The organism is Pseudomarimonas salicorniae (assembly GCF_023156535.1).
In the GTDB taxonomy this organism is placed as follows: domain Bacteria; phylum Pseudomonadota; class Gammaproteobacteria; order Xanthomonadales; family Xanthomonadaceae; genus Pseudomarimonas; species Pseudomarimonas salicorniae.
The window spans coordinates 1-57671 of the sequence record NZ_JALNMH010000010.1; the positions used below are offsets into that span (position 1 = coordinate 1).

Consider the following 57671-nt stretch of genomic DNA (forward strand, 5'->3'; position numbering starts at 1 on the left):
ATGAGAAAGCTGCTCACCGCTGCCTGGACCCTCGTCAAAAGCCCAGAAAAGTACGACGGGAGCAGGCTGTTCCCGAGCCAAGAAATCGCTTGACAGGGAACAGAGTGTCTACATTCGGGTTTTACGGAAGGACTGCTTCGCGCACTGCTGGCGCGTCTACATCCCGCCCCTTCGACCGCATTCTCGCCCCTCAACGAGCCCCGACTGTGGGAGCGCCCTTGGGCGCGACCGCAGCGCTTCGGATTCACCACAGACCCCGGCCAGAGCGGATCTCCACGCTCGCGCCCATGTGCGCTCCTACAATCGGACTTCGTTGGGCGTCAGCCAAGCCCCATAGGGTGTGCCTTGGCGCACCGATACGGGCGTTCGGACGGTATGCCCGGTGCGGCCAGCCGCACCCTATGAATGTCTTTTCTGTGCCCGAATCGGGCATCGCCATCGGCTTCGCAACGAAGCGCGATTGTAGGAGCGGGCTTGCCCGCGACCGCGGCGCCAAGGATCTTCCCGGTTCGCGGCCACAGCGGCCTCGCTGCGCTCGCGCCCATGTGCGCTCCTACAATCGGACTGCGTTGGGCGTCGGCGAAGCCCCATAGGGTGTGCCTTGGCGCACCGATACGGGCGTTCGGACGGTATGCCCGGTGCGGCCAGCCGCACCCTATGAATGTCTGCTTCGCGCCCACGGCGGCCGGATTCACCCCGGCCGTGCCCGCGCGCCGGGGGGGCGCTGGCTGTGCACCCCCGCGGCGCGCGGGTCTTGCCTACGGCTCAGGCGAATCCGCAGCGCAGTTCTGTCGTTCCGACCACTTTCTGACCGACCTCGGCGCCGCCAAGGAAGCGCATGCCAGCGTCGATGATGCGCGGCTCGCCGACGATCCTGTGATGGCCGAGGCCCTCGACGCTCAGCAGTCTCGCTCCCGGCCAGTTGCGCGCGTAGCGCTCGCCATCGGCCCAGGGCACCTCGCGGTCCTCGAGGTCATGGATGATCAGGGCCGGCACGCCCAGCGCCGGGGCCTGCGCCTCCACGGCCACCGCTTCCAGCGGCACGCCGGCCCGCTCCACCACCGCCCGGCGCATGCGCTGCAGGGCGCGACGGCCGAGCCCGATGTGCTCGGCGAAGCGGCGTACCGCCGCCGCCGCTTCGGCGGGCGGCGCGATCAGCACGACGCGTCCGGTGCGTGCGCCCTGCAGCAGGGCCATGCCCACCGCGGCCCCGCCCAGCGAATGGCCGATGATTGCCGCCGAGGGACCAAGGTGCCGGGCCACGGCGGCGAGCACATTGCCGAATCCCGGCAGGGTGGCGTGCCGGCCGCTGCTGCGGCCGTGGGCGATCTGGTCGAAGCTGGCCACCTGGTAGCCGGCGGCCAGCAGCGGCCCCACCCAGGGGCGGACGCGCAGTCCGAAGCTCGACCAGCCGTGGGAAAACAGCACCAGGGGACGATCCCGCGCCCCCCATCGGTAGAGGGTCACCGTTTCACCCAGCACCGGAATGGTCTCGATTGCGGCGCCATCCAGCGGCGCCTCCAGCGCGCGCCGGCGGCTGGCCCCGAGGGGCGAGGTGAACAGCGACTCGGCCCGTCGGCCGGTGGTCTCGGGGGCAAACAGATTGCCCAGCGCAACGCCGATACGTAGCGCCCAGGGCAGCCCGGCGGGCCTCTTGGAACGAACGGTCGTGCTATTAGTGGGGATGACGGCGGCCATGGCAGGACTCCTCTAGTGGCCTCAGGCGAGATGGCGCTTCAGCAGCGCCTCGAAAGCCCGCTCGGCGCGCGGCGCGGCCGCCTCGCTGCCGAACAGGCGAAGATCGTGATGGGTGCCCAGCACCAGGGCGTACAGTTCGAAGGCGATCTGCGCGGCATCGCTGTCCGGGCGCAGATCGCCCGCGTCGATGGCCATTTGCACGGCGCGCTCAAGCTCGCCGCGCAGCCTGCGCTGCATGGCCTGCACGCGGTCGCGTACCGGGCCCGGGCGGTCGTCGTACTCGCTGGCGGCCGCCATCAGGATGCAGCCGCCCTCATCGGCACCCATGCCGCGCAGGAAGTCCAGCCAGTGGCGGGCGATCGCGCGCAGACGTGGCAGCCCGCGGCGCTCGCGCAGGGCAGGGCGGAACACCCGGTCCGAGAAAGCCGCCGAGGCCGCATCGAGAATGCTGAGCTGCAGATCCTCGCGGGAGCCGAAGTGGGCGAAAACGCCGCTCTTCGACATGCTCGCCGCACCGGCGAGGTTGCCGATGGTCAGACCTTCCAGGCCCTCGATGCGGGCCAGGCCGGCACCGATCCGGATCAGCCGGTCGCGGGTCTGGTCGCCTTTGCTGGGAGCACTGTTCATGCCTCCATTACAAAATAGCACGCCCGTTCGTGTCAATGCCCCCCGGCTTGCCGGTATCGATCCGTTCAGCCAGACCGGCGCGCCCAGCGCCCCGATCTGAATGCGGCTTGCTCAGTCCGCCCTCCCTCCGGAAGCACCGCGGCCGTCTGTCCCCAGGGCGACCGTGAACAACGGGCGCAAACAAGACCTCCATAGGGTGCGGCTGGCCGCACCGGGCGTACCGTCCGAACGCCCGTATCGGTGCGTCCAAGACGCACCCTATGGGGCTCCGCCGACGCGCAGCGAAGCCCGACTGTAGGAGCGCACATGGGCGCGACCGCGGCCCGGCATATTCACCACCGACCGCGGCCAGAGCGAATCTCCGCGGTCGCGGCCATGTCCGCTCCTACGAAGAGCCCGCCCGATCGGGGGCGGTGGCGAATGTCCGCTGCGCGCCCTGAACCGCCCTCCGCGACGACCCGACGACGCCCGGGCTAAGCTTCGAGCATGCGCTGTTCTCGCCTGCTCCCCCTGCTGCTGGCGCTCTCCGCCTCCGTCGCGGCCGAGGTCCGACTCGCCACGCCGGCCACGTCGGATATGGCCGATCGCGAGCTGGCGGAGGCGCTGCAGGCCGCGGGCTCGCTCGAGCGTGCGGCGGGCGCGGTCAATGCCCGGGTCCAGCTCCCGCAGATCGTGACCCTGCGCTACGCCAGCTGTGCGGACGCCAATGCCTGGTACCAGCCGGAGCAGGGCGAGGTGCGGATCTGCCTGTCGCTGGCCCGCCATCTCGCAGCCCTGCTGGCCACCCAGGTCGACGACGAGGCGCAGATGCTCGAAGCGCTGGACGGCGCCCTGCGCTTCATCACCCTGCACGAGCTGGGTCACGCCCTGGTCGACGTGCTGCAGCTGCCGGTCACCGGCCGCGAAGAGGATGCCGTCGACCAGCTCGCCGCCTGGCTGCTGCTGGCCGAGGGCGAGGGCGCCGGCGTGCTCAGCGCGGCCAGCGTATTCGGCAGCGAACTGAGCGGCAGCGACGACCTCGCCGCCGTCCATTCGCTCGATCGTCAGCGCTTCTTCAGCCTGCTTTGCTGGGTCTACGGCAGCGATGCCAGCCGCCGCGACAGCCTGCTCGCCGACTGGTCCCTGCCGCCGGAGCGCGCCGCCGGGTGCGAAGAGGAATACGCCCAGCTCGGCCGCAGCTGGCAGCGGTTGCTGGCAGCGCATGCCCCGGCCGCGCCCGAGTCTGCGCCGCCGGCGCCGGGTGTGGGGCCCGATGCCGGGTCAGAATCACACGCGAGCGGGTCGAAAAGCCCCGATCAGAACGCCGGTCCAGCCGCGGACGGACCGGTGCCCTGATGCGGCTGCGCGTGGTGCTCGATACCCAGGTCTGGCTCGACTGGCTGCATTTCCGCGACCCCCGCTGCGAGGACCTCGCCCGCCGCTTCGACCGCGGCGAACTGGCCCTGCCCAGCAGCGCGCCCTGCAGGGATGAGTGGCAGAGGGTGCTGGGCTATCCCGCCCTGAACCTTGGCCCCGCGGAACGCGAGCGCTTGGCCTCCGCCTACGACCAGCGCTGCAGTCCATGCGCCGAGCCAGACACCGAGGCCCCGCTGCCCCGCCTGCCGCGCTGCCGCGACCCGGACGACCAGAAGTTCATCGAGCTGGCCGTGCGCGCCGGCGCCAAGCTCCTGCTCAGCCGCGACCGCGCCCTGCTCGACCTGCACCGCCGCCTGCATCGCGAATTCGGCATCGCCGTCGCCCCTCCGCAGCCACTCGAGCGCCTGCTGCACTCCGAAGCGCGCTGAACCTGCGCCACCGCCCCCGCCTCGGACCGAAGCCGAGCACGAGCCCTGCGCGCGAGAAAGACACTCATAGGGTGCGGCTGGCCGCACCGGGCGTACCGTCCGAACGCACGTATCGGTGCGTCCAAGACGCACCCTATGGGGCTTCGCTCACGCCCAAAGAAACCCGATTGTAGGAGCGCACATGGGCGCGACCGCGGCGTGACGTGATCTCCACAGGCCGCGGGCAGAGCGAACCTCCGCGGTCGCGGCCATGTCCGCTCCTACGAAAATCCCGCCCATCCGAAGCCGCGGCGAACGTCCGATCGGCCCCCCACATGGACCTCCAAACTCCCCGCCCACCGACGCCTGTCCCTGCCACTCCGGTAGGCTGGCCCAGCCCACGGTCGCCACCCATCCGCTGCGCCTGCCGCCGGGCCGCCCCAGAACGGACTCCCACGCCATGGACCTGACCCTTTCCACGCCCGCCCTGCTGTTTCCGGCCATCTCCCTGCTGCTGCTGGCCTACACCAACCGTTTCCTCGCCGTGGCGCAGGTGATCCGACAGCTGCATGCCCACCTGTCCGAGAGCAATGGCGAATACCTCGAGGAGATCCACAGCCTGCGCCGGCGGGTCTCGCTGATCCGGGCCATGCAGGGCATCGGGGTGCTCAGCCTGTTCTGCTGCGTGCTGTGCATGTTCCTGCTCTTCGCCGGCTGGGTGCTGGCCGGAAAGTACGTGTTCGGCGCCGCGCTGATCCTGCTGCTCTGGTCGCTGGCGCTCTCGGTGCGCGAGATCCAGCTCAGCGGCGAGGCGCTGAACCTGCATCTGCGGGATCTGGAAAAGCGCTAGTTCCGCCCGCTGCGTGACGCGGCCTGGGCGGCCCGGGTCAGGCTGGCGAACGGGGGGCAGGCTTGAGGATCCAGCGACGGCGCGACGCCACCCGGCGGGGCAGGGCGCGCCCTACGCTATCATTCACGCCCCCTTTGCACTCCGCGACCGGCCAAACCGGTGCGTGCCTGCCTGCCATGCCCATCCACGACAGCGTCCTTGAACTGATCGGCAACACCCCGGTGATCCGCGCCCAGCGTCTCGACACCGGTCCCTGCGAACTGTTCCTCAAGCTGGAATCACAGAATCCCGGCGGCTCGATCAAGGACCGCATCGGCCTGTCGATGATCGATGCCGCGGAGAAGGCCGGGAAGATCAAGCCAGGCGACACCCTGGTCGAGGGCACCGCCGGCAACACCGGCATCGGCCTTGCGCTGTCCGCGCAGCAGAAGGGCTACAAGCTGATCCTGGTCGTGCCGGACAAGATGAGCCGCGAGAAGATCTTCAACCTCAAGGCCATGGGCGCCGAGGTGGTACTGACCCGCAGCGATGTCGCCAAGGGCCATCCGCAGTACTACCAGGACATGGCCGAGCGCATCGCGAAAGAGACGCCGAACGCCTACTTCATCAACCAGTTCGGCAACCCCGACAACCCGCGCGCCCACGAGTTCGGCACCGGGCCGGAGATCCTGCGCCAGATGGACGGCGACCTCGACGCCATCGTCTTCGGCTGCGGCAGCTCGGGCACGATGACCGGCCTGTCGCGCTGCTTTGCCGAGCATTCGCCCAAGACCGAGCTGATCCTCGCCGACCCGGTGGGCTCGATCCTGACCCAGTACATCAACGAGGGCACGCTCAGCACCAAGTCCGGCAGCTGGATGGTCGAGGGCATCGGCGAGGACTTCCTGCCGCCGATCTCCGACTTCACCCGGGTCAAGAAGGCCTATGCGATCTCCGACAAGGAGAGCTTCCTCGCCGGCCGCGAGCTGCTGCTCAAGGAGGGCATCCTCGGTGGCTCCTCCAGCGGCACCCTGCTGGCCGCCGCGCTGAAGTACTGCCGCGAGCAGACCGAGAAGAAGCGGGTCATGGTCTTCGTCTGCGACACCGGCAACAAGTACCTGTCGAAGATGTACAACGACTACTGGATGCTCGACAACGGTTTCATCGAGCGCGAGACCCACGGCGACCTCCGCGACCTCATCCTGCGGCCGTACTCGCAGCGCGACACCATTGTCGTCTCGCCCACCGACACCCTGACCGTCGCCTACCAGCGGATGAAGCTGTACGACGTTTCCCAGCTGCCGGTGATGGAGGACGACCAGATCGTCGGCATCCTCGACGAATCCGACGTGCTGCTGCACGTCTACGGCAACGAGGCCCGCTTCCGCGACCCGGTCAGCACCGCCATGGTCAGCAAGCTCGACAAGATCGACGTGAAATCTCCGGTCGAGTCCCTGCTGCCGGTGTTCGACAAGGGCCACGTCGCCATCGTCACCCACGGCCCCCGCTTCCTCGGCCTGATCACCCGCATCGACCTGCTCAACTACCTGCGCCGACGGGTGCAGTAGCCCCCCGCCTGTAGGAGCCAGCTTGCTGGCGATAGGCGCCTCGGCTGGAACCATCGCCAGCAAGCTGGCTCCTACATGACGAAGGCCTCGCCCGCGCTGGTGTACAGCAGAGCTTGCCCGGCTGCCTCCCCTTCATCGAGCGACAACCCGCGCCGCCACAGCGCAGCAAGTTGCGCTGCACGGACAGTTCTTTGTTTGTCGGTACCTTCGCCGTCGTCTCGTTTGCCGCTGGGCTAGACTTCGCATGGGAACTACGAGAACGATCATGGGCCTCCCCAAGCGCGATCAGCAGTACCACACCTACGCCGACTATCTCGGGTGGCCGGAGAGCGTGCGCTACGAGCTCTTGGACGGCGTGGCCTTCATGATGGCGGGGTCTGACCTGGCCCACCAGGACATCGTTGGCGAGGTCTTCGCCCAGCTTCGCAACGCCCTCCAAGGCAAACCCTGCCGCCCCTTCGTCGCCCCCTTCGACGTCCGATTGCCCAAGCCCCGTCAATCCGACGAGCAGACCGACACCGTCGTCCAGCCCGACGTCATGGTCGTCTGCGACCCAGCCAAGATCGACCGCCGCGGTATCCGTGGCGCGCCCGACCTGATCGTCGAAGTCCTCTCACCCAGCACCGCCGGTCACGACCAGGTGCTCAAGCGGAGGGCTTACGAGCGCGCCGGCGTGCAGGAGTTCTGGCTGGTCCACCCCACCGACCGTGTGGTCACCATCTACACCCTGGGTCAGGACGGCTACGGCAAACCGGAGATCCAGGAGCTGGTTGGGACCACGCCGGTGGGCGTGCTGGAAAACGTCGAGATCACCTGGGACGAACTCGTCGCCCGCCTGCCGAAGATCGAATACTGATCCAACAGGCAGTTCCGCTTGGGGCGAGGCGATTCCGCTATCCGAGCTGCAGGAACCCCCTTCGGCCCAACTGCAAGGCTGCGGTTCCCGCCCGGATCGTGGCCAGTGCGAACCTCGGGCGCCAAGTTCGCATTGGCCAGGATCCCTCGAACCGGCCGCTTCTCTGTGGGAGTGCCCTTGGGCGCGACCGCGGAGCCCCGCTCTGGCCTCGGTCTGTGGTGAAACCAAAGCGCCGCGGTCGCGCCCAAAGGCGCTCCTGCAGTCGGGCTAAGTTTCCAGTCGGAAACGCGGTCGGCCGAGCTGGGGTGAGAACGCGAAAGCAGGGCGCGAACCGGACATTCATAGGGTGCGGCTGGCCGCACCGGGCGTACCGTCCGAACGCCCGTGTCGGTGCGTCCAAGACGCACCCTATGGGGCTTCGCCGACGCCCAACGAAGCCCGACTGTGGGAGCGTCCTTGGGCGCGACCGCGGAAATCCGCTCTGGCCGCGGTCTGTGGTGAATGCGTAGCGTCGCGGTCACGCCCAAGGGCACTCCCACAAATTGACTGCGGCAAGGCCTGCTTTGGTGCGCAAACCGGACCTGGCAGCACCGTTGCGTGTGTAGGAGCCAGCTTGCTGGCGATAGGCGCCCCGAGTGGGATGATCGCCAGCAAGCTGGCTCCTACAGGCGGGTCCTGCGGAAGGTCTGCTTCGCGCCCAAATCTACCGATCCACCTAAAGCCTGAACGGCGCCTTCGGCAACGGCGGCATGCTCTCGCTTCTCAGGTAAGCCGGTGATGTCCCCACCAAGCTCTCTGCTCGACACTGCACCGCCACCCACTCATCCAGCGAATGCGCCATGCGCTCGGAGGCCCCAAGGACCCGCCGAGGGGCCGGGGGCGGCAGCCTGCTCGAGGGGATTGTCGAGTTCATGGGCATAGCGATCTCCCAGGCCAACAACGGCTTGCTCGAGCCATTCCAGCCTCATCGGAGCGGGCATTCCCCGAAGCTGCGTAGGGATATCCACATGATCCTGAAGTCGTGCCGGCGCGTCGTTGCGGGCGATCAGCTTCATCAGGATCAGCCCCTCGACCAATACCACCGCGAGCAAGCTCTGCTGCCATGGAATCGGCTGTTTGGCTGCCTGCTGCAACAAGCGCCGGCCGGTCGGTTGGCTGGCGCAGAGCAGATCCACCCATTTAGTCAGTTCGGGGAGGTCGGGCAGGGGGCGAACAATTCACATGAATCCGGCGCGGGGCGTCTCGGAAAGGGCTGAAGAGCCAAGTTTTCGCAGGACGGAGGCGGCGACGTCGCATTCCCGCAAGTTGATTATGACATCCATAGCACTTGTTGACCTCGGGTTCCCGTGCGCCACAGCGCCCTGAAGCGCGCCTTGCTGGCTCGGCAGCACGACCTCCGGCGCGACGTGCTGCTCTTCCTCATGGTCTCCCTAAGGGAGGCGGACGGGTATGAAACTCGGCTTCCAATGGTCTCAGCTCGGGTAAGGTCTAGGCTTGGGAATCCAGTTCTGGCGTCAATCGGAGATCACGGATGCGACCGCCCCGTAGCTCCTGGAAGGATGCTGACTTGCGAGATCATCGAGTTCCTGATGCACAACCGAGATGCATATCCGCCGCCGGAGCCGTTCTACGGCGCCGGGCCGATTGCGGTCTCGAAGCCCGAGCCGAAAAAGAAGGCGGCAGACTTAACCAGAAAAGCGCCGGCACCGGGGTGTGAGTCGGAGTCGTTGCGAAACGTGGGCGACATGATGGACATGCCGATCACCACCAGAGTATGTGTCTCGCCCCCAAAGAAGTAGCTCGTGTGGTGCGCAGGGCCGGGTTCGTAAGGTAGAGCATATATCCCGGACGCACCATTGCCCGTGCTGCTGAGCGGATGGATCAGCGCGGTCAATTTGCGCGGGGCGTCACTAGGGGGCAGGTGTCCGTAGTATCCGTGGGGATATCCGAAGAACTGCGCCGGAATCAAAGCGGACTTGTACAGGGATCGCAACTCCTCGGCGCTGGCCAGCCGGAACTCCTCCAAGCTGCCGCCCGGGGCCAGCCGCGGCGCCAGCTCGACGAAGGTCAGCCCCAAGCTCGGAGTCAGATCCAGCCAATCAAGACCAGTGCGGGTATCACGCGTAATCAGCCCGTCGCCCACCTCAAGCCAGTCGACCGAGACCAATTCGGCGCAGGCCGAGGACGAAGTGGCCAGCAGGCCGGCCACCAGAACGGCCCTTGCGTTCATACGTTATTCTCCCCACGACCGGCGGCGAAAGTTATCGGCGTTGGATACTGTGGTCAAGCCGGAGCCCGAACGTTCCCCGGCAGGGGGAATCCCAACGGGCGGAGCGCTGACGAGGCGCTATGCATTGAGTTCGCGCTTCGGGTTGGCGGCCTCAGGGGACGGTGTCGCAGCGCGTCGGGGGAGAACCCTAAATCCTAAGCCGGGCAATTTGCCGGCGAGAAGGGCCCTCGAGCCGCGGCGCTCCGTCGTGGGCATCGCCAGCCGGCTGGCTCTCGACGTAGCTCGAAGCCGCAAGAGCCGCTTGGCCCCACTCCCCAGCCATGAAACAATCCCGCGCCTGATGCGCTGCAGCATCCAAAGCGCGCCCACCCGATCATCCCGGCAGCACCCATGACCCAAGACACCTCCCACGGCCTCGGCACCCGCGCCATCCATGCCGGCCAGTCTCCCGACCCCAGCACCGGGGCGGTGATGACCCCGATCTACGCCACCAGCACCTATGTGCAGCAGTCCCCCGGCGTCCATCAGGGCTTCGAGTACTCGCGCAGCCACAATCCGACCCGCTTCGCCTACGAGCGCTGCGTCGCCGCGCTGGAAGGCGGCAGGAACGGCTACGCCTTCGCCTCAGGCCTCGCCGCGACCTCCACCGTGCTGGAGACCCTCGACACCGGCAGCCATGTCATCTGCATGGACGATGTCTACGGCGGCACCTACCGCCTGTTCGAGCGCGTCCGCCGCCGCAGCGCCGGGCTCGACTTCAGCTTCGTCGACCTCGCCGACCTCAAGGCGGTCGAGGCCGCGATCAAGCCCAACACGAAGATGGTCTGGTGCGAGACCCCGACCAACCCCATGCTCAAGCTGGTCGACATTGCCGCCCTCGCCGAGCTCTGCCGCAAGCGCGGCATCAGGCTGGCGGTGGATAACACCTTCAGTTCCCCCATCCTGCAGCGCCCGCTGGAACTTGGTGCGCACCTGGTCATGCACTCCGCCACCAAGTACCTCAACGGCCACAGCGACATGGTCGGCGGCATGGTCGTGGTCGGCGATGACACCGAACTCGCCGAGCAGATGACCTTCCTGCAGAACTCGGTGGGCGGCGTCCAGGGCCCCTTCGACAGCTTCCTCGCCCTGCGCGGCCTCAAGACCCTGCACCTGCGCATGAAGGCCCACTGCGAGAACGCCCAGCAGCTCGCCGAATGGCTGGAGACCCATCCCGCCATCGACAAGGTCATCTACCCCGGCCTCAAGTCCCACCCCCAGCACGAACTCGCCAAGCGCCAGATGAGCGGCTTCGGCGGCATGATCAGCGTCTACCTGAAAGGCGGCTTCGACGCCGCCAAGCGCCTCATGGAACGCACCCAACTCTTCGCCTGCGCCGAATCCCTCGGCGGCGTTGAGAGCCTGGTGAATCATCCCGCGGTGATGACGCATGCTTCGGTGCCGAAGGAGCGCCGCGACGCGCTGGGGATCGCGGACAACCTGGTGCGGTTGAGCGTGGGGGTGGAGGACTTGGCCGATCTGAGAGACGAGATCCAGTCTGCTCTTGCTCGGTAAAGGGGCTCGTTGTCTGGATGATCGAGCTGCTGTATCTCGGCGCGCAGGGGCGGCATCGTCACCACAAGGCGCCCTTCTCGTCGATCCGACACCTGTCACGGCTCCATGGCCAGGCCTTCACATTCCTGCCCGCCCCCTGATCCACGCTGAGCGGGACAATACAGAGGCATTAGATCAGACGTGAGTTTCATCATGTTCCGAGCGCTCTGGGCATACCGGGGCTACGTGTTGGGTGCGGTGGTCCGCGAGTTCCAACTCAAGTATCGGGGGTCCGTGCTTGGTGTCCTGTGGCCCGTGTTGAACCCGCTCGCCATGATTCTGGTTTTCACCCTGGTCTTTGCAGCGGTCATGAAGCCGTCGTTGCCCGGGCAGGAGGCCAATCCGTTTGCCTACAGTGTGTATCTGTGCTCCGGAGTACTCACCTGGGGGCTGTTTGCGGAAATGCTGACTCGGCTGAACACCGTGTTCATCGAGAACGGCAACCTCCTCAAGAAGTCGAGCTTTCCACGCATCTGCCTGCCGGTCATCGTAACGCTTTCGGCCCTGCTGAACTTCTCGATCGTCCTTGGTCTGTTCGTCGCGTTCCTTTTCATTACGGACAACTTTCCGGGCGCAGTCGCCCTCGGGTTCTTTCCCGTTCTGGCCGTGCAGATCCTGTTCACGCTTGGATTGGGCCTGCTGACGGGAACGTTGAACGTTTTCTTCCGCGATGTCGGGCAGTTTGTCGGGATCTGCCTGCAGTTCTGGTTCTGGCTGACCCCGATCGTATACGTGGCAACTATTCTCCCCGCCCCGGTGGCCGGGCTTCTGGAGTGGAATCCCATGTGGCATGTCATCGACGCCTATCACCGGGTCTTCTCCGAGCAGGCCTGGCCCGACCTCACTGCGTTGATTCCCCTGGCAATCGGGTCGCTGATGCTGCTTGTGCTGGCAGGCATCACCTTCCTGAGGCTTGCACCCGAAATGGTGGACGAGCTATGAACCTGATAGGTGCTGACAGTCCAAGCGGACGCGTAATCGCCTCCGGTAATTCGGCCCCCCCGCATTGCTGGAATATCGACGGTCTTCGTTCGACGCGCCGTGCCGGACCGCCGTCGCGGCATCGCTTCGGACGGCTGCGCCCATGAGCCCCGAGGGTCCGCTGCAGCTGGACGCTCGGCAAATTGCGGAACGTATCCGAGCCGAGATCACCCGCAGGCGGTCGGCCGTGCCTGCGGATGAGCTGTTTCCAACCCCCGAGCCACTGCCTGCGTCAGACAGCTACCTGCTGGCTGACCTGCTGGCGATCCACGACGCCGATTTCGTAAGACAGGCGTACCTCGCAATCCTGCGACGCGAGCCCGACCCTTCGGGTCTGGCCCATTACACTCGCATGATCCGCGAAGCCAAATTGACCAAGGTGGAGACACTTGGTCGCCTCAGGTATTCGCCAGAGGGCCGGTCGCGCTCTGTTCGCATAAAGGGGCTTCTCCTGCCGCTGGCGGTTCAGCAGGTGATCAGGGTGCCGGTCATCGGATACTTGCTCGCTCTCGCGGTCGCCCTCCTCCGCCTGCCCCTGCTCGTACGCGGCTTCGCCAGGCTGGAGGCGCATACTCTTTGGCTGCAGCGACAGACGGGCGAGGCCTTCCGGGCGGCGGCGAGCGCGGGTGATGTCCACACGGAAAGAGCCACCAGGCTGGAGAGGGCTGCTCGGCAGGCGGCCGCGGAAGTTGCATCCCTCCAAGTCACTGCCAACACGCACGCGCAAAGACTTTCCGCTGTGGAATCTACCGCTGCGCAAGAGCAGGGCCGCACAAGCTCAGCGATCGCCGGATTGTCCCGATCGTTCGAGGAAATGAAGGGCGAGATCGAGGCGCGCGTTGCGGCGCTTCAGGCCTCACTGGCGACTGCAGACGAGGCAGCCGAGATTCGTTCCTGGATGGCTGATTTGAAGCCGCGTATCGAGCAGTCGCTGGAGGGGTCGGTCACGCTCTCAAGAAGAATGGCCGATCTGGAAGATTCGTCTTCGAAATGGGCGCTCGCCTTGGACGAGGCTCGGGGGCAGGTCCGAAGCATCGAGGCAAAAGCGAATGGCTTCGCAGAAGCGGCAACCGTACGGGTATCCGCCGCAGAGGCCAGGACACTGCGCGTGGCCGAGCGACTGGGGCGACTGGAAGAAGGGTTCAAGGCCAACGTCTCCCAACTCGAGGCTGACCGGGCTGGTGCGGCACGGCATCGGCGTGAGATCGCGACGGATCTATCCGACCTCGTCGATGCACTTCGCAAGGAGAGGAATGACCGCGAGCATCTTACTGAGGATCTAGCCTCCCGGTTGAGCGGCCTCGAGCTCGCCGCCACCAGTAGCGATGAGCGCGTCGAAGCCACGCTGCAGGCGATAGGGCGGGTCCGAGCCCGCCTTGAAGAGATGCAACGGCAATGGATTGAGCAGCGGGCGGCCACGCTTGAAGCTCAGAGGCAGATCAGTCGACTGATCGATAGCGGTCGACTGCAGGATGACGGGGAGTCCGGGACCGCTACCGCCGGCCCGGACAAAGGCAAGCCAGAAGCAGCGGGCAGTCTCGATGCCTTCTACGTGGATTTCGAGGACCGCTTTCGCGGAGGGCGGGAGGAGATCATGCGCCGGGCGGCGTATTACCTTCCCCTCCTTCGTAAGGCCAGTGCAGGGCTGGAAGAAGCCCCTGTTCTGGACATCGGTTGCGGGCGTGGGGAGTTGCTTGAGTTGTTGTCGAAGGAGGGCATGGAGGCACGGGGCATCGATTTGAACACCGAGATGGTGGCCTGTTGTGAAGACCGCGGTCTGTTTGTGGCCAGGGCAGAAGCATTGGCTTACCTCTCCCGGACGGAATCCGGCTCTTTAGGAGCCGTAACAGCGATGCATGTCGTGGAGCATCTTCCCTTCGAGCAGCTGGTGGCTCTGGTCGACGAGTGCCACCGGGTCCTTCGTCCCGGGGGGGTCATGATCCTGGAAACACCCAATCCGGAGAACATCCTTGTCGGCTCTTGCTACTTCTACATGGACCCCACGCACCGTAACCCAATTCCTCCGGCCTTGCTCCAGTTCATCGCAGAAGCCAGGGGTTTCGCCGCCGCCGAGATCCACAGACTGTCGGAGCACCGGGGCGAACCCATGGTCCGCGCGAGGATCGGGGAGGATCTCGAGGGGGCAGAGCAGGTGAATGCGGTGCTGGGGCAACTCCACCATATGCTTGCTTCCGCACCCGACTACGCGGTCGTAGCGCGGAAGGCGTGAGCAGACTGTGCGTCTGATCCTGAACGTTGATGCGATCTCGCCTCCCTTGACGGGAATCGGCAGATACGCTTTGGAGCTCGCCCGGGGAGTGCGGGGCAATCCTCGAGTCTCCGACGTGAAGTTCTTCTCCGCCTACCGCTGGGTTGACGACCCCGATCAGGCGCTTTCGGCAAACCGGCTTCTGGCCTCGATCAGGCGAAGCGTTCCGCTAAAGGGGCTCGCGTTGAAAGCGTATCTCGCGGGTCGTGATCTATGGTTTCGTCGGAGCATGAAGGGGCGATTCGGCGACTACCTGCTCCACTCTCCCAACTACCTGCTGATGCGACACGCGGGACCCAGCGTGGTGACCATCCACGACTTTTCCTGGCTGCACTTCCCTGAACACCATCCTCGGGAGCGCGTAGAACTGATGAACCGTGAAATGCCCAGGGTGTTCGCCGAGGCCACGTGCTTCATCACCGACTCCGAGTTTGTAAGAGGCGAGGTCATCAGCATCGGGGGCGTCCGGCCGGACAAGGTCTACACCGTTCCCCTCGGCGTCGACCGCGCCTTCCGCCCGCTTCCTGTGGAGGAGACAGCCCCGATTCTGCAAAGGTATGGTCTGTGCGGGCGGGCTTATCTGCTTGCCGTTGCGACGATCGAGCCCCGAAAGAATCTTGCGCGGCTCCTTCAGGCTTACTCGACTCTTCCGGTCTCGTTGCGCAGGAAACATCCGTTGGTGCTGGTCGGGGTAAGGGGTTGGCACACGGAGGCCATAGAACAGGTGATGGCGCCGTTGCTGGCCTCAGGTGAACTGGTGGTTCTCGGATACGTGACTGAAGGGGACCTGCCGGCGCTTTATTCCGGGGCGCATGCCTTCGCGTTCGTATCGTTGCATGAAGGGTTCGGGCTCCCGCTCCTGGAAGCAATGGCCGCTGGTGTCCCTTGCGTCACCTCCAATGTGTCGTCGCTGCCCGAAGTCGGGGGCGAAGCGGCATTGCTGGTTTCGCCCGAGCAGGTAGAGTCCATCCGAGAAGGGTTGATCGCTGTCCTCTCTGATGAGGGCTGGCGTGGAGAAGCCCGACTCGCCGGGTTGGCGCGGGCCGCGCAGCACTCATGGTCGGCGTGCGTGGAGAACACCATCGACGTATACGAAAGGGCGATCGCCGCATGAAGAGACTGCTGGTTACAGGCGCCACAGGATTCGTCGGGCAGTGGGTCACTCGCTGCCTATCAACAGATGCCAGGCATCAATTCGAGGTGGTTCCGATGCCTACACTGGACATTCGGAACCTGGAGGCCGTCGTCGACGCAGTCAGCGAAATTCGCCCGAATGCGGTACTGCATCTGGCCGCGCAGAGTTTCGTTCCCCGTTCGTTCGAGGCGCCTCGAGAAACACTCGAGATCAACCTGTTCGGAACACTCAATCTTCTCCAGGCCCTGCAGAGGGTGGCGTTCCCCGGACGAATGCTCTTTGTGAGTTCCGGCGACGTGTTCGGCCGGGTTCCGGATGCTGCGCTTCCCGTGAACGAGGCGTGGCAGGCTGAGCCAAGAAACCCCTACGCAGTGAGCAAGCTCGCGGCGGAGAAGCTCTGCCTCCAGTGGCATCACTCCGAAGGTATGGACGTCTGCATCGCGCGGCCCTTCAATCATGTGGGGCCAGGCCAGGACGACCGCTTCGTGCTTCCTTCCCTCGCCAGGCAGGTCGCCGAGATCTCATCCGGAGCCCGTGAGCCGATTGTCGAGGCGGGTGATATCGACGTTTCCAGAGACTTCACCGACGTGCGTGATGTCGTCGAGGCCTACGCTGCTATCCTCACCCTCGGCGTGTCGGGGCGCACCTATCTGATTGGTTCGGGGCGGGAAAGGAGCATTCGGGAGCTCCTGGTCAGGATGTGCGAGTTGGAAGGTGTCGAGGTCAAGATCCATCAGGATCCCCGCCGGATGCGCCCCTCGGAACAACGACGCATGGTCGCTGATCCTCGGCTTCTCTACGAGGATACGGGCTGGCGCCCGCAAACGCCGATGGATGTCACGCTCAGGGATATTTTGGACTACGCAAGGAAGGATTGAATCATGGCGGCACGAAACGCGCTCATTACTGGAATCACCGGCCAGGACGGCGCCTACCTTTCCCGCCTCCTCCTGGGAAAAGGCTACGAGGTTCACGGAATACTCGCTCGACGCAGCTCCGACACGCTATGGCGGCTCCGCGAGCTGGGAATCGAACAGGACGTTCGACTGCTGGATGGGGATCTCACCGACCTCTCATCGCTTCTTCGGGCGATGGAGGTGTCCAAGGCCGACGAGGTTTACAATCTCGGCGCCCAGAGTTTTGTGGGTTCGTCCTGGCAACAGCCCCTGCTGACGGCGCAGGTAGACGGAGTCGGGGCACTCAACGTGCTGGAGTCGGTTCGGATCGTCAACAAGGATTGTCGGTTCTACCAGGCCTCGACGAGCGAGATGTTCGGTCTGATCCAGGCCGACAAGCAGGATGAGAAGACGCCCTTCTATCCGCGCAGTCCGTACGGGGTGGCGAAGCTGATGGCGCACTGGGCCACGGTCAACTACAGGGAAAGCTTCGGCCTTCATGCGTCGAGCGGCATCCTCTTCAACCATGAGTCTCCGCTCCGGGGTATCGAGTTCGTGACGCGCAAGGTGACGCATGCGGTTGCCCGCATCAAGCTGGGCCTGCAGCAGGAGCTGCGTTTGGGGAACATCGATGCCAAACGCGACTGGGGGTTCGCAGGGGATTACGTCGAGGCAATGTGGCTGATGCTGCAGCAGGACGCAGCGGACGATTACGTCGTGGCGACGGGAGAGACCACTACGGTCCGTGACATGTGCAGGATCGCCTTCGAGCATGTCGGGCTGGATATGGAGAAACACCTCGTGATCGATCCAAACTTCTTCCGGCCCGCCGAAGTGGATGTGCTTCTGGGTAATCCTGCCAAGGCCATGAGCAAGCTCGGCTGGAGACCGAAAACGTCCCTGGTCGAGCTGATAACGATGATGGTCGACGCAGATCTGCGGCGACTGTCCCGCTAGTTCACGTCGCCTGTGACCTGCCCTAGTACAGGATCGCTGCTTCGACGCTTCGCGTCGCGCGCGGTTCGGCCGCGTTTGCCTCGGGCGGGAAGCCAGGCTGCGAAGGATGGAAGATCATGCACGTTCGCCTTGAGGCAGCGGGTGAGTCGGCGCCGGAGCCGTTCGTTCCGAACCCTTCTCTTCGGATCGGTCGGGCGGTCCGCGACGTCGCTTGACGTTGCCCCGGGAGCGGATGCAAGCGCCCTCAGGGAGCTTGCCAGCGGGATGCTCGTTGACCGGCAGCCTTGGGCACTGGTCCTGAGCATTGCTGAGCACCCTTTCAGGTTGGAAGGGCGTGGTCGAAAGCAACGGGAGCAGGACGTCGGACAGGGGCTGGATTGCCTCGCCACGGTGCCTGCGACGGAGTCTGCTCTTCGGCCGTTAGAGCCGACAGTCCGGCAGAAGGGCCGCGCCCCCCGTGGGTTCCCAGCTGATGCGGCCAGAATCGCCGCGTGGAGGGGCGTTGAATCTGTATGGGGCGAGGCTGACCTGTTTCGGGCGTTCTCCGGGCTTCCTCGTCCAGGTCACCGCAGGAGTATGTGATCAATGGCTGATGATCTGTCCGGTGAAGGAATCCGGATCGCCGCCGAGCTACCGAGCTTGCTCAGCCCGGAAGAGCGCGACTACCTTGATACCCTGGCCGACCGGACCTTCGTCGACTTCGCCTACCGCGCCCTGCTGGGCCGGACCCCCGATCTTCCCGGGCTCCTTCACCATCTGGAGGTTCTGGAGAGGGGAGGGAGCAGGTGGCGGCTTCTCGGAGATCTCTCGTGCTGCGAAGAAGGCCGCCGGTTCTTTCGGCAGGAGGCCAGCTCCGCTGCGCCGCCCCGCGTTCTGCTGGACGCTGATCGATACCGATCGATGACGCCTCGCGCCAGGCGAATACTGCGCGATCTTTCCAGCGCGATGGAATACCAACTGGAGGCCCAAGGTCGATGAGAATCGTGCTCGACATGCAGGGCGCTCAAACGGAGAGCCGCTACCGCGGTATCGGCCGCTACGTCATGTCATTCGCGAAGGCAGTGGTGCGCAATCGAGGCCGGAACGAGGTCGTCCTCGCGCTTTCCGGGCTCTTTCCCGAAACCATCCAGCCAATCCGCGACGCTTTCGGCGGTCTGCTGCCAAACGAGTGCATCCGAGTCTGGTACGGTCCGCAGCCGGTTTGCGAGACGCAGCCGGGGAACGAGTCCCGAAGGAAGACATCCGAACTTCTCCGCGAGGCTTTCATTGAGAGCCTCGAGCCTGACGTCGTGCACGTCACCAGTCTCTTCGAGGGCTATTGCGACGACGCTGTCACTAGTATCGGTCGAGTCGCTGGCAGGGCCAAGGTCAGCGTCACTCTTTACGATCTGATCCCCTTGCTCAATCCGGATCATTACCTCACTCCAAACCCTGCCTACAAGAAGTACTACGTGCGCAAGGTCGAGCACCTCCGCCGAGCCGACCTCTACCTTGCCATTTCCCGCTTCAGTCGGGATGAGGGCGTCCAAGCGCTTGGCGTCGCGGACAGCAAGGTCGTGAACGTGTCCACCGCAGTCGACGCCGATTTTACGCCTCGTTCCCTCCAGCCTGAGGAGCGCGCAGCACTGCTGAGCCGTTTCGGTGTCCGGGACCGGTTCGTGCTCTATTCAGGGGGGGCGGACGAGCGGAAGAATCTCCCCCGGCTAATCGAGGCGTATGGAGCGCTGCCGTCCTCATTGAGGCGGCGATGCCAGCTGCTGTTCGCGGGCCGGATGCCCGAAGGCAATGTCGCTCAACTCATTGACGTCGCCCGCGGAGCGGGGCTTTCGCCCGATGAACTGCTCTTCACCGGCTACGTGAGCAATGAGGAGCTCGCGCAGCTGTACTCATGCTCCGATCTGTATGCGTTCGCATCCTGGCACGAGGGATTCGGCCTGCCGGTCCTCGAAGCGATGGCATGCGGTGCCGCCGTGATCGGGTCGAACACTTCCAGTTTGCCCGAGGTCATTGGTCTGGAAGAGGCCCTGTTCGATCCCCACGATGTCTCCTCGATTGCGAACACACTTCGGAGGGGGCTGGAGGATGAGGCTTTCCGGACCCGACTGAGGTCCCACGGCGCAGTACAGGCCCGAAAATTTTCCTGGGATGAGACCGCCCGGCGCAGCATCGAAGCTTGGGAGGCCCTCCACCATGGCGCTCAGCTACCTGCAGGGAAGCCAATCTCCGGGTTCGATTTCGCCGAACTCCGGGAAGCCCTGGCCGCTACCCTGAGCACCACCGGACTCGCCGATGTCGGCGCACTCGCGGTGATGCTGGCCAGCAACGAGAGCGCGGGTCTTCGTCGACAGCTACTCGTGGACGTCTCAGAACTATGCCAACGCGATGCGGCCACGGGTGTGCAACGCGTCGTCCGAAGCTATCTCAAACATCTGCTCAGGTCTCCCCCAGCGGGGTTCTCTGTAGAACCCGTCTTCGCTACCAGGGAGGAGGGCTATCGCTACGCGCGCAGGTTCACGGCGCGATTCATGGGATTGGACGAGGTCGCCGGGGAAGACGAGCCCATCTTCTGGCGCAGGGGAGATGTATTCCTCGGTCTCGACATGCAGCACCACGTTCAACTGGCGCACCGGGACTTCATTCTAAAACTTGTCGAGCACGGCGTCTTGGTTCGATTCATCGTGCATGACCTGATTCCGGTCCGGTTCCCTGATCTGTTCAAGGATGGCGACGCCTCGGACTTGCATGCCAGCTGGCTTGAGATGATTGCCCGGACCGACGGTGCCATCTGCGTGTCCAGGGCCACGGCCGATGATTTTCAGGCTTGGATTGGCGAACGCTCCGGGGCAACCAGTCCGCGATTCAGGCTCGACTGGGTGCACAACGGGGCCGATTTCGATACCGCTGCGTGCCCGGTCGGCTTGCTCGACATGCATGGGGCGCTGCTGGAAGGCCTTCGTGCTCGTCCGACCTTCCTGTGCGTGTCGACGATTGAGCCCCGGAAAGGTCAGGAGCAGATCCTCGATGCAGTGGAGATGCTCTGGAGTGAAGGCCGGGACGTCAACCTGGTCCTGGTGGGCAAGGAAGGCTGGAAGGTGGAGCGCCTTGCCACCCGTCTGCGAAACCATGTCGAGCAGGGGCAGCGGTTGTTCTGGCTGGAGGGGATCGAAGATGCCCTGCTGGAGAAGGTCTACCTCGCCAGCTCCTGCCTCGTTGCGGCCAGCATAAGTGAGGGTTTCGGGCTTTCGCTTATCGAAGCCGCCCGCCACGGCATTCCGATACTGGCCAGGGATATTCCGGTCTTTCGTGAAGTGGCGGGAGACAACGCGGCCTACTTCCGGGGAACGGATGCCGGGACTCTCGCTGAAGCGATGCGCGGACGGCTGGAGTCGATGGAAAGGGGCGACATGGTCTCGTCGAAGGGCATCGCGTGGTCGACCTGGGCCCAAAGCACCGAGCGACTGAAGAAGATTCTCGTTGGCGAAGGGTATCGGCCGCGCCAGCTGCTGGTCGATGTATCGGAGCTGGTCCAGCGTGATGCCAGGACCGGAATCCAGCGCGTTGTACGCGCCGTCCTGAAGGAGTGGCTCCGGGCACCGCCGGAGGGCCATATCGTCGAACCCGTCTACGCAACCGCGGGATCGGGATACCGCTATGCCCGGACATTCACTCGACGCTTCCTTGAACTCGATCAGCCGATGGGGGACGACGATCCGATCGATCACGCCCCGGGGGACACTTTCGTTGCCCTGGACCTGCAGCCGATCGTGCAGGTGGCGCGGCGGGACTGCTTCCGCCAGATGCGCCGTGAGGGGGTATCCGTGCGGTTTGTTGTCTATGATCTGCTTTGTGTGCTGATGCCAAAGTTCTTCCCGGAGGGCGCGCAGGAGGGCTTCGAACGTTGGCTGGAGGTGGTGGCGGAGTCGGACGGTGCGGTATGCATCTCGGCAGCCGTTGCGCAGGAGCTTGAGCGCTGGATGGAGCAGCAGGCGGGCAGCCGCGCTTCTGCTTCCGCCTGCCGCGTCGACTGGTTCCATCTGGGGGCCGATGTCGACGCTTCGAATCCGTCCGTCGGCCTGCCTGCAGACGGAACCGAGGTGATCGAGCAGCTTGCCGCGCGCCCCACCTTTCTGATGGTCGGAACGCTGGAGCCGCGCAAGGGACACGCACAGGTCCTCGCTGCTTTCGAGCACCTCTGGCAGTCAGGCGTGGACGTCAATCTGGCGGTCGTCGGCAAGCCGGGCTGGATGACCGAGCGCTTGGCCGACCGACTGGTGCGGCATGTCGAGACCGGCTCCAGGCTGTTCTGGCTCCCCTCCGCGAGCGATGAGTATCTCCAACTGATCTATGGGGCCAGCAGCTGTCTGATCGCGGCCTCTTACGGTGAAGGCTTCGGGCTGCCGTTGATCGAGGCTGCGCAGAACGGACTTCCGATCATCGCGCGCGACCTTCCCGTGTTCCGGGAGGTTGCAGGGGAGGCGGCGTACTACTTTGCGTCGGATCATCCCAAGGGACTCAGTGATTCGATCGCCGACTGGCTCGGGCTCTACGCCCGAAACGCCCACCCCGTGTCGCAAGGCATGAGCTGGTTGACCTGGCGAGATGCGGCATCGCGACTGCGCGACCTTGTGATCCCTCTCGGTGGACGCGGGGATTCCCTGGCACTAGATCCCGGGATGGAGCCCGAGTCCCCATCGTCGCGCGTAGGGGGTAGAGTTCCGCGCGTCGGGGAACGAGTAGCGTGAGGGCTGGGTGGACCGAGACCCTCCGGGAGAGCGGAAGCTGGATGGGTGTCTAACCTGCGGTGCGAGCGCCGGGAATCGCAGCGGTTGGTAGCGAGTTTTCAATGGAAGGACTGGGTCCGGCGGATTCCAGAGATCCGCCGACTATTATTCTTGAGACCCGTGCGCGGGGATAGAAAGGGGGGAGGGATGATCAGGGAGATTCGAATCGCCGGACAGCCACGGTTGGTGGAGTCGGACGACAGATATCTTGAACAGGTAGGGGTGGAGTTCGAGCCCCACATGGTCCAGCTGTTTCGTGCGCTGCTCGGAAATGACGAAGTTGTTTGTGATATCGGCGCCAATCTTGGTCTCACGGCCCTGTTCTTCAGTTCGGTCGCGAAACAAACCTATGCGTTCGAGCCAAGCCCAACCACGTTCAAGTTCCTCTCGCAGAACCTGAGTCGAAACGGCATCGGCAACGTCGAGGCGCTAAACATTGGTCTCGGGGAGTGCGAGGCTGAAACGTCGATCACCTTCGCGACCAACAACAGGTCCGGGGCATACGTGAGCGAGAAGGTGCGGCCCAGTCAGGGGCATACCACCGAATGCATCAAGATACGAACCTTGGACTCCGTATGCGGAGAGCGGAATCTGCGTCCCACGTTTCTCAAGCTGGACGTTGAAGGCTTCGAGCAGAGCGTGCTGCGGGGTGCCCGGAGGGTGCTCTCTGACTGTCAGCCCACCGTCGTCCTCGAGATGAATCACTTCTGCCTGGACGTACTGCAGCGCATTACGATTCCCGACTTCCTCGACTTCCTCCGGTCAGTGTTTCCTGTCCTGCATGCGGTCGATGCCGACAACAGGACGATTGTCGATCTCCACGTGCCAGATGGCGCTTACATGGTCATGCACGAACACGTCGTCCGGAACAGGTTTCCGAACCTTGTAGGGGGGTTCGACAGTTCGATGCGCAATCGTTTGCAATCGCTCTCGGGTTGATCAAGTCGCCGGGCATGGGGCTCGATGTTGACGCGGTCACTCGAGTGTGTTGATGTCCAGCACCAACCCCACTTCCCCAAGATCATAGCGTCGGAGCTCTGACCAGCTGGCATCAAAGGCAACGATCTCCCCACGTGTCAGATCGCGCATTCCCCGCTCGGCGATCTCCGAGAGGCCTACGTAGGTCACTCCGTCCGAGCGGCAGACGCCCCGGGGAAATTTCCCGGTCCGCACCTCATGGCCCCGTGTGCTCCGAAGACTTCCCTCCGCGGAACTGCACAGGAAGAGGGCGTCTTCCTCCATCCAGAGGTCATGAGCCTGCTGCCCCAGAGGCAGCCGGTTCAGCAGGTTGAGGCTCGCCTCCTCGAAGAGCAGGATCTCGCTGGGGCCGAAGTTGTGGGCGACCACTCCGATAGTCTCCCCGATAGGGTGAATGGTATTGAAGTGATTCACATCGCCGGTTCGATCGAGGTTCCGACCCAGCGGATACCACCGAGTCCATTCCCCTGCCTGATGGACGGCCACGAAATTGTCGAATGAGCAGGTGACGTAGAGTCGTTCTCCGATCCTGCGAAGCTGATGCACGTCCCGCATCGGAAAGGGAGCAGTCATAGAGTCGGTCAGCGTCAGTTCCCGTGAGAAGACGAGGATCTCCGCTCTTTCATGCTCGCGGGGAACCTCCGAGGAGACCATGCGGTTTCTAGCCGCCACCAATACGTCGTGGGGGCCTACATCAATGCCGTAGTACAGCCCCTTCCCGGAGTGCACGGTGTCCTGCTCTCCCGAGTGAGGGTCCAACAGCAGAAGCGACCGACTGGTGGTGACAAGGAGCCTCTTGCGCCGCGAGGCCGCCCCACTGGTCATGCTCCAGCCTCTCGACGGTCATTCCAAGACACGGAGGGCGATAGATTCACCAATCCAGACCAGATCGGGTCCTCCAGATTCCGCGCAACCTTGAGTTTCGCGGCATTCTGCCGGCGGGACAGCATCGCCTCGAAACTGGCCTCGCCCAGCCCCCGGTTGGCCAAACCGACCGTGATCGAGTACTCGCCGGGCCCCAGCGGCAGGGCGAATCCGAACCTCGTCACCCTGCGGCTTCCGGCGGACGCCGCGGGCATGGTCCGTCGCATGCAGTGGGTGTTGGTCATGAACACCGGTGACCCGAATCGATCGCGTATCTGGAAGCCGACATGTGGCTCGTCCACCAGGCCGTGAAAGCTGGCCTCGATCTCGAGCTCAATGAACGCTCCGGAGGGTACAACTTCGGCCTCGACACCTTCCCACAGCAAACGGACCGACTCGATGGAAGCGAGATGGCTATGCACGTTGCCTCCGGAATCGTCGTCGGGGGCCTGCGGCCGCGGTTCTGGCGTGTTTACTTCTCCGGTGTCCGGGACAGTCTGCGTCACAGTTTCGGGAGCCTCGGCAACCATCGCCGAGGATGTCGGCTGGGGCGAGGTGGAACGGAGCGCGATGGCCTGGAACTCGTCGATCACTTCCTTCGGAGTTCCGTCCCTAATCAGTCGGCCCTGGCCCAGAAGAATGGCGCGTTCGCACAGCGCATACACGGAGCCGAAATCGTGCGTTACAAACAGGAGGGTAGTGCCTTCGGCACGAAAGCCACGAATCCTTTCAAAGCACTTCTGCTGGAAAAAGACATCACCCACCGAGAGTGCTTCGTCGATGATGAGAATATCCGGACGGACCTGCGTGGCGACGGCGAAAGCAAGGCGGACCTGCATTCCGCTGGAATAGGTTTTCAGTGGCTGCTCAAAATAGGTGCCAATCTGTGCAAACTCCTGAACGCCCTCCACGAGCGCAGGAGTGCCGGTGGGGTCGTGACCAAGCATTTGCAGCGCCATGATCGCGTTCTGCCGGCCTGTGAACTCAGGGTGGAATCCGATTCCGAGCTCCAGAAGTGCTGCGATCCGCCCGGCGACCTCAACGCGTCCCTCGCTGGGGTCGCAAGTACCGGCGATCATCTTGAGCAGCGTGCTTTTTCCCGCTCCGTTGACTCCGATGATGGCCATGGATTGACCCTTCGGAACAGCGATGCTCACTCCGCGAAGAACCCAGGTCTCCTCGACGCCCTTCGACTCACCGAAGCCCAGCCAGTAGAGCAACCTCACCCAGCGATTCTGGAAGCGCCGATACACCTTGCCCAGCCCGCTGCAACGTATCGCCAGGGGGAGCTGCGCGGATTCCGCGTCCTGAACGGCGTCCGCAGGAATCATGCCGCTCGGGTCGTTCGTGGATGTTTGTGGAGTCGAACTCATTGTTGTCCTACCACCCTCTCAGAACCAGTTCGCGGTTGAAACAGTAGGTGGGCGTGTTGGATGGGAAATCGGGTGTCTGGAAGCCCGTCAGCGGGCCCTCTGCGTGGAAGAAGTGCACGTAGGTAAGTGAGTCCGCCGCAAACATTCGGTAATCACCGAATGGCTTAAGTGGCTGACCGTTCAAGAGCAAGCTGGGCGGTGAGAAGAACTCACTGGACAGCTGCTGAGCTGAGGCTTGCCTGTCGAGAACCAATCCGGTGCTGCACCAGTCCGCTTCGCCCGGAGACGAGTTGCCGGCCACCGGCTGCACCCGAGCGAAGGCGGTAACAAGTGCGATGGAGACAGCGGCCAGCAGCACTCTGGGCGTGCCCGCGAGGAACAGGGCTGCGAGGCTGACTACGAACAGCGTCTTTATATAGTGGAACAGGCCGTACTGGATGAAATTGTGTGGCCCGAGATCCGAGAAGGAGAGGTAGATGATCATCCACCCGAGGAGAAACAGCACGCCGAAGAGACCGCCGGACAGGGCGCCGGCAACAAGCACGACAAGCGCCACACTGCCCAGGATCGGGAACTCGGTCAGCAGACCCTTGTTCGTCCACCCGTAGCTGGCATCACCTGTCATCAGGCCGACTGCCTTGAGCGGAACCAGACTGGGCACGAACGAATGCGACTGCCCGTAGCTGTTGCCTAGCGGAAAACCCCAAAACCCCAGGACGATCAGTGATTCCACCACCACAAACCCGATGACCAGGGGGAACAGCAGGGGGCGCAGCGCGGCGTGCCGATACGCTTGAAGGCAAACCAGGATCCCTGTGCATGCCCCAAGGAGCACGAAATCCTGCGGGCGGGTGTGAAGTAGCAGGGCGAACGCAGCGCCAAGAATCACGAGAACCGAACGCGGCGTCCGTCTGGACTCCTGATTGTCGGCCAGTAGCCAGAATGCCAACGCGCCTACGACCAGCGTCAACGAGCTGCTCCAAGGGGCGACGAAGGCGGCCGAGAAGTACTGGACCGGGGCGATGAACAGGCAGAATGCCGCCAGGAACAAAGGGCCGCGAACGCGGCCAAGGCGAATCGCGATCAAGGACAAGGCCAGTGCGACCAGGCCAAGGTTTCCCAGAATCAGGGCCGCTTCAGCGCCGCCCAAATCAACTGCCCGTAGCAGCAGCGCCAGCGGCAGCAGAACGAGCATGAAGCCAGGAGGATAGGTGCCGGTGAATCCTATGTCCCGCTCTCCCCGCATCAAGGCCTGGAGCTGCTTCAGGTACTCGCCCTGGTCATACCAGCCGAACCATCCAAGAGGTGTTGCGGCCTGGCTTCCGGGAAATGCCGAGTGGCTTCGCGCCAGGGCCGCCAGCAGCAGCGCAACAAGGACAATGGTGCAGGCCATCGGCACCCATCGGTAAAGAGTTCTATAGCTCATTCGCTGCCTCGAGCGCGGCGTGGGCCATGAAGGAAAGAGATGGATGAGCAACTGGCAGGTTTCGGACGCGAGACCCCCCCAGCACAACGAGGCCCGGGACCGGAGGCGCGCGCGATGCGACGGGATCGCCGTAATGAAAGCCCGCTCCCGCAGGCGTTTTCTTGCACGCAAGGGGCATCCTTCCCCGAGCAGTCAGCCTGACGACAGTTCTCATGAGGTCTGCGATTGACGTGAGCGCCGACCCCGACTTCCATTGCACTCCGGTTCGGCGGGCCTTCGTGCGCCCGGTCCAACTCTGGGTCAACACGAGCGGAAGCCGCTTGGCCATCCAGGCCAGCAGGGGCGCAGGCGCACCGGCCATCTTCCGAAGGAAGTCCCCGGAAAGGTGGCGTACCCAGTAGTCCACGTCTATGGCGCCGCGTTGCCTGCTTATTTCGCCTACCAACTGATCCGACTTCCTGGCGAAGGGGGCGAACTGGAGAATCTGGTAGGGCACGTGATCCGAAAGCGCTGCCGCCCCCCCGAAAATTCTCTGGTTGCCTGGCGAACCGGCAGCCAGGACCACTCTTTGAGCGGCGATTGATACCTGGTCACCATCCTTCTCCACTTGAGCCATCCAGCCGTCACCCTGCGCTGAGAGAGAAAGCAGCTTCGCGGGAATCCACAGTTCCGTGTCCAGTTCCCGACAGAGGCGTTCCACGCCCGGCCCCACCGAGAGCCCCCCGGTTTCCCAGGCGGACGGGTCCCGCCCACGAATGACGTGCACCTTCGGCTCGGAAGGGAACGTGTACTCACCGAGGACATGGTCGATGGACAGTTCTGCAATGACCGGGTCGTAGAATTGTTCGATGCGGCCGCCTTCGGGGCCATACATCTCCTCGAGCTCCTTCCGGTCCAGCGAGGCCAGAACTCCGCCCCACGCGTTCGAAAGGCCTCCGAAGGCGCTCGTGATCAGGACGGGTTGGGCGCCGTCGTGAAGCGAAACCGGGCCGGGTTCGACGATGAGCTGGCCTCGAACGGTGAGCTTGGGATGAAGTCCCGGCACCCGGGCGTCGGTGCTGGTGGTTGTGATGAGCAGCGACCGACACCTCCGTCGGGCGCACTTCTTGCCAACCAGATAGCCATAGGCGGAGGGGCCGCTACCGATGATCAGTTCGGCGACTTCCTCTGCGCGGCCTGATCCGGCCATGGAGCTCACTTCAGCAGCGCTCTCTCGATTCGTCGGAGTCGGCTGTCGACACCGGAAAACAGGACGAACTGAGCGCCGACGATCAGGAACAACGCGGCTGCGACCGCCAGCGCAATCGCCGTGACGCGGCCTTGCGACAGATACTCCCAGATCACCCTGACCCCGAGTGCTCCCCCTACAAGGACCGAGCACAAGCCGAACATGAATCCGAGGCGCGAGGTCAACGAGAGAGCGGAGTTGAAGATCGCGAACTTCAGGATTCGGTAACCGTCGCGCAAGGTGTTGAGCTTGCTGGGGTTGTCCGCTGGACGATCGAGGAACTCGATCGGTAGCTCCCGGTATCTGAGCCCGGTTTTGCCGCAATGCACCGAGAACTCCGTCTCAAGCTGGAATCCGTCAGCCCTGTTCTGGAACGTTTCCAGAAACCTACGCGAGAAGACCCGCAGCCCACTCAGTGCATCCTGAACCTCGACGCCGCTGATAAAGCGCACGAATCGACTGATCGCCTGGTTCCCGGCGATGTGGCCGGGTCGCTTGTTGCTTCTCTGATAGCCACCAAATTCGAAACGGTTTCCGACGACCATGTCCAGGCGGTCGCGCCGGGCGGCAGCGAGCAGGTTGGAGAAGGCCTGAGCAGGATAAGTGTCGTCGGCATCGATCAGCCCCACGAACTCGTCGTCGATGCAGCGAGCGACGCCCGCTTTGAAGGCGTGGCCCTTGCCCTGCTCGGCGCACCGAACAAGTTCGAGTCGAGTTCCGAACTCGGGCAGCAGACCTTCCACCACCTGGCTGGTCTTATCGCTGGAATTGTTGTCGACCACGAGGCAGCGGTGCACTTCCGGAACGGCGAGAATGTCCCGGACTACCTTCTCGATCGTTTTCTCCTCGTTGTATGCGGGGACCACTACAGAGAATCTACTCATCAATACTCCGGAAATCTTGGCTGAGTGGGGTGGTTTCCCCGTGGGCAAGGCTACTTTTTGGGGGTGTTGGCGGGCGGGGCGATGACGATTGAGCGAATCGCGAGTCCGAGCGGCCTGGTGTCATCGCCCACCCCGACAGAAAGCGGGGTGACCGCGGGAAAGCCGTTGAAGGAGAGTCGATTGGCAGCCCGCGGGTGCTCGTAGAGAAAGCTTGCACACGTCTCGGCAGGCTGGAACGTCCCAGGAAAGGGCTGGGGGCCGATACGGACTTCACCGACAACGCCCGATGCACCAACGAACGCAGACGCGCAGACCGTCACCGTCGAGCCTGGATGGACGGGGCCTACGTCGTAGATGGTAGCGGGTGATCGGCCCGTCCACTGGCCAAACCCTTCCTCGCCGTGAAACCCTTCTGATCGCGTGATCATCCGGTTGCAGGCAGCCGAGACTCCGGCCTCGACAGCCAGGCAGAGGCTGATTTCACCAGGGGATGGGGGCAGGAGTGCGCCGTCAAACAGCTCCCCGGACTGAACTGAAGCTCTGAGGTTGGCGCCTATAAGCCATGCAAGCCCGAGGAACACCAGGGCGAGCTCAATACGCGCGCTGAAATCCTTCCGGAGTTTGGATTTGTATGAGTGGTGCTTGCTCATCAGACGCTTGCCAACGCGCGTGCCTCGCGCACATGCGGGTCGCCCCGCGGATCGAATTCCGAGTCCAGATTCAGGCCCTTGGGTGGGGCCCGCGCCGAGCGGAGCCAAGTCCTTGACTCGGCGGCCAGGCTGTCGGGTTGGGACGCTCGCGCACGGCCTGGCTGGCTGGCGCGCGAGGATTCTACCAGCTGCGCCCGGTCATCTGCCCCGATTTGAAGCCACGGGCGCACTGGGCAGTCCCAATGATGCTTGCTACGATTGGAGTTTCGCCCACTGGCCCGGTCGATTGGCGTCGGGGTCAGGCATTGATCAGCAGCCGGGTCGCTGGGCTTTACCCGGCCGGGTGCGTTGCCGACCGCATGAAGATTGCTGTTTTTGGAAGCTCAGGGTTCATAGGCAGCGCACTGATCGCTCGCAGCCACGCGCTCGGTCACGATTCGATCGCGTACTCCAGGCGCGGCAGGCCCGCCTCGGGGGCGGTCGCCAGGCAGTGGAGTCTCGGTGAGATTCCCGACCTGGATCCTTGCGAGAATGCGGACGGTGCAGTGCATCTGGCGCACGATTTCGACGGCGAAGCGGGTGCGGACCGAACCTTTCGGGGCACTCTGAAGCTCATCGATGCGTTGCGACAGCGCGGGGTCCGGCGTCAGGTGTTCGTCTCCTCGTTCTCCGCAGGGGAGCACCATCAGTCCCGCTACGGGCGGGTCAAGCACGAGCTCGAGAAGGTCTTGGGGGAGAGCGAGGACGTGTGGATCGTGCGCCCGGGCCTGGTCATCGGCGATGGGGGATTGTTCGGGCGAATCGCCAAGATTGCGCGCGCCTCCCCGGTGATTCCGCTGCCGGACGGCGGCAAGGGGGAGGTCTACTGTATCGATCTCGCGGAACTCTGCGACCTCTTCCTTAGAGTACTGCAGCTGGGGCCGGCCTCCCGAGTCCTCAATCTCTTCGAGCCGCGCCCTCGCGCCCTGAGGGATCTTGTGCTTGAAGTGGCCGCGCGCAATCGCCCCCGCCTGATCATGAACGTGCCTTCTTCGTTGGCGCTGAGGATTCTTGATCTCAGCGAGCGCCTCGCTATTCCGCTTCCTGTCACCTCGGACAACCTTCGGGGATTTCTCGCCAACCAGCGCGCTGACCATCGGTCCTCAATCGGTGAACTCTCTACATGATGCAGACCTTCAGAAACTTCCTGCTTGACCCGCGCGTGCGCGGGATCGAGGTCGACGATAACGACCTGTTGGACGTCCATCGTCGATTGCTCTCGGAGAAGCGCCTTCTGCGATCGGCATTTGAGACCTTCTATTCGAACATGATCGAGGCTGCGGATCGGCACTGTTCCCCCGGTGGTATCGAACTGGAGCTGGGAACCGGAGCGGGCTTCATGAAGTCGTTACGGCCCGGGCTTACTACCTCGGATGTACGGACTGCCGACAACATAGACATGCGGGTCGACGCGCTGGATATGCCCTTTGCCGACGGCTCCGTCCGCTGCGTGTACGCTATCAACGTGTTTCATCACCTCAGTGATGTCGAGCGTTTCTTCGTCGAGCTGAAAAGGGTTCTGAAAGTGGGGGGCGCAGCTCTGCTCATCGAGCCCCACGGTGGCTTCGCGTCCGCTACGGTGCACCGCTACCTGCACAGCGACGAGACATACGACAAGACTCAGCGGGATTGGCGGCTCGACAGCGTGCGCGGACCCCTGTCCGGTGCGAATCAGGCGCTTGCCCACATCGTGTTCGAGCGAGACCGGCCGAAATTCGAAGCGCGTTATGGGGGCGCCCTGGAGATCGTGGAGCAGAGCTATCAGCTCAATGCGATGCGCTATCTGGTTTCCGGTGGAGTGAATTTCCGCCAGCTTCTTCCGGATTTCACCGCGCCACTGCTTTCTGCGGTGGAGTCGGCAATCTCTCCCCTGGCGCGTCACTGGACGCTGCACCGGCTCACGGTGATCCGGAAGAAATGATCCTACGTCAGTACCTGAAGTTCTTTATCAATGGTGGGCTGCTCGGTCTGATCGCGTGGGGATTGCAGCTGCTCCTCTTTCGCTTCTTCGAAGATGCGCGGGCGCCCTACCCATACGCTCTTGCCTCGGCCTTGACCTATCTTCCCCTGGTGGTCCTGAACTTCGCGATCCAGAAGCGATTTATTTTCGGGGTCCCGGGCGCATTTCCACGGTTCGTCGTAGCGAACTTGGCCATCATGCTTCTGGTTGCTGCGTGCTCGCCGGTATTCAAGGCCCTCCTGGGGTCTTTGTTGGGAGCTTCCTGGGGCGAGCTTCTCGGATTCGCTGCTGCGGCGATTGTCTGCTCCGTCCCGTCTTTCCTGTTGAAGCGCAGCTGGGTGTTCGGCGTTCGCCGGGGTGTCCCGGGAGAATCGGAGGCCTAGGCGGGCGCGTGGCGTTGCACGCACTGAAGACAGGGTGGTTTGTGGGTTTCCGGGTACTTCGATAACCCCGACATCTGGGGTCCGTCAGCGTGTACGACGGAGCCGATTCATCGCTGCGGGGGGCGGAGGCACGTGCCTTGGATATGCAGGACGACCTTTTTCCATTCCGGCCGGCGTGCGAACTGGGAGAGCAGTCCCGTGTTCTTCTTGAACGAAAAGACCTGCTTCGCATCGATCCCGAAGGGCGGCCGGCGGAGGTCCAGATAGCGAAAAGCCCCCAGTGGAATGTCGACGTTCTCGGTTATCCCGCGCGGATTGACGCAGTTGGTTATCAATGCGTGTTGGTACTTCTGCACGCAGGGCAGAAACCTGTGAATCGCATCGTGGGGAAGATGTTGTAGGACATCCTTCACCAGGAGCAGGTCCGCGGACGGAAGATCCTGCGGGTTCCCCGAGTACAAATGGAAGGAAACGTTCGGTGCTGAGAATTGCTCCTCGTTGGAAGCGATGACAGACGGTACGACATCGTAGCCGCGATACTCGGCCGATCCCCAATCAATACCACGCGAGAACTGCCAGTCCCCGCAGCCCATATCGACAACCGAGCGCACGCGGTGAGCGCGGAGAAAGCGTTCGAGAAACCTGACGTACGATCGCGTGTGGACAGGCAGTGAGCCTTCCCCCGAACCATGCCCCCACTCGTTGCGTTCGTAGATTTCCTCAAACCGAGCGTTCAAGAACTCCCCTTGGATCATCGGTGAACTGGACGGCCCGAGAGCGCCGGGCCGTCCAGTCGAACCGCATTGTCGGGCGCCTAGCGGGCGGCCTCAAGGATCAATGCGCGGAGTTCAGCAATCTGCGCCTCCAGATCCGAGATCCGCTTCTCCTTCTTGTCCAGCTCCGCGTTCAACTCCTGGACTGCAGCAATGGCGAGGCCGGATACATCGAGAGGCGCGATGCGGGTGTCGGACCCTCCAAGACCGAACGCCGAATAGAAATCCTGGGCCATCGGTCCAACGTGCCGCTCGCCATTCGCGTCCCACTTGTAGCTCCAGCTGAAGATCGGCAGGCGCATCAGCTTGTTGAGCACGCTCGCACCATCCACTCGCTCAATATTGTTCTTCGTCCGGACATCCGAGCCTTGCGTGACCATTCCCGAGGCCGCGATATCCCCCACCACGTCCAGACTCACGGTGGGATTGAGCGTTCCGATGCCGATGTTTCCCGCGGCGTTCACCGCCAATCCCTTGGCCGCGCTGAAGCTGCGAATCTCGAGCACATCGGTGCTGAGCTCTCCGATCTGATAATCGAATGTGCTGCCTGTCGCAAACAGGATCTGCCCAACGTTTATTGAACCGGGGCGTACAATGTCCATGCGAGTATTTCCGGACGGATTCTCGATCACTGTCTGAGGAATCTGCGTGCTTCGGACGTGGAGGCCGCCAGATGGGGACGTTGTCCCCAGACCTACCCTGCCGGTGGACGCAATGAACAACGCGTTGTCCGGCGCTCCCGGCTTGATCTTGAACGGCAGCTTCGATCCGTTGGTCGCGTCACGGATGAAGAAGTTCGCCTCGTTCCCCGCCACATCCCAGGTCTGCGGAGTAAACCCGCTGCTGCCGTCCTGCTCGAGGCGCAGGGTGGGGGTGTTGCCGTCGACGGCGTGCAGGTTGACGACGGGGTTGGCGGTGCCGAAGCCGACGTCGCCGTCGTTCTCGACATAGAGGCTGTTGGTCCGGGCGCCGGCTTCGATGGTGAAGGGTGTCCGAGCGCCGTCGATGTCGTCGATGGAGAACTTGTTGGCGCCACCATTGGTGGAATCGTTGATGGTGATCTGCCAATCATTGGTCGGGAAGGACGCGCTGTTGGAGGTGTCCTGGAACTTGATGCGGAGATTGTTCTCCTTCAGCCGCAGGGTGTCGAAGCCGAAGCTCTCGCCGTTCACGCAGTCCTGGCCGATGCAGGCGCTGCCGTCGACGATCAGGTCGTCGAGGATCACCTGGTCCTTCATGCGAACGCCATAGTCGAGGTCGCTGCCCGCGACGACGGCCTTCTCCTCGGTGTCCTGGGCGTCGCCGGCGAAAAACAGGCCCTGGCGCACGCGGAAGGTGCCCGACTGCGAGGCGACGGGCTCGGCCTTCGGGGTTTCGACTGCCTCGTTGTCGCCGCGCTGGGCGAAGCCGAGGATCGGGCGGAGTTCGTACTTGTACAGACCCTCGGCGAGCGTGCCGCCGGGGCTCTTAGGTTCGATGGCGATGGTTTCGCCGGCGAGGATCTCGCGCTCGGTCAGCCGACCGTCGGGGAAGGCGATGCGCAGCGAATACGCGGGGGCGGCGGTGCCGGCCTCGATGGCGCCGCGGGCCGCGTCGAACTTGGCGTCCTCGGCGACGGCCATGGTGCAGAAGCCCATGGCGATGGCGGCGGTGATGGCTCGGAGTGCTGGTGTCGTACGCATGGTGACCCCCTGTCATGTGCGTTGGCGAGTGGCCAACGGGACAGGAACTCCCCGCCGGCAGCTGCCGGAGCGGCCCGCCCGGAATGGATGCACGCGGTCGCGCGCTGGGTGGCCATTTCCCGATTGTGCGACTAACCGGCCGCAACTGCAAAGATTGCGCCGCTGGTTGGTCGCCGATCAGGGCTGGATTGGACTAGCGCCACAGCCTCAGCTGCTCCGGCAACAGACATACGCGGTCGTTGCAGGCCTGGATGCGCAGCGTTGCCGACACGGCTTCCCCGCTGATCTCCAACACCACGCGTTCCGCGTACAGCCGCTGCGGTTCGTCGAAGACCGAGAGAAGGGTTTCGGCGCCCTGCGGATAGCGGACGTCGAGAGACTCGCCGCCGGCAGACAGCGCCATCAGACGGGTGGCGATCAGTCGCGGGTTGCCCGGCTCTGCCGCATTGATATGCCAGCCGGGTTGCAGGTCGATCTGGACGCGCGATCCGTCTGCGCCCGGGGTCGCCAGCATGCGGGCCCTTCCGGCGCCCTCGGCGAAGAAGACGATGGGCGGCGGGCCGTGGCTCTCGGGCAGATGGATCACGCGCTGCGCGGTCCAGTCATCGCCTGCGCTGTCCAGCGGCAAGGCGGCAAGTGCCTCTGCGCAGCGGCTCGCGGCGCTTTGCCAGCGCTCATCGAAGCGGCGACTGAGCTGGGCCTGCAGGGCCAGGCAGAGGGCGCCCAGCGGTGCGCTCTGCTCGCCGTCGCGCGCCAGGGCGTCAAGCCGGCTGGGTTCGTTGCCCAGATAGCGCTGCACCGCGGCCTGCAGCAGCTGGGCGCTGCGCTCGAGCAGGGCCGGCTCCAGGGTGCGGGCGTGCAGGTCCAGCAGGGCCTGGGCAAAGCGGGCGTAATCCTCCAGGCCGCCGTCGACGCGGCCGCTCTGGTCGCGGGCGATGCGACCGCTGGCGGCCTCGAAGCGCGGCCAGAGCGCGCTCAGGATGCGCTGGGCGTCCGTCTCGGCGCGTGGGTCGAGGCCCGCCTCGGCTGCGCTGAGCAGGGCCGAGGCAAGCCGGGCGTTCCAGCCGGTCAGGGTCTTGCCGTCGATGAACGGTCGATTGTCCGGGGGGGCGGGGGTGTCCTGCAGGGCCCTGAGCTCGTCGTCCAGTCGGGGCCGGGCAAGTGCGTCGCGGTGCAGCCGCAGCTGGATGCCGGCTTCCAGCGGATCGGCGTCGAGCATCGGATGCCGCGCCCTCACCTGCGCGGCCTCCGCGGTAGCGCGCAGATAGAAGCCGCCTTCGACGTCCTCGAAGCGTGCATCGACTGCGCTGGCATACAGCCCATCCGGCTGCCGCAGCCAGTGATCGGTGAAACGACGGGTGGCGGCGGCGATGGCCAGCCATGCCGGGCGGTTCCAGTGCTGGCCGGCCCTGGCATAGACATCCAGCAGCTGGGCCTGGGTGTACAGCATCTTTTCGAAGTGTGGATGACCCCAGTCGCTGCGCGTGGCATAGCGGAAGAAGCCGCCGTGCAGCGGGTCGAACAGCCCGCCCGTGGCCATGCGGTCGAGCTGCAGGGCAAGGGCCGCGGCCGCCGGGCTGTCGAAGCCCTCGCTCAGTGCACGGGCGAGCAGCCAGTCGAGCAGGCCGGGCTCGGGAAACTTCTGCGCGCCTGCGCGGCCCCCGTGGAGGCCATCCCAGCCGTCGTTGAGGAAGTCTTCAAGCGAGGTCGGCGGCAGGCGCTCGGCCAGCGCGCCCGAGCTGGGCGGGGCAGGGCGGGCGGCCTCCAGTGCGCGCAGCCCCGAGGCCATTGCGGCCAGTGCCGAGGGGGCGCGCTCACGCATCCGGTCGAGCCGCTGCAGCAGGGACAGCAGGGCATCGCGCTCAAGATAGGAGCCGACGAACAGGGGCTCGCCTTGCGCCGATTCGATGACGGTGACCGGCCAGCCGACCTCGCCCCCGGCCAGGCGCTGCAGGCGGATGTAGCGGGCGTCGATCTCGGGGTGCTGCTCGCGGTCGATCTTGATGGCGTGGAAGCGGGTGTTCAGTAGTTCACCGACGCTTCGGTCGGAGAACGCCTCCTCGGCCATGCGGTGGCACCAGTAGCAGGTGGAGTAGCCGATCGAGACCAGGCGCAGGCGATCGCTGTCTGATCCCGGATCCGTGAGCGAGCGCCAGTCGATGGGATTGAAGGCGTGCTGCAGCAGGTAGGGCGAGTCGGAGTGGATCAGATTGTTGAGGAAGGTGGGGCGCTCGGCGGCGCTGTCCGGCGCTGCCCGGTAATCGCGCAGCCAGGGGTGCTGGGCAAGTGCTTTCGCAGCGGCCTCGGTGCGCTGCGCCCAGGTGGCGGCGTCCGGTTCGGTGCCGGGTGGTGGAGCGAAGGGCCGGGTGGGCGTGGAAGGTGGGGCGTCAGGGGCTGGCCGGACCCTCTCCCCCGACCGCTCTCCCGGCGGGAGAGGGGAGCAGGTGGCGACCCGCGACCCGGCAGGCCGGTTGGCTTGCGATGGCAACGAAGAGCGTGCTTCTGCCGAGGCCTGGGGGTTCGCCCTTCGATACCTCAGGGCGAACGGGCCGTGGCCGGGCGTGGCGGGCTGTGTGTCCGGGCTTCGGACGGACGTGGCGGGCAGTGCATCCCCGCGTGGCTGAGCCTTGGCGGAGCGTGCGCCTGGGGCGTGAATCCGTGACTGGGTGCCGCCGAGGGGGCTGGGTTTGTTCCGAAGGTTGGGTGCCCGTTCTTGCTGAGGTATCGAAGTACGAACGGCGGCGGGAGCGTGGGGGTTCGCCCTTCGATACCTCAGGGCGAACGGTTTCTCGCCGGGTGTGGCGGGAAGCGGATCCAGGCTTCGCTTGGGCGTGGCGATGAGCGTGCCGGGATCGTGTTTCCTGGGCAGAGTGCTGCGGTTGGGGGTGGGCGCGTCCCCCGGGGTGGGTGACCGTTCGTGCTGAGGTATCGAAGCACGAGCGGTGGCGAGAGCGCGGTGGCTATGCGATTCGTGCCCGAGGGCGGAAGTGTCATCGCCGGCGTGGTTCGCCCATCGATTCCTCAGAGCCAACGGGTCTTTCCCGGGCGTGGCAAAGGGCGTGGCGATATGTGAGGCGATGGGCGTGGCGGGGAGAGCGTCCGCGCCCGGGATCAAGGGCCGTTCGGCCCCGCCGGCGAAGGGGGGCAGCCAGGCGGCGAGGCCCGCATTCAGGGCGAGCAGCAAGGTGCCGGAGCGCAGCGGGCTCACGGGGCTGCGTGGGCCTCTTGCGGGTAGGCGATGACGTGAACCCGCCCCGCCTCCAGGCCCTTGAGGGTCTGCGTGCTGCCGTCGGGCCAGCGGATCTCGACGTCGGCCTTGTCGCGCTTGCCGAGGCCGAAGTGCTGGGTGCGCGGGTGGACCGACATATAGCCCTCCGAGCCGCGAACTTCGCGGAACACCTGCAGGCCGCCGGCGGTGGCGATGAGGCGCGCGCCGATGGCGTCGCGGTTGACCTTGCGCGCGGGCGCGCCGACCAGGCGCACGCCCAGCCACTGGTGGCCGTTCTGCTGGGCCTCGTTGCGGAAGACGCGGGCCGGGCCCTGGTAGTCGAGGGTGACGATGTCGAGGTCGCCGTCGCCGTCGATGTCGAGATAGACCGCGCTGCGCGAATTGCCGATGAAGTCGAGTCCGCTGCCTTCGGAGGCGTTCTCGAGACGACCCTTGCGGTTCTCGAAGTACACGTTGGCGGCGCGCCCCGCGTCGGGGAAGGCGACGGCCTGCTGGCGGTCCTCGAAGGGGTCGGTGTAGTAGGGATTGTCGCGGCTGTAGACGTTGTACTCGTTCATGCCGTTGAGCACATAGAGGTCATCGTCGCCGTCGTTGTCGGCGTCGAAGAAGTCCGCGTCCCAGGACCAGCCGGTACTGCTGTGGCCGCGGCCGATGGCGTCGCTGTGCTGGTAGCGCAGGGCCTTGCCGCGGCGGCCGGAGACGAACAGGTCGTTGGCCTCGACCACGCGCATCGCCTTGAGCTTTTCGGGGTCGAACTTGGCCGGCGTGTCCTTGGTCGGCATCACGTAGGTCTCGTCCTTGTTCATGGTGACGATGTTGGCGATGTAGATATCGGGCGTGCGGTCGCGATTGAGATCGGTGATGCCGATGCTCATGGTGAAGCTCGGCTTGTCGGTGCCAAGCTCGGCGGCGGCGTCGACGAAGCTGCCGTCGCCCTGGTTGAGGTAGTAGCGGTTGATGCCGAAGTCGTTGCCGGAGATCAGGTCCTGGTCGCCATCGCCGTCGAGATCGGTGTGGCTGGTGGCCTGGCCCCAGCCGCTGTCGGCGACGCCTGCCTTTTCTGTGACGTCCTCGAAGCGGAAGTCGCCGAGGTTGCGGAACAGGCGGTCCGGCTGACCATTGAAGTTGCGCCGGGCCAGCGTCGGCAGGGTGCCGCCGAGGTAGTCGCCGAAGTTCTGGATGTAGACGTCGAGCAGACCGTCATTGTCGTAGTCGAAGGTGGTGGCCGGGCCACCGACCAGGCCCTTGCCGCCGAGGCCGCTGCGCTCGGTGACGTCCTCGAAGCGCAGCTCGCCGCGATTGCGGTAGAGGCGGTGCGCATCGTCGACATAGGTGATTAGGATGTCCTGCAGGCCGTCGTTGTCGAAGTCTGCAATCAGTGGCTGGCGCATCTCGCCGGGCTGGTTGCTGTCCTCGCGGCGCCAGTCGATGCCGGCGGTGTCGGTCACATCGCGGAACGTGCCATCGCCCAGGTTCAGATACAGCTTCGCCCCGCGGCCGCCGAGCAGGAGCAGATCGTCGCGGCCGTCGTTGTTGATGTCACCCGCCGCAACGCCGCCGCCGCCGAAGGCCGGCGGAATGGTGATCACGCCGGTGCCTTCGTCGCGGCGCAGGAAGCTGCGCAGCTGGCGGCTCAGCCAGTCGGAGTTGCGGTGCTGATAGTCGATGCCGCTGGCGGCGGTGATCTCGACGAAGCGGCCGGCGCCGCCGGAGTCACCTTCGGCCGAGGCGATGGCCTCGACCTCGAGCGGCTCCTCGCTGGCCGAGGCATGCCGGTTGATCCGCGCCTGCAGGTCCTTGAATGCGGCCTGCAGCAGTTCGACGCTGACCTCCTCCTTGCCCCGCTCGCGGGCGAGGTCGCCGGTCGCGCGCAGAATCAGAACGCCGAACTGGGCGACGTTCTCGGTCAGCAGTTCGGCGGCGAACGGATCCAACTGCAGGCGCGGTGCAAAGCCCTCGGTGTCGATGGCGGCCTCGAGATAGCGCCAGTGCCAGCCCGGGTCGCGGAAGGCATCCATGTCATAGGACTCGATCTCGATCTGCTCGGCGCGCGGCAGGCGCGGGAAGAAGATCGCGTCCTCGTACTCGTTGATGCGGTGCGGGATGAAGCCCTCGGCGAAGTGCGAAACATCCGCCTCGCGGATGCTGGGATTGCCCGCGGCCAGCGCCTCGCGCTCGGCGCCCAGATACAGGTCGCGGGTGAAGGCGATCATGCTTTCGGTGAAGGCGCGGCGGAAGGCGTCCCCGGCCTGGGCGTCAGAGGGCCAGCGGCTGCGGGCGAAATACACCTGCAGATTGCGCATGAACAGCTGGTTGGAGACGTTGTTGTAGGCCGCATAGGAGGCCAGCTTCTGCCCGATCATCGCGCGCAGCAGGGAGAGATCGGCCGGGGTCGCAGCCACGGCCTTCGGGTCGATGGCCGGGGAGGCGCCAGGGCCGGCATCCATCGCCGGCTGCCCGGTCAGGGCCAGCCAGTTCTCGACCAGCGGCTGGCGCTCGACCTCGCGCAGGTTGGCAAGGCGCATGCGTTCGTCGGTGAGCTTGAGCGCGGCCAGGGTGACGAAGTCGAGGGCCTCGGCCAGTCGCGCCACGGCGTGCTCGGAGAGAAAGACCACGTCATCGTCGCTGCCGAGCAGCCATTCCTGCTGCACTGCAAGAATGGCGCGCAGCGAGTAGGCGACGCTGCCGTACTGGCGCTTGTCGACCCCATTGATGCGCATCGGCCGGCCGTTGAGCGCCACGGCGAAATGGCCGTCGGGTTCGGCGGTGACGCGCAGGACATCGGCGAGCACTGCCTCGACATGCCGGGCCTCGACCAGCTCGGCCCCGTCCTTGCGGGCCGCCTCGCCGGCGCGGCGCCAGACCCACTCGATCCACTGCTTCTGCAGCAGGTTCTTGGCAAAGCGCGCCTCCTTGGACAGCGGCGTGCCGTACATGAAGTCCTCCAGCCGCGAGGCCGTCGCGTAGCACTTTGGCTCGCGCTTCTGCTCCAGTCGAAGCAGTTCGGCGATTACCGCATCGACGCCGCCGTCGCCGGACGACAGCACAGGGGCGGGGCCGAGGGCCAGCAGCAGGGCCAGGGGCAGGGCTCGCATCATCGGAGGGATTCCTCAATCGAATGGACAGCATGCCGGCCGGGCGCTACCGTGGTCGACGCTTTGCGGGCGTCTATCCGGCCGGCATGGGCGGATTCTCGCACGCCGGGTTCTCGTGCTTGCCCGCGGCCAGGCTGAGGGGCAGGGGCCGGCACCAAACTTAGGGGGAACGTCATGCGTAATGCATTGCTGGGACTGGCGCTCGTGGCAGCGGTTGGCGGCGCTCAGGCGGGCGCCGTGGGGCCGACCTTCAACAAGGCGTTTGCGCCGGACACCATCGGGCCCGGCAGCAGTAGCGCGCTGACCTTCACCATCGACAACAGCGGCTTCCCGCAGGGTGCGACCTCCCTGTCTTTTTCCGACTCGCTGCCCGCTGGCGTGACCATCGCCGCCACCGGTGCCGTCAGCAATGGCTGCGGCGGCACATTGGTTGCGCCTGCAGGGACCAGCACGATCAACTTCAGCGATGGCGTGGTGGGGGCCAACGGTGTCTGCACCATCGTGGTCGACGTCACTTCGGCCGCGGTGGGCACGCACACCAACGTGTCGAGCGTGCTGAGCTTCGACACTGGTTCCGGCGTCACTCCGGGTAATTCCGCAACGGATGACCTGGTCGTGGCGGCGGATCGGCCCGGCTTCAGCAAGAGCTTTTCTCCGTCCGGCGTGGCCTTTGGTGGACGCAGCACGCTCACCTTCCTGATCGACAACTCACTGAACGCTTCGACCGCCTTCAGTGCCCAGTTCACCGATTCGCTGCCCCTCGGCGTGCGGGTCGCATCGCCGTCCAATGTGTTTACCGATTGCACGGGCGGAAGCGCGGCGGCTGCGCCGGGTGGGTCGACGATTTCGCTTTCCGATGCAGTCTTGTCGGCGGGCACCCTCTGCACGGTGAGCGTCGATGTTGTGGCCGATGCCGCGGGAATGCTGAACAACCGGTCTGGCTCGCTCACCAGCCTGGACGGGGGCTTAAATTCGGTTGATTCCGGATTTGCCACCGCCGCGCTGCAGTCCACTGCCGGCGACCTGACCCTGGTCAAGCGTTTCCTCGATGACCCGGTAGCCCCCGGCGGGCAGGTCAGGCTGCAGTTCGAGATCGCCAATCGCAGTCGCACCGACAGCGCTACGGCGATCAGCTTCAGCGATGATCTGGATGCGGCTCTCAGCGGCCTTGTCGTCTCCAGCAGCCTGCCGCTCAACCCGTGCGGTGCGGGCTCCAGCCTCTCCGGCGCCAGCACCCTGACCCTCAGCAGTGGCACGCTCGCCGCGGAGGCCAGCTGCACCTTCGAGGTCACGCTGGCTGTGCCGACCGGCGCGACGCCGGGCACCTACACCAATACCACCTCCAGTCTGACCGCCACGCTGGGTGGCTCACCGGGCACCTACTCGGCCGCATCGGATCTGCTGTTCGTGCAGGAAGTGCCGGTGCTTACCATCACCAGCCCCGCCGCTCCGGTGGCCGCCGGCGATACCTTTGTCGTGACCTACGCGCTGCAGAATGTCTCAACAAGCAACTCCGCGACCGACATTGCCTTCTCCCTGGCACATTCCGATCTGAGTCCTTCCATCACCATCACGACTCTGCCGGCCGCGGGGTCGTGTGGCGCTGGCTCAATCTTCTCTCAGCAGAATGACTTCCCCACCAGCGGCCAGAATTCGTTCCGCGTCCAGTCGGCCCAGCTGGCCCCGAGCGCCAGCTGCAGCTTTGACGTGACCTACCAGGCGGGGGGCGACGCGCCTCCGGGAAACTTCTCCGCCATGAGCACCGAGGTCAGCGCGACGGTGGGGGGCGGCCCCGTCCAGGGCGGCGGCGATCAGCTCAACGTAACCGTGCTCGCCGCGCCAACCCTGACCCACAGCTTCGACCCGAGCACCGTGCGCGCCGGAGATACGGTGGACATCACGTACACCCTGCAGCTGTCCGCCAACTCTCCGGGCGACGCATCGCTGGTCGGCTTCACCCACGACCTGAACAGCGTGCTGACAGGCCTCACCGCGGTCGGGCTGCCGCAGACGAATGCCTGCGGCACGATCTCAGGCACCGGAAACCTCACGTTCTCCAACGGCACGCTTGCCGCTGGTGACAGCTGCCAGTTCACCGTGACCGCCCAGGTGCCCTCGACCATTGCTTCGGGAAGCACCACAAGCACGACCTCGGTCATCACCGCGGAGGTGCTGGGCGCCAGCGTGACCTCGCCGGCCTCGGTGGCGAATCTGGTCGCGTCCAACCTGGTCTACTCTCAGGACGTCACCAACGACCCGGTCCGCAAAGGGGACACGGTCACCCTCGAATTCACGTTCCAGAACCGGGGGGCAGACGCGATCACCGGCATCTTCTTCACCGAGGCGCTCAATGCGGACCTGACCGGGCTGGCGTCCACCAGCGGAACCTTGAATGACGTCTGCGGCTCGGGATCCTCCATCACCGGGACGACCTTGCTGATCTTCACCGGCGGTAACCTTGCGCCCGGCGGGCAATGTACTTTCTCGGTGACCCTGCAGGTCCCCGCGGGCGCTGCGGTCAACACTTACCCCCTGTCGACCTCGTCCGTCACCTTCACCGAGAACTCTACCGGCATCACGCTTCCTCCGATGAGCACCACGCTGGAAGTCACTGCCCTGACCTTCGACAAGGATTTCACCGATGACCCGGTGGCACCGGGTGGGTCCGTAACGCTGCAATACACTATCGAGAACCCCGCCGCGTCCGGCGCGGACGCAATGTCGATCAGCTTCTCCGACAATCTCGGTGCGGCACTGTCCGGCCTTGCGGCCACGGGGCTGCCGCAATCGAACGTCTGCGGCACGGGTTCGACACTGTCCGGCACCGGCACCATCGTTCTATCGGGCGGCGTGCTGGCTCCGGGCGCCAGTTGTACCTTCCAGGTCACGCTCAGCGTTCCCACCGGTGTCGGCGGCAACTTCACCAGCACCAGCTCGGCGCTGGCTGTGGGCGCAACCGAGGAGGCCCCGCCGGCCAGCGACGTACTCTCGGTCAACCCGGTCACCTTCAGCGCCGCGGTACTCAGTCCCAGCGCCCCGGGAGGCACCACCCAGCTGCAGTTCACCCTGCAGGATCTGGGCGGCGCGGCACGCAGCAGCCTGGCCTTCTCGATCAATCTCGGCGCCTCGCTTTCGGGCCTGGTGGCCCAGGGGCCGCTTCCGTCCTCGCCCTGCGGTGCGGGCTCCACGCTCAGCGGCACCGGCCTGCTGCAGTTGAATGGCGGATCGCTGGCAGCATCGGGAAGCTGCAGCTTCACGGTGAACCTGGCTGTGCCGGGCGGCGCTGCGGCCGGCGTCTACCCGCTGGTCACCTCCAGCCTCACCGACGCCGGGCTTCAGGTCAGCGCCTCGGCCTCCACCAGCCTCCAAGTGGTGATTGCCGGCTTCAGCAAGGCCTTCGCGCCGAGTAGCGTCGTGCTGGGGGGCACTTCCACCCTGACTTTCACCATCGACAACAGCGCAGCCTCGGTGGGCCTCACCGGGCTTGGCTTCACTGACGCCCTGCCTGCCGGCATGGTGGTCGCCACGCCGGCCAATGCCTCTTCGGGCTGCGGCGGCACGCTGACCGCAGCGGCCGGCAGCGGAACGGTCAGTTTCAGCGGGGGCACGGTGGGGGCGGGCAATGTCTGCACCCTGCAGGTCGACGTGCGCGCTAACGCGACGGGATCCCTGGTCAACACCACCGGTGCGCTGCAGACCGCGATCGGCAGCATGGGCAGCGCCTCGGCAACCCTGACCGTGTCTTCGCTGCCGACCTTCTCCAAGGTGTTCAGCCCGTCCTCGATCGCCGTGGATCAGGTAAGCACGCTGATCTTCACCATCAGCAATGCCGGGTCGAGCATTGCCCTTACGGGTCTCGACTTCATCGATTCCATGCCGGACGGCCTGACCGTGGCGAATCCGCCCAATGCCAGCACCACCTGCACCGGCGGTTCGCTGGTGGCGCTGCCGGGCAGCAGTACGATCAGCTATGGCAACGGTTCGCTCGCGGCTGGCGCCACATGCACCGTCCAGGCCGATGTGCGCGCAGCCGGCGGTGGCACCTATGTCAACACCAGTGGCGACCTGGCTTCTAACGTCGGCAACCTCGGCAATGCGACCGCCACGCTGACCGTCTCCGACGTGCCGCTCAACTTCAGCAAGACGATCAGCCCGACCGCGGTCCTGCCCGGCGGGCAGGTGACGGTGGACTACCTGATCCAGAACAGCTCGACCACCGTCGCAGTGAGCGCCCTGACCTTCACCGACGACTTCGCCTCGCTGATCCCCGGCGCGGCTGCGGTGGGGCTGCCTCTGGCCAATCCCTGCGGTACCGGTTCGCAGATCAACGGCACGGGCCTGGTCACCCTCACCGGTGGCCAGATCGCTGCCGGCGGCCAATGCAGCTTCTCGATCACCGTCCAGCTGCCCGCTGGCGCGGTGCCGGGCAGCTACACCAGCACCAGCAGCGCGGTGACGGGCACCGGCGGCACCGGGACCGCGGCGGGTCCGGCAGCCAGCGCGCCCATCAACATCGTGGCCCTGCCGACCTTCACCAAGCAGATGCCGCCGTCCGCGCAGCCGGGCACCCTGATCCCGCTGACCTTTACGCTGAGCCAGCCGGCCAACGGTGGCAATGTCACCGGCCTTGCCTTCACCGACGACCTCGAGGCCTTCATCCCCGGCGCGCGGGCCGAGGGCCTGCCGCAATCGAACGTCTGTGGCGCCGGCTCGCTGCTCAGCGGAAGCGCGGTGGTGATGTTCCAGGGCGGCAGCCTCAACGCCGGCCAGAGCTGCACGTTCGTGGTCTCGGTGCGCCTGCCCGCCAACCTCGTCGGCACGAACTTCACCAACGTCACCAGCCCGCTGAGCGGGTCCTTTGGTGCCGTGGCGGTGAACGGCGGCCCGGGCAGCGCCGCCAGCAGCGGCCTGTCGCTCCAGTCCCAGCGCACCGCCATCATCCCCGTCGGCGGCTGGCCACTGGCCTTGATCATGGTCGGCCTGCTCGGCGCCATCGGTGCCGGTCGGCTGCGGCGGTAGCAGGTAGAGGCCGGGCGCATCGGTTGCGCCCGGCTGTCTGCCCTTGGGGCGTCTGCTTCTTCGGTTACCGGTCAGACACGACGTGGATCTTGGTTGGCCAGCTTGGCGAACGGAGCCGTGTGGGCTACCTACCGGCTCCGCCAAACCGCCGCGAGGATGCCGGGCCCAAGGTGCATCGATTCCAGCCCTGACAGGCGTAAGCTGTCCGTTTCAGTCGCACCTGTGCACGCAGCGTGCCCGGCATTTGCACGCGAAATTCGTAAGCGTGCGGCAGCTCGGGCAGCGCGCAGCCGTGCCGAGCGCAATTTAACTGCCGCCCGGCATCCATGCAGGAAGACGTTTTGGTTTAGCCAGTGCGCCCGTAGACGTCTTCGAACCGCACGATATCGTCCTCGCCCAGGTAGCTCCCCGACTGGACTTCGATCAGCTCCAGCGGCAGCTTTCCGGGATTCTCCAGGCGATGAACCACTCCAAGGGGTATGTACGTACTCTGGTTTTCAGTCAGAAGCAGGGTTTCGTCACCACGGGTGACCTTGGCCGTGCCGCTCACCACGATCCAGTGCTCGGCCCGATGATGGTGCATCTGCAGGCTGAGCTGACCCCCCGGCTTGACCGTGATCCGTTTGACCTGGAAGCGTTCCCCGCTATCTATTGAATCGTATGCGCCCCAGGGGCGGTAAACTTTCCGGTGCCAGGTCGCGTGACTGCGCCCGCCCTGCTTGAGCTGTCCGACGACGTCCTTGACCTTCTGCACCTGATCCCGATGCCCCACCATGATGGCATCGTCGGTCTCCACCACGACCACGTCTTCCAGACCCACCATGGCAATCAATCGCTGGCCGTAGGCGTAGGTGTTGCGGCAGTCGATGGCCAGGACATCGCCGCGGTGCGCGTTTCCGTTTGCGTCCTGGTCCGAGACCTCCCAGAGCGCAGACCACGAACCGAGATCGCTCCAGCCGGCGTCGAGGGGCACGACTTCCACGCCCGAGCTGCGCTCCATGACCGCGTAATCGATCGAATCCGCCGGGCATGCGCTGAAGGCGTCGAGCTCCAGCCGGACAAAATCGCTGTCATGTTCCGCGCTCGACAGGGCTTCTCGACAGGCAGCGTGCATCTCCGGATGCAGCCGTTCCAGTTCGGCAAGGTAGTGAGAGGCCCGAAACAGGAACATGCCGCTGTTCCAGAAGTAACCACCCTCCGCCAGATATGCCTCCGCGGTGGTTGAATTGGGTTTCTCGACGAAGCGTTCCACCGGCATGGATTCGCCGGAGCCGCTGGCCTTGATATACCCATAGCCGGTTTCCGCCCTCGCCGGGACGATGCCGAAGGTGACCAGCGTTCCGCGTTCGTCGGCAGCACGGGCGGCGACCCCCACAGCGATGTGGAAGGCTTCCTCGTTCTTCAGGACATGGTCGGACGGGAGCACGAGCAGCAGGGGGTCTTCGCCTTCGGCCATGGCATGCATTGCGGCGACCGCAATGGCCGGTGCGGTGTTGCGTGCCACCGGCTCCAGCAGGATCCCCTGTGGCTTGGCACCGACCTCCCGGAGTTGTTCGGCGACCATGAACCGATGTTCCTGGTTGGCGACGACGATCGGGCCGGAGGCCGTCAGCCGCGCTACCCGATTCCAGGTCGCCTGGAGCATGGTGTGCTCCCCGGTGAGGGGCAGAAACTGCTTGGGGTAGGCCTCGCGGGACAGCGGCCATAGCCGCGTGCCTGAGCCGCCGGAAAGGATGACCGGGACAATGTTATGCATGGCTAAGAAAGCTGGACTCGTAAAGGACAGGCGCGAAAGGGTATCGCAATCGCCATCGCAGTGCGGAAGGCTGGGTCAAGCCTGGCTGAGAGCAGCCGCCGCCCGCGCAGCGCTATACACGTAGGTGGGAACATAGCTGTGCCCCTCAAACGCCCCCGGCCATCCGAAGCTGACGACGCTCAAGGTGGCCACCGACTGTTTCCAGTGCTGGCAGCTGTCCCTGTGGCTCAGTCCAGTGTGCAGGGATAGATCGATCTGGTAGTCGCCGGGACGCAGCAGGACATGAAACTTGATCGTCCACTCTGAGCGGCCAGCGGGAAGATCTATGGCTTCTCCGAGAAGCTTGCTGTTGGTGCCGAAGATGATCTGATCCTGGTGGTCCCGAAGCCCAAAGCCCAGGGTAGCCCCCTCCATGGGTCTGATTGCGTCGATGGTGATCCGGATTTCGCACCAATCTCCGCACTCGAAATGCGGCGACTCGTCGCACGGCTTGCCATTCAGGCGAACGTCGGCAAACGCCGCCTCTTTCAGTCCGAAATCCAGCCGCGGGAGGAGAAGTTTCTCGTCGGCATCGGACCGCTCACGCGGATTCCCGGCCATGCTGAACGCGGAGCAATCGGACGAAACAGACAAGGCCCAATCGTAGAGGGCCCTGTCCATTTCGGTCAGCTCCTGCGCGAGTGCCAGATCTTCCTCACTCACCTCCTGCTTGTCGCCGGAGGCACTCACATTCAGTCGCGGTGCGCTCGCGGGACAGTCCGGGAGGTACTGGCGGAGCGCTTCACAGACGGAATCCAGCGACGACGTAAAGCCAACAATATCGAACTCGCACAACGCCGCCTTGGCGAAGTCGAGCTTCTGGGCGGGCGAGAGCGGCCCTGAGCAGGGGTCCTTCAGCGAGGAGAGCCAGTTGATGTAGAGCTGCCGGTAGTCGTGCTGCGGACGAACCCGCTGCGCCTCAAGGAATTCGGCTAGGCTCATTACACCCCCGGCTGTGACCAGCTCCTCGCGTTCATGGGGCGCCCCGCGGCGGATCTGGAAGTACTGGGAAATCAGCCGCTTCGCTGGATCGCGCAGCACGGTGAGCGTGACGAAGCGCTGGCGAAGAACCGGCCACTCGCCCGGGAACACCGTGAGATGTCCCGATACGCTGCACGAAACTGGCAGCGTACCTAGGGCGGCCCGGATACTGACGAAATCTCGCTCAACGGCCTGGCCGTGGCTGCCGACGCGGATGGCATCCCTCAGCGAGGTGCCGCCAGTCTTTGGCATGTGGAAGAACAGGATTCTCGGAAGCAGTTTCGTCACTGCGGCCTCTCCGATTGGTTCGATAAGAGTTCGGCTTTCCCCGTCTCAATGTTCCCTCCAAGACACATTGCTGATCCGGGTCGATCTGACCGGGAAGGGGCAACCCAAGCTCAGAAGAAAATGCCAGGTGGGGCCATCTGTACGGGCGGGCCAGGGGCTCAGTCGGAAGGGGCCGGAGCATAACCGCGAACAGCACATGCTTCGAGTCCCGCAGCAACTACCCTTCCGCTCCGCGGCCCGTCGTCAATCAGTCATGAGCCTTGCTCTGCCTGAAGGTTAGATGCCTGTGCCCAATGTAGCTAGTTACTACCGGCACTACTACGCCAATGGCATGAGCGACAGTCTCCGGATGGAAGGACATCCCTGCGGCAGGAAAGAGGAGTCGTGCAAGGAACAGGCTTACCATAATGGTTTGCGCCACGGCCGCGAGGTTGATCAGCACGAACCACATTCCCTGCTCGATGATCGGGTTGGTAGCGGCCTTGAATACGAACAGCCGGTTAAGCAAGAAGGCGACGACCATTCCGATGCAGTAGGCGATGACGATGGCCGAGACATAGGGCATCCACCAGCTCAGCACGATCCGCGATCCGAAGTTGGCGAGCGCGGAGATACCGCCTGCGACCAGAAAAGCCATGAACTGCGTAGTCAGCACAGGACGGGGACCGCTTGCTGGGCTGTGAACTCGCTCATGCTGCCGCTCGGGTCGTGTGGGCCAGCCGCTGACCCACCGCCAGACTCTCCGAAATCGAACGATCTTCCGGATAGTAGTACGCCGTATCCGCCATGTAGAACCCATCCAGCGGGGTACGCATCGGGGGCAGCATCTCCTGGAAGCCCGGGGGGCAGATGGTCTGGGCGAACTCGTAGCGATGGCAGTGCGTGGCGAGCACCCAGTCGCGGTGGAAGGCCGGGTTCAGTCGGCCGAGGTAGCCGATGACCTCTTCGATCAGTTCAGAGTTGGGGCGCGTCCACTTGGGGTGGGTCTTGGGCATGTAGAAGGGGGCGTAGAGGATGTGCTCGCCTTCACGGGTGCCGGGGTTGAGATTTGTGTACTCGATGACGCCGGGAATCTCGATCGCGGGGTCGCTGATGTTCATCCAGAAGTTCCGGCTGATCGGCTGGCGCAGCTTGAGGATGACGCAGGCGACGGGGATGTTCTCGATGCGGCGGATCCGCTCGGCAAAGTCTGCCGGCAGGGCGGGCACCATGCCGGGCACGTACTGGATGGGGGCGGTGGACAGCACCGCATCGGCCGGATGGAAATCGCCGCCTGCGCGCACGCCGGTCACCTTGCCGTCCTGCGCACACACCTCCTCGATGGGGGCGGAGAGGTGGATCCTGCCGCCGCGCCGTTCGATCTCGGCGACCATGGCGCTCAGCAGGGTGGCTGAGCCGCCCTCGAGGTAGCCCAGGCTCTCGTTGAACAGGTTTCGTCGGGACAGGGCGATGCGCTTGATCCGTGTGCCGATCCACGAGGCCGACAGCTGGTCGGTGTACTCGAAGAACTTCAGCCGGAAGGCGCGCTCCCACATCACATCCCAGGCCTGCTTGCCGACCCAGCCCTGGATCCACTCCCGTGCGTTGCGCTTGTCGAGTTCGCTCCAGTCCTTGATGCCCTTGGCGTGCATGACGTGCCGGGCATAGCGGATCTTCGAGACCAGGCTCAGCTTGGGGAAGCGCAGCAGGGCGATCGGGTTGCCCCAGTCATAGAGCTGGCCGTCGACGAAGTAACCCATCTTGGTGTCGGTCCACTTCAGGCGGTCCGACAGTCCCAGCTCGGCCAGCAGGTTGAACAGCGGGTAGTCGGTCTTGCAGATGAAGTGGTAGTAGCGCTCGATGTGCAGACCGTCGAAATCGAAGTGCGCAGACATGCCGCCTATGCGGTCGTCGCGCTCGAAGATCTCGACGTGGTGACCAGCCTTGAGCAGTTCGAGGCCGGCCATCAGGCCCATGGGGCCGGAGCCGATGATGAGGTGACGTTGGGTGGGCATATCAGCGCTTCAGGATCACGGAACTGTAGGTCGGGTCGGTATAGCTTTCGCGGATGGCTGCCTCGAAGGGGGTCTGCTTAACGCCGAAGACCGCTTCGGTGTCCACACCCTTGAAATCGTCCCCGGCGCTCAGCGCCTTCAGCTGATCCGCGGTGAACGGGGGCTTGCGCGAGAAGAGCGCATACGTCCTCAACAGGAAGGCGAAGAAGCCGATCGGGATGTGCACGATCAGCGTGCGCAGCTGCTTGACCTGCTTGATCGTGCGGATGATATCGACATAGTCGATGCGGGTATCGCCGACGATGTCGTAGATCGCGCCTTCCGGCTGGTGGGCGATGCAGGCGGCAATGCAGCGGCAGAAGTCGCGCTCGTAGAGCGGCTGGCGCATGAAGCGGCCATCGCCGGGGATCGGGAACACCGGCGTGCGGGCCATGAAGCGCGACAGCCAGCCGAGGTGCTTGGGGTCGAACCAGCCGAACATCAGGGTGGGGCGCAGGATGCAGTGGGGCAGGCCGCTCTGAACCACCAAGGCTTCCTGGGCCTTCTTGGTCTCGGTGTAGTCGTCCTTGGCCACCGAGTTCACCACCGAGGAGCTGATATGCACCAGGTAGGGCACCTGATGGCGGTGGCAGGCATCGAGCACGTGTCGGGTCGCCTCGATATTGTTGCGGTCGAACAGGTCGCGGGTCTTGCCGGTGATCTGCGCATGCAGTTGGACCACCACGGCGGCGCCTGCGAAGGCCTCTGCCCAGGCGCCGGGCTCGGCGAGATCGGCCTCGATCACCTCAACGTCAGGGTGTAGCCGCCGGAGGATGCCGAGGTTGTGGGCGTGCTTGTCGAGGGCGACCAGCCGGGTATAGCCCTGGGCCTTCAGCTCGACCACCAGGTTCTGGCCGACCAGGCCGGCGGCGCCGGTCAGCACGATACGCGCGTCCTTGGCGGCCTTGGCCGGCAGTGCCGTGACCGGGGTGGGGGGGTGGACGTCGCTCACAGCTTGATCCTGCGGAACACGAACTCGGGGATATGGGTGATCACCTGCATGATGGCCCACCAGAAGCCGGGCAGATAGGCGACGCTGCGCCGCTTGTCGATGGCGCGGAGGATGCCGCGTGCGACCTGCTCCGGCTGCGCCCACAGTGCGCCCTTCTTGAAGGCTGCGGTCATCGGCGTGTCGACGAAGCCGGGCTTGATGGTCAGCACGTTGACGCCGCTGCCGTTCAGGGCCTGGCGCAGGCCGCTGGTGAAGGCGCTGACCGCGGCCTTGGCGCTGCCGTAGAGATAGTTGCTGGCCCGCCCGCGGTCGCCGGCGACCGAGGAGATCACCGCCAGGGTGGCCGGGGCCTGCAGACGCTGCGCAAGCAGGGTGCACAGCGCGATCACCGAGGTGCCATTGACCGCGAACTCGGTCAGCGAGGTCTCCACCGAGGCGGCGCAGTCGGCCTGGTCGGGCAGGGTGCCGTGGGCGATCAGGGCCACATCGATCACGCCCAGGGACGCGATGGCGGCCTCCACCAGGGCGGCGTGGGCGGGCACGTCGGTGGCCTCGAATGCGTGCGTGCCGACCTCGGCGCCGCGCACTTCAAGGTCTTTCGCCATGACGGCCAGACGCTCGCTGCTGCGTGCGGCGAGGAACAGCCGGGCGCCGCGTTCGGCGTACTGGCGCGCGACGGCTTCGGCTATCGCCGAGGTGGCACCGATGATCAGGATGCGTTGCATGAGGGCTCCATGACCCGCCTCCAGAACGAGGAGGAGAAGGCCGGGTCGATATGTGGGATGAACTCGTCGAGGCGCGGCTGGCCGGCGCGGAACATCGCCGGGCTCATCCGCGCGTCCTTGGCCGGATAGACCGCGCCGCCGGCCTCCATCACGATGGCGTCCAGGCGCTGCAGCAGGGCCAGGGTGGCCTCGCTGCGCGGGAAATCCAGCGCCAGCGTGGTGCCGGGCCGACAGAAGCTGAGCAGGCCGGGGGCGGGGCGATCGCCGAACTCCTTGAGCACGGCGAGGAAGGAGCCCTGCCCGCTGCGTGCAATGGCGTCGAGCAGGGCGCGCACGCCATCCTCGGCCGTCGCGGGCGGCAGCACGCACTGGTTCTGCAGGAATCCCTTCGGCCCATACATGCGGTTCCATCCACGAATCGCGTCCAGCGGATAGAAGTAGGGGCGGAAGTGCTCGATGCGCCGAACCCTCTCTCGCCGCTGGCGGTGGAAGTACAGGATGTTGAAGGGGCGCAGGCTCAGGCGGTTGACCAGCGAAACCGGGGGCGTGACCGGCAGCGACCTAGAGCCAACCGGAAGTCGGCCCGTGGCTCCCGGCTCGGCGTGACTTGCGCGCAGAAAATGCCCGCGTCCGAGCGCCGCACCGCGGGCCAGGCAGTCGATCCAGGCGACGGTGTAGGCGTGGGTGCGGGCCGATTCGCGTGACAGGCCGAAGAAGTCGCCAAGTCCGGCCATTCGGATGGATTCGACATCCATCCACGGCCCTGTCACCGGCAGCAGTCGAAGACGGGCATGGGTGATCAGACCCGTGAGGCCGAGCCCGCCGACGGTGGCATGAAACAGCGGCTCGCCCGGCCTGATCGATGTACGGCCGTCACTGCGCACGAGTTCAATCTGCTCGACATGCTCGCCGAAGCTGCCGGCGACATGGTGATTCTTGCCGTGGACGTCATTGGCGATGGCGCCGCCGACCGTCGCAAACTGGGTGCCGGGCGTGACCGGCAGCAGGTAGCCGCGACGCACCGCGAAGTCCTGGATCTCGCCGAGGGTGATGCCTGCCTCGCACTCCAGCACGCCGGTGTCTGCATCGAAGGACAGGAAGTGGTCCAGTCGCCGGGTCAGCAGCAGGCTGCCGCCGGCATTCAGGCAGCTGTCCCCGTAGCTGCGTCCGTTGCCGAAGGCGAGCATCGGTGCCGCGCCGTCGGGCAGCCGGTCAGGAGCAGTGTCCAAGGGCAGGCAGCGCTGGCCCTCGACCCGCGGCCAGCGTCCCCAGGACAGTCCGGGCGTGTAGTCGCCGATCACAGGTAGGTCGCAGAGAGCGCAATCACCGCGCCGATCGCCGCCACCAGCAGGCTGAAGCGGTCGGTGGCGGCGAACACCACGGGATCATCGTGCATGGTGCCGCGATGGGCCTTCATCCAGGCCCGGCTGATCCACAGCATCAGCAGCGGACAGAGCAGCCAGAGCGCCTCGGGGCGGGTGTAGAGGGCCTGGCTCTCCGGGCTGTTGATGTACAGCGCCAGCACCAGCACCGACAGGTAGCCGGCGCTGCCGCCAAGGGCCAGCAGCAAGGGCTGATCGTCCAGATGGTAGCCGCGCCCCGCGGCCTTTACCTCGCCGCGCTGGGCCAGGCCAACGAACTCGATATAACGCTTGAGCAGGGCCAGGCTGAGGAAGATGAACATGGAGAAGGCCAGCAGCCAGAACGAGGGCACCGAGCCGATGGCCGCCGCGCCGCCGATAATGCGCACCGTGTAGAGCCCGGCGAGCAGGATCACGTCGAGGATCGGAACCCGCTTCCAGCCCAGCGAGTAGCCGAGGGTGAGCACGTAGTAACCGGCCAGCACCGTGGCGAAGAGGGGGGCCACCAGCCAGGCCAGGGCAAGCCCGACGAGCGTCAGCAGCGGCGCAGCCACGAGGCCCGAGCGCAGGCTCATCGTGCCGGCGGCGAAGGGCCGCGATCTCTTGCGCGGGTGGGCGCGGTCGGCCTCCAGGTCGAGCAGATCGTTCAGCACATAGACGCCCGAGGCGCTGAGGCCGAAGGCCAGGAAGGCGAGGCAAGACAGCAGGATAGCGTCTGGGTCGGTGAATCGATGCGCCGCGAGCAGGGGCACGAAGACCAGCAGGTTCTTCAGCCACTGGTGCACTCGCAGGGCCTTGATCCAGACCCGCAGTCCGGCGCGCTGCCCCGGGAGATGCTCGACGTCGTTGCAGACCTTGCGGGCCTGACGGGCGAGAGACTCCCCGGCGTTGACGACCGTCGCCTTGGCCGCATGCCGCCACACCTTCAGGTCCACCGGCGCATTGCCGAGATACTCGAAGCCGCGGTCGCCGAAGCGCTCGACAAGGGCGGCTGCCTTGCGAGAGCCGGCCAGGTTGTTCTGGCCGTCACTGGCCAGTACTTCCTCGAAGCAGCCCAGGTGCCGCGCGATCGGCTCTACCAGACCGGCGTCGGAGGCCGTGCATAGCACGCGATGCCTATCGGTCGAGCGCTCCAGCAGCGCCAGCGTACACTGGTCGTAGGGCAGCAGGGCCGGATCGACGGGCCCGCGCAGCGCGATCTCGCGCTTCAGGCGAGCCTTGCCACCCAGGAGCCAGAACGGCAGGCACAGGGCCAGCCAGGGCCGGCGCGCCAGCATCGAGAGCAGCGATTCGAACAGCAGGTCGGATTTGAGCAGCGTGCCGTCGAGGTCGACGCAAAGTGGAGCAGAAGCTTGTGCCTCTGAGCTCTCCGGCCTGTCTGATGCCCCGATTTCCATGCGCGTCAGGCAATCATCTGGCGCAGCGCGTCAACCTGGCGGGCCAGCAGGCCTTCCTGCCCTCGGGTCTCCACATTCAAGCGCAGAACCGGCTCGGTGTTGGAGCCACGTAGATTGAAACGCCACTCGTCGAACTCGAGGGAGAGGCCGTCGGTGGAATCTACCCCCTTCGCCGCTGGCGCAAACTCGGACTGGACCCGGGCGATCTTCGCCTTGACATCTGCCACCTTGAAGTTGATTTCGCCGCTGCAGGGGAAGGCGGCCATCCGGGCCTCGACCAGGTTGGCAAGCGGCTTGCCGCTCCGAGAGATCAGAGCGGCAATCAGCAGCCAGGGAATCATTCCGGAGTCGCAGTAGGCGAAGTCCCGGAAGTAGTGGTGCGCGCTCATCTCACCGCCGTAGACGGCATCCTCGGCGCGCATGCGCTCCTTGATGAAGGCATGACCGGTCTTGCTCTGCACGGGGACGCCGCCTGCGGCCTTCACCTGCTCGATGGTGTTCCACGTGAGCCGCGGGTCATGAATGATCTTTGCGCCAGGGTGGCGGGCAAGCAGCGCTTCGGCCAGCAGGCCCACCAGGTAATAGCCCTCGATGAACCGCCCTGTGTGGTCGAAAAAGAAGCAGCGGTCGAAATCGCCGTCCCAGGCAATGCCGAAATCGGCGCCATGGGCCAGCACGGCATCGCGGGTGGCGTCACGACACTCGGGCAGCAGCGGATTGGGGATGCCGTTCGGAAATCGCCCGTCGGGCTCGTGTTGAATGCGCACGAAGTCGAAGGGGAGGTGCCGGGCCAGCTGGTCCACGATAAGGCCGGCGCCGCCGTTGCCCGGATTGCTGACGATCTTCAGTGGACGAAGCTCGGAAGGTTCCACGTAGCCGAGCAGATGGGCGATGTAGGCCGATTTGTCCTCATCAACGCGCAACTGTCCGCGCTGGGCCGCGGGGTTCGGCAGGCCTGCTGCTGCGGCGTCGCGGATGGCAAGGAGGCCGGAGTCACCGGAAATCGGACGGCTCTCCTCGCGAACCAGCTTCATCCCGTTGTAGCCCATCGGATTATGGCTGGCGGTGACCATCACGCCGCCCGCAGCACCCCGGTGCCAGGTCTGGAAGTACACCTCCTCGGTACCGCCAAGCCCGATGTCAATGACCTCCCGGCCCTGACGAATCAGGCCCTCTGCCAGAGCAGCCTGCAGACCCGGACTGGTCAGGCGGACGTCGCGGCCCAGCACCACGGGGCCCGGCCCCATCTGCGAGGAGAGAGCTGCGCCGATGCGCAGGGCGAGGTCCTCATTGAGCTCATCCGGCACTCGGCCGCGGATGTCGTAGGCCTTGAAACAGGGCAGGGTCATGCGATTTCCGGTCGCTAGGGCGGCGCATAGGGTAGGGGAAGCGGTTCGTCCGGGCGAGTTTCACCTGTCCGTTCGGACACTGTCGCTGCAGTGCACAAACGGTACACTTCGCGGCCTGCCTTCCTGGGAGATCACGAGATGGGCGCAGCGACGGCCGCGGTGGGCGGCAAGGACAAGGTGTTCGGTTCGGCGGCGGAGGCCCTTGCGGGGCTGGTGGCCGACGGGCAGACGCTGGCGGTGGGGGGCTTCGGGCTCTGCGGAATTCCCGAGGCGCTGATTGCCGCGCTGCGCGACTCCGGGGCCAAGGGTCTGACGGTCATCTCGAACAACGCAGGTGTCGATGGCTTCGGCCTTGGCCAGCTGCTCTCGACGCGGCAGATCAGGAAGATGATCTCGTCCTACGTCGGCGAGAACAAGGAGTTCGAGCGGCAGTTCCTGGCCGGTGAACTCGAGCTCGAGTTCAATCCGCAGGGCACGCTGGCCGAGCGCCTGCGGGCCGGTGGCGCCGGCATCCCGGCCTTCTTCACCCGCACCGGCTACGGCACGGTGGTGGCCGAGGGCAAGGAGACCCGCCAGTTCGGCGAGCATCACTACGTGATGGAAACCGCCCTGGTCGCTGACGTGTCCCTGGTCAAGGCCTGGAAGGCGGACAAGGCGGGCAATCTGGTTTTCCGCAAGACCGCGCGCAATTTCAATCCGGCCTGCGCCATGGCCGGCAAGGTCTGCGTGGCCGAGGTCGAGGAGATCGTCGAGGTCGGCAGCATCGACCCGGATCACGTCCACCTTCCGGGCATCTACGTCGACCGCATCGTGCTGAACGCGACGCCGGAGAAGCGCATCGAGCAGCGCACGGTGCGCGCAGCGTAGGGTGCGCTTTGGCGTATCGCCTGCCGCTTGCTTCCTCGACGTCATCCCCGCACAGGCGGGGATCCATCGGGAGTGACGCGGGCGAAGAAGCTGGATTCCCGCCTGCGCGGGAATGACGAATTCGAGGACCGTGGCCTTCAAGGCCACGATCGGACAC

The 57671-nt window shown here is 65.0% G+C and carries 43 protein-coding genes; 20 read left to right on the forward strand and 23 right to left on the reverse strand.

What is annotated here, in order from left to right; all coding sequences use genetic code 11:
- Positions 1 to 765: 765 nt before the first annotated feature.
- Both M0G41_RS12270 and M0G41_RS12275 read right to left on the reverse strand, forming a co-directional pair.
- Entirely contained in the window at positions 766 to 1698 is a 933-nt protein-coding gene (locus M0G41_RS12270; RefSeq protein WP_248209678.1) for an alpha/beta fold hydrolase, read from the reverse strand.
- A 21-nt stretch (positions 1699 to 1719) separates the two neighbouring features.
- Positions 1720 to 2325 carry a TetR/AcrR family transcriptional regulator gene (locus tag M0G41_RS12275; protein ID WP_248209682.1) on the reverse strand — a complete coding sequence of 202 codons (606 nt, stop codon included), beginning with the start codon at positions 2323 to 2325 and terminating at the stop codon, positions 1720 to 1722.
- A gap of 486 nt (positions 2326 to 2811) precedes the next feature.
- Between M0G41_RS12275 and M0G41_RS12280 the strand changes: the two genes are divergently transcribed.
- From M0G41_RS12280 to M0G41_RS12300, 5 genes are all read left to right on the forward strand, one after another.
- Entirely contained in the window at positions 2812 to 3660 is an 849-nt protein-coding gene (locus M0G41_RS12280) for a DUF4344 domain-containing metallopeptidase (protein WP_248209685.1), read from the forward strand.
- Positions 3660 to 4109: a PIN domain-containing protein gene (locus M0G41_RS12285; protein ID WP_248209687.1), complete on the forward strand. Its 450-nt coding sequence runs from the start codon at positions 3660 to 3662 to the stop codon at positions 4107 to 4109. The genes M0G41_RS12280 and M0G41_RS12285 overlap by 1 nt, the downstream gene beginning before the upstream one ends.
- 439 nt (positions 4110 to 4548) lie before the next feature.
- A complete protein-coding gene (locus tag M0G41_RS12290; protein ID WP_248209689.1) occupies positions 4549 to 4938 on the forward strand; it encodes a DUF2721 domain-containing protein in 390 nt (129 codons plus the stop codon).
- A gap of 176 nt (positions 4939 to 5114) precedes the next feature.
- The gene (locus M0G41_RS12295; protein WP_248209690.1) at positions 5115 to 6485 is read left to right on the forward strand and encodes a pyridoxal-phosphate dependent enzyme; all 1371 of its coding nucleotides are present in this window, start codon (positions 5115 to 5117) and stop codon (positions 6483 to 6485) included.
- Between the two features lie 265 nt (positions 6486 to 6750).
- On the forward strand, positions 6751 to 7341 hold the full coding sequence (locus M0G41_RS12300; RefSeq protein ID WP_248209693.1) for a Uma2 family endonuclease: 591 nt from the start codon (positions 6751 to 6753) through the stop codon (positions 7339 to 7341).
- An 821-nt stretch (positions 7342 to 8162) separates the two neighbouring features.
- Here M0G41_RS12300 and M0G41_RS12305 read toward each other — a convergent pair.
- Both M0G41_RS12305 and M0G41_RS12310 read right to left on the reverse strand, forming a co-directional pair.
- Positions 8163 to 8516, reverse strand: a complete 354-nt coding sequence (locus M0G41_RS12305; protein WP_248209696.1) for a hypothetical protein — start codon at positions 8514 to 8516, stop codon at positions 8163 to 8165.
- Positions 8517 to 8968: 452 nt separating this feature from the next.
- Positions 8969 to 9571 (reverse strand): hypothetical protein, encoded by a 603-nt coding sequence (locus M0G41_RS12310; RefSeq protein WP_248209698.1) that lies wholly within the window; start codon positions 9569 to 9571, stop codon positions 8969 to 8971.
- A 390-nt stretch (positions 9572 to 9961) separates the two neighbouring features.
- Between M0G41_RS12310 and M0G41_RS12315 the strand changes: the two genes are divergently transcribed.
- From M0G41_RS12315 to M0G41_RS12355, 10 genes are all read left to right on the forward strand, one after another.
- On the forward strand, positions 9962 to 11125 hold the full coding sequence (locus M0G41_RS12315) for a cystathionine gamma-synthase (RefSeq protein ID WP_248209701.1): 1164 nt from the start codon (positions 9962 to 9964) through the stop codon (positions 11123 to 11125).
- A gap of 17 nt (positions 11126 to 11142) precedes the next feature.
- Positions 11143 to 11265 (forward strand): hypothetical protein, encoded by a 123-nt coding sequence (locus M0G41_RS18680; protein ID WP_282452899.1) that lies wholly within the window; start codon positions 11143 to 11145, stop codon positions 11263 to 11265.
- 40 nt (positions 11266 to 11305) lie between these two features.
- The gene (locus M0G41_RS12320; RefSeq protein ID WP_343226485.1) at positions 11306 to 12106 is read left to right on the forward strand and encodes an ABC transporter permease; all 801 of its coding nucleotides are present in this window, start codon (positions 11306 to 11308) and stop codon (positions 12104 to 12106) included.
- Between the two features lie 142 nt (positions 12107 to 12248).
- Positions 12249 to 14375, forward strand: a complete 2127-nt coding sequence (locus M0G41_RS12325) for a methyltransferase domain-containing protein (RefSeq protein ID WP_248209702.1) — start codon at positions 12249 to 12251, stop codon at positions 14373 to 14375.
- A 7-nt stretch (positions 14376 to 14382) separates the two neighbouring features.
- Positions 14383 to 15528, forward strand: a complete 1146-nt coding sequence (locus M0G41_RS12330; protein ID WP_343226486.1) for a glycosyltransferase family 4 protein — start codon at positions 14383 to 14385, stop codon at positions 15526 to 15528.
- Entirely contained in the window at positions 15525 to 16427 is a 903-nt protein-coding gene (locus M0G41_RS12335; RefSeq protein ID WP_248209704.1) for a GDP-mannose 4,6-dehydratase, read from the forward strand. The genes M0G41_RS12330 and M0G41_RS12335 overlap by 4 nt, the downstream gene beginning before the upstream one ends.
- A 3-nt stretch (positions 16428 to 16430) precedes the next feature.
- Positions 16431 to 17402: a GDP-mannose 4,6-dehydratase gene (gene gmd / locus M0G41_RS12340; protein ID WP_248209706.1), complete on the forward strand. Its 972-nt coding sequence runs from the start codon at positions 16431 to 16433 to the stop codon at positions 17400 to 17402.
- A 585-nt stretch (positions 17403 to 17987) separates the two neighbouring features.
- Positions 17988 to 18380: a DUF4214 domain-containing protein gene (locus tag M0G41_RS12345; protein WP_248209708.1), complete on the forward strand. Its 393-nt coding sequence runs from the start codon at positions 17988 to 17990 to the stop codon at positions 18378 to 18380.
- Positions 18377 to 22144, forward strand: a complete 3768-nt coding sequence (locus tag M0G41_RS12350; RefSeq protein WP_248209717.1) for a glycosyltransferase family 4 protein — start codon at positions 18377 to 18379, stop codon at positions 22142 to 22144. The genes M0G41_RS12345 and M0G41_RS12350 overlap by 4 nt, the downstream gene beginning before the upstream one ends.
- A 186-nt stretch (positions 22145 to 22330) precedes the next feature.
- Positions 22331 to 23122, forward strand: a complete 792-nt coding sequence (locus M0G41_RS12355; RefSeq protein WP_248209718.1) for an FkbM family methyltransferase — start codon at positions 22331 to 22333, stop codon at positions 23120 to 23122.
- 36 nt (positions 23123 to 23158) lie between these two features.
- Here M0G41_RS12355 and M0G41_RS12360 read toward each other — a convergent pair whose 3' ends face one another.
- The 6 genes from M0G41_RS12360 to M0G41_RS12385 are packed head-to-tail and all read right to left on the reverse strand — an operon-like array spanning position 23159 to position 29586.
- On the reverse strand, positions 23159 to 23986 hold the full coding sequence (locus tag M0G41_RS12360; RefSeq protein WP_248209721.1) for a hypothetical protein: 828 nt from the start codon (positions 23984 to 23986) through the stop codon (positions 23159 to 23161).
- Positions 23983 to 25356, reverse strand: coding sequence for an ABC transporter ATP-binding protein (locus tag M0G41_RS12365; RefSeq protein WP_248209723.1), 1374 nt, complete (start codon positions 25354 to 25356; stop codon positions 23983 to 23985). The genes M0G41_RS12360 and M0G41_RS12365 overlap by 4 nt, the downstream gene beginning before the upstream one ends.
- Before the next feature lie 49 nt (positions 25357 to 25405).
- A complete protein-coding gene (locus tag M0G41_RS12370; RefSeq protein WP_248209725.1) occupies positions 25406 to 26791 on the reverse strand; it encodes a hypothetical protein in 1386 nt (461 codons plus the stop codon).
- A 22-nt stretch (positions 26792 to 26813) separates the two neighbouring features.
- Positions 26814 to 28013, reverse strand: a complete 1200-nt coding sequence (locus M0G41_RS12375) for a hypothetical protein (protein ID WP_248209729.1) — start codon at positions 28011 to 28013, stop codon at positions 26814 to 26816.
- 5 nt (positions 28014 to 28018) lie between these two features.
- The gene (locus M0G41_RS12380; protein ID WP_248209730.1) at positions 28019 to 28936 is read right to left on the reverse strand and encodes a glycosyltransferase family 2 protein; all 918 of its coding nucleotides are present in this window, start codon (positions 28934 to 28936) and stop codon (positions 28019 to 28021) included.
- 50 nt (positions 28937 to 28986) lie between these two features.
- Positions 28987 to 29586 (reverse strand): hypothetical protein, encoded by a 600-nt coding sequence (locus M0G41_RS12385; RefSeq protein ID WP_248209733.1) that lies wholly within the window; start codon positions 29584 to 29586, stop codon positions 28987 to 28989.
- Positions 29587 to 29945: 359 nt separating this feature from the next.
- On the opposite strand from M0G41_RS12385, the gene M0G41_RS12390 reads away from it, so the two are divergent.
- Genes M0G41_RS12390 through M0G41_RS12400 form a run of 3 tightly spaced genes read left to right on the forward strand, consistent with a single transcriptional unit; the run spans position 29946 to position 31968 of the window.
- Complete coding sequence (locus M0G41_RS12390; protein ID WP_248209745.1) at positions 29946 to 30752, forward strand: SDR family oxidoreductase; 807 nt, start codon at positions 29946 to 29948, stop codon at positions 30750 to 30752.
- A complete protein-coding gene (locus tag M0G41_RS12395; RefSeq protein WP_248209747.1) occupies positions 30749 to 31546 on the forward strand; it encodes a class I SAM-dependent methyltransferase in 798 nt (265 codons plus the stop codon). The genes M0G41_RS12390 and M0G41_RS12395 overlap by 4 nt, the downstream gene beginning before the upstream one ends.
- The gene (locus tag M0G41_RS12400; protein ID WP_248209749.1) at positions 31543 to 31968 is read left to right on the forward strand and encodes a GtrA family protein; all 426 of its coding nucleotides are present in this window, start codon (positions 31543 to 31545) and stop codon (positions 31966 to 31968) included. Before M0G41_RS12395 ends, M0G41_RS12400 begins: the two co-directional genes overlap by 4 nt.
- 107 nt (positions 31969 to 32075) lie before the next feature.
- Here the strand turns inward: M0G41_RS12400 and M0G41_RS12405 are convergent, their stop codons facing one another.
- The 4 genes from M0G41_RS12405 to M0G41_RS12420 form a co-directional block, all read right to left on the reverse strand.
- Entirely contained in the window at positions 32076 to 32705 is a 630-nt protein-coding gene (locus tag M0G41_RS12405) for a class I SAM-dependent methyltransferase (RefSeq protein ID WP_248209787.1), read from the reverse strand.
- 77 nt (positions 32706 to 32782) lie between these two features.
- Positions 32783 to 34423, reverse strand: a complete 1641-nt coding sequence (locus M0G41_RS12410; protein ID WP_248209790.1) for a tail fiber domain-containing protein — start codon at positions 34421 to 34423, stop codon at positions 32783 to 32785.
- Positions 34424 to 34616: 193 nt separating this feature from the next.
- Positions 34617 to 36911 (reverse strand): thioredoxin domain-containing protein, encoded by a 2295-nt coding sequence (locus M0G41_RS12415; protein ID WP_248209792.1) that lies wholly within the window; start codon positions 36909 to 36911, stop codon positions 34617 to 34619.
- 716 nt (positions 36912 to 37627) lie between these two features.
- A complete protein-coding gene (locus M0G41_RS12420; protein WP_248209794.1) occupies positions 37628 to 40750 on the reverse strand; it encodes a CRTAC1 family protein in 3123 nt (1040 codons plus the stop codon).
- Between the two features lie 171 nt (positions 40751 to 40921).
- Here M0G41_RS12420 and M0G41_RS12425 point away from each other — a divergent pair, with 171 nt between their 5' ends.
- Positions 40922 to 45766, forward strand: coding sequence for a beta strand repeat-containing protein (locus M0G41_RS12425; protein WP_248209796.1), 4845 nt, complete (start codon positions 40922 to 40924; stop codon positions 45764 to 45766).
- 346 nt (positions 45767 to 46112) lie between these two features.
- On the opposite strand, the gene M0G41_RS12430 is transcribed toward M0G41_RS12425, so the two are convergent.
- The 9 genes from M0G41_RS12430 to M0G41_RS12470 form a co-directional block, all read right to left on the reverse strand.
- Positions 46113 to 47522 (reverse strand): mannose-1-phosphate guanylyltransferase/mannose-6-phosphate isomerase, encoded by a 1410-nt coding sequence (locus M0G41_RS12430; RefSeq protein WP_248209804.1) that lies wholly within the window; start codon positions 47520 to 47522, stop codon positions 46113 to 46115.
- 75 nt (positions 47523 to 47597) lie between these two features.
- Positions 47598 to 48830 carry a Wzt carbohydrate-binding domain-containing protein gene (locus tag M0G41_RS12435; RefSeq protein ID WP_248209805.1) on the reverse strand — a complete coding sequence of 411 codons (1233 nt, stop codon included), beginning with the start codon at positions 48828 to 48830 and terminating at the stop codon, positions 47598 to 47600.
- A 247-nt stretch (positions 48831 to 49077) separates the two neighbouring features.
- Positions 49078 to 49485 carry a GtrA family protein gene (locus M0G41_RS12440; RefSeq protein ID WP_248209807.1) on the reverse strand — a complete coding sequence of 136 codons (408 nt, stop codon included), beginning with the start codon at positions 49483 to 49485 and terminating at the stop codon, positions 49078 to 49080.
- A gap of 34 nt (positions 49486 to 49519) precedes the next feature.
- Complete coding sequence (locus M0G41_RS12445; protein ID WP_248209808.1) at positions 49520 to 50824, reverse strand: NAD(P)/FAD-dependent oxidoreductase; 1305 nt, start codon at positions 50822 to 50824, stop codon at positions 49520 to 49522.
- Position 50825: 1 nt separating this feature from the next.
- The gene (locus M0G41_RS12450) at positions 50826 to 51779 is read right to left on the reverse strand and encodes an NAD-dependent epimerase/dehydratase family protein (RefSeq protein ID WP_248210182.1); all 954 of its coding nucleotides are present in this window, start codon (positions 51777 to 51779) and stop codon (positions 50826 to 50828) included.
- Positions 51780 to 51811: 32 nt separating this feature from the next.
- Entirely contained in the window at positions 51812 to 52540 is a 729-nt protein-coding gene (locus M0G41_RS12455) for an SDR family oxidoreductase (protein WP_248209811.1), read from the reverse strand.
- A complete protein-coding gene (locus tag M0G41_RS12460; protein ID WP_248210183.1) occupies positions 52525 to 53838 on the reverse strand; it encodes an FAD-binding oxidoreductase in 1314 nt (437 codons plus the stop codon). The genes M0G41_RS12455 and M0G41_RS12460 overlap by 16 nt, the downstream gene beginning before the upstream one ends.
- The gene (locus tag M0G41_RS12465) at positions 53838 to 55298 is read right to left on the reverse strand and encodes a UbiA family prenyltransferase (RefSeq protein WP_248209818.1); all 1461 of its coding nucleotides are present in this window, start codon (positions 55296 to 55298) and stop codon (positions 53838 to 53840) included. Before M0G41_RS12465 ends, M0G41_RS12460 begins: the two co-directional genes overlap by 1 nt.
- Positions 55299 to 55303: 5 nt before the next feature.
- Positions 55304 to 56647, reverse strand: coding sequence for a phosphohexomutase domain-containing protein (locus M0G41_RS12470; protein WP_248209828.1), 1344 nt, complete (start codon positions 56645 to 56647; stop codon positions 55304 to 55306).
- Positions 56648 to 56785: 138 nt separating this feature from the next.
- Here M0G41_RS12470 and M0G41_RS12475 point away from each other — a divergent pair, with 138 nt between their 5' ends.
- A complete protein-coding gene (locus M0G41_RS12475; RefSeq protein WP_248209831.1) occupies positions 56786 to 57514 on the forward strand; it encodes a CoA transferase subunit A in 729 nt (242 codons plus the stop codon).
- The last annotated feature ends 157 nt before the right edge of the window (positions 57515 to 57671 follow it).

Coding starts and splice junctions, on each gene's coding strand:
- M0G41_RS12470 (WP_248209828.1), bottom strand. CDS start 56,647: ATGACCCTGCCCTGTTTCAAGGCCTACGACATCCGCGGCCGAGTGCCG.
- M0G41_RS12385 (WP_248209733.1), bottom strand. CDS start 29,586: ATGAGCAAGCACCACTCATACAAATCCAAACTCCGGAAGGATTTCAGC.
- M0G41_RS12325 (WP_248209702.1), top strand. CDS start 12,249: ATGAGCCCCGAGGGTCCGCTGCAGCTGGACGCTCGGCAAATTGCGGAA.
- M0G41_RS12400 (WP_248209749.1), top strand. CDS start 31,543: ATGATCCTACGTCAGTACCTGAAGTTCTTTATCAATGGTGGGCTGCTC.
- M0G41_RS12300 (WP_248209693.1), top strand. CDS start 6,751: ATGGGCCTCCCCAAGCGCGATCAGCAGTACCACACCTACGCCGACTAT.
- M0G41_RS12370 (WP_248209725.1), bottom strand. CDS start 26,791: ATGGCCTGCACCATTGTCCTTGTTGCGCTGCTGCTGGCGGCCCTGGCG.
- M0G41_RS12355 (WP_248209718.1), top strand. CDS start 22,331: ATGATCAGGGAGATTCGAATCGCCGGACAGCCACGGTTGGTGGAGTCG.
- M0G41_RS12310 (WP_248209698.1), bottom strand. CDS start 9,571: ATGAACGCAAGGGCCGTTCTGGTGGCCGGCCTGCTGGCCACTTCGTCC.
- M0G41_RS12395 (WP_248209747.1), top strand. CDS start 30,749: ATGATGCAGACCTTCAGAAACTTCCTGCTTGACCCGCGCGTGCGCGGG.
- M0G41_RS12475 (WP_248209831.1), top strand. CDS start 56,786: ATGGGCGCAGCGACGGCCGCGGTGGGCGGCAAGGACAAGGTGTTCGGT.
- M0G41_RS12410 (WP_248209790.1), bottom strand. CDS start 34,423: ATGCGTACGACACCAGCACTCCGAGCCATCACCGCCGCCATCGCCATG.
- M0G41_RS12380 (WP_248209730.1), bottom strand. CDS start 28,936: ATGAGTAGATTCTCTGTAGTGGTCCCCGCATACAACGAGGAGAAAACG.
- M0G41_RS18680 (WP_282452899.1), top strand. CDS start 11,143: ATGATCGAGCTGCTGTATCTCGGCGCGCAGGGGCGGCATCGTCACCAC.
- M0G41_RS12360 (WP_248209721.1), bottom strand. CDS start 23,986: ATGACCAGTGGGGCGGCCTCGCGGCGCAAGAGGCTCCTTGTCACCACC.
- M0G41_RS12270 (WP_248209678.1), bottom strand. CDS start 1,698: ATGGCCGCCGTCATCCCCACTAATAGCACGACCGTTCGTTCCAAGAGG.
- M0G41_RS12275 (WP_248209682.1), bottom strand. CDS start 2,325: ATGAACAGTGCTCCCAGCAAAGGCGACCAGACCCGCGACCGGCTGATC.
- M0G41_RS12295 (WP_248209690.1), top strand. CDS start 5,115: ATGCCCATCCACGACAGCGTCCTTGAACTGATCGGCAACACCCCGGTG.
- M0G41_RS12390 (WP_248209745.1), top strand. CDS start 29,946: ATGAAGATTGCTGTTTTTGGAAGCTCAGGGTTCATAGGCAGCGCACTG.
- M0G41_RS12425 (WP_248209796.1), top strand. CDS start 40,922: ATGCGTAATGCATTGCTGGGACTGGCGCTCGTGGCAGCGGTTGGCGGC.
- M0G41_RS12345 (WP_248209708.1), top strand. CDS start 17,988: ATGGCTGATGATCTGTCCGGTGAAGGAATCCGGATCGCCGCCGAGCTA.
- M0G41_RS12430 (WP_248209804.1), bottom strand. CDS start 47,522: ATGCATAACATTGTCCCGGTCATCCTTTCCGGCGGCTCAGGCACGCGG.
- M0G41_RS12375 (WP_248209729.1), bottom strand. CDS start 28,013: ATGGCCGGATCAGGCCGCGCAGAGGAAGTCGCCGAACTGATCATCGGT.
- M0G41_RS12335 (WP_248209704.1), top strand. CDS start 15,525: ATGAAGAGACTGCTGGTTACAGGCGCCACAGGATTCGTCGGGCAGTGG.
- M0G41_RS12290 (WP_248209689.1), top strand. CDS start 4,549: ATGGACCTGACCCTTTCCACGCCCGCCCTGCTGTTTCCGGCCATCTCC.
- M0G41_RS12285 (WP_248209687.1), top strand. CDS start 3,660: ATGCGGCTGCGCGTGGTGCTCGATACCCAGGTCTGGCTCGACTGGCTG.
- M0G41_RS12365 (WP_248209723.1), bottom strand. CDS start 25,356: ATGATTCCTGCGGACGCCGTTCAGGACGCGGAATCCGCGCAGCTCCCC.
- M0G41_RS12445 (WP_248209808.1), bottom strand. CDS start 50,824: ATGCCCACCCAACGTCACCTCATCATCGGCTCCGGCCCCATGGGCCTG.
- M0G41_RS12420 (WP_248209794.1), bottom strand. CDS start 40,750: ATGATGCGAGCCCTGCCCCTGGCCCTGCTGCTGGCCCTCGGCCCCGCC.
- gmd (WP_248209706.1), top strand. CDS start 16,431: ATGGCGGCACGAAACGCGCTCATTACTGGAATCACCGGCCAGGACGGC.
- M0G41_RS12465 (WP_248209818.1), bottom strand. CDS start 55,298: ATGGAAATCGGGGCATCAGACAGGCCGGAGAGCTCAGAGGCACAAGCT.
- M0G41_RS12315 (WP_248209701.1), top strand. CDS start 9,962: ATGACCCAAGACACCTCCCACGGCCTCGGCACCCGCGCCATCCATGCC.
- M0G41_RS12455 (WP_248209811.1), bottom strand. CDS start 52,540: ATGCAACGCATCCTGATCATCGGTGCCACCTCGGCGATAGCCGAAGCC.
- M0G41_RS12280 (WP_248209685.1), top strand. CDS start 2,812: ATGCGCTGTTCTCGCCTGCTCCCCCTGCTGCTGGCGCTCTCCGCCTCC.
- M0G41_RS12350 (WP_248209717.1), top strand. CDS start 18,377: ATGAGAATCGTGCTCGACATGCAGGGCGCTCAAACGGAGAGCCGCTAC.